Here is a 56,467-nt window from a genome sequence, read left to right as displayed (position 1 = left end):
CCATTATTTCTTTTAATCGGGTCTATGGGATGTGTTGCGGTATAAATCCCCACCTGAGGTCCTAAGAAACAATTATCACCGATTCTAACTTCTGCAACGTCTAGGATAACGCAGCCAAAGTTGGCATAAAAATTTTCGCCAACGTGTAAATTCACGCCGTAGTCGCAGTTGAAAGGTGACTCAATATGAATCGAATGACCCGTACTTCCAAATAATGATTTTATTATTTCATCTCTCTCATCCGCGTCACTAACGCTGGTTTGATTGAGTTTTTCAGTAAGCAAGCGAGCCTCAAGACGTAACTTCAAAAGCTCATCGTCATTCGGGTAATATAATTCACCTGAAATCATTTTTTCTTTTTCTGTCATATATTTAATGGTGTCTGACCCTTTTGATTACTTTGGTTGAAAAAGAAACGAACTGCCTAAGAAGAAGCAGTAAACCTTCTATTTAATCGAGGGGCCAGACATTTTTGAATCTAAATAGGCAGTTTTTGTATTTCAAATGCGTCTGCCTCTTTGATTCCATACCATCCGCAAATCATAAACGCCTGAAAAAACCTTATCGGCACGTCAATTCCAGTTTGTTTTAGTAGGTGTTCAGTTTCTGTTGGTGAGATAACAGAAAGCATTTCGCGAAGTTGCATGGGCAGGTTCGCCAGTGATTCCGGAGTGGCTCCCATCATCGATTGCACTGCTTCCCAGTTTTTTAACATGAATGGAAATTCGGCTGAGTCCAAATCAAAGCTGATTTCAGTATTAACCAAAATGCCATTAGTTCGTAAGCGACTATACATTGCCTGATAAAAATTCAATCTGTCTTCACGCTTCACGAAGTGGGCAACCAGAACACTTAACACCGCATCAAAGCTTTCACCTTCAGGAGCGTCATCAACGTATCCATGAATCAGTTCACAGCGATCCTGCACGCCAGCTTCGGCGAGCCTTTCACGGCAAACATCCAGCATACCGATAGACGGGTCGACGCCAACAAATGTCCATTGAGGAAATGATTTGGAAAGTGAAATTATCTCGGCGCCTGTGCCAACACCTACACAAAGAATGCGTGCCTGAAGTGGAGCATTTTTTAAAATAAGCCTAATCAGAAAATGCATATTATCGGCAATGGGGGCCAACGGCAGGTTTCGCTCGTCATAAACCATTGCACCATTTGTAAAATGGTCGATCACAGGGGAGTTGGAGTTCATTCTAAAAGCTCCTGCTAAATTTTGATGATTTATTCGTTTGATGAGGTTTAAATATGTGCTGTGTAAATAGGGTAGAGGTTGAGACTTTTCAAGGGTGAATGACCCCTTTGGTTTTTAACTTAATGTGTTGTCAGAAAAATACTCTTCAAACACTCTGCCCCCTCTGATCCTCTTATGTTTTACCGGGGGGAGTGGAAATATACTGTCATTTCCTCATCTTCAATGATTGCGTAGCTTCGGACCACTCCTAATTTTTTATTAATTTGATTATGTTTTATGAATTCTGTTGAAAAATCTTCTTTATTCAAATTGATGCTATATGAGGTTTGGGGATAACAAGCTCCAATGGGGTTGTTGGCTAACATTATCAGATCGTTTTGCTCCATGGTTTTTGACTCCATAATCACAAAACTCTTAATGCCAGAATGCGATATGAGGGGGACGGAGAAATGGGCAATTTTATACTCAAATTTGGATACCCCTTTACGACGAAAGGTTTCTAATACATCTATTACCTTACTTTGACATTCTTCTACAAGAGGAAAAGTGACTACTACCTTTTCACTATCAGAACATCCCATGATCTGAACTATTAAAAAGCTAAAAATTAGCCATTTATTTAATTTAAGTGTTTTTTTCATGGTCATAATCTAAGCCTTTCAAATATTGTTGTTACATGGACTTCTCAGCGAACAAATTTGTAACCTTCATGTGACAAACTAGGGGTATGGGGCAGGGTGCCCCTTTGATTTTTTCAATTAGGTGGAATTTATTTCTTTTAGTTTTTCCACATACGATTTGACTGACCACCACTTGAGCAATAGAAGTATCAGGAAAAAGTTAAAAAATATATTAAGTGGCATTTTGAAATAATAGAAAGCTTTGGAACTGTTAATTTTGAAGTTCCATAGTAACTTTGAAAGTAGGGAGATTAGAAAAAGTATCAGTACATGGAAAATTCCATTAATTCCTGTCACTGCATATACAAAGAGAAATATTGCAATTGATAGAACCATCCCAATTAACACTTCCTTGTCCAAGATATATCCTTTAATCTATTTAAAAAATAAACTCAGTTGAAGGATTTAAATTTCTAAAACTTTTCAAGTTGGCTGAGCCCTTGATATGTCATTTCCCTAAAGTTACTGCTCCCTAAAGCTTAAATAGGCTCTCAAATAGTGCCTGCAGTTTATTGTGTCCCAGACTATTCATTAGCGCCACGTTTCGTATTGGAACTTGATCGACATCAGGATATTCCACAATAGCTCGCTCAAGACTCGCCTCCCGAATAAGATGCAACAAGGGGTAGGGAGAGCGGTTTGTATAATTCTCTGCATCGTCCGGATTTGTTCCACCAAATTGGTAATCTGGATGAAAACTGGCGACTTGATAGGTACCTTCCAGTCCCATATCCAAAAGGAGGTTATCGGCATTACTCAAAAACTGATTGTAGTCATAAAAGTCCTGCAAGACATCGGAGTGAATCAGCAGCGTAGTTTCAACTGACGGATCACTATTGAGCAGTTCCAGCTCGTCTTGCAGTGACATCAACAATTGCTCTTCCGTTATCGCTCTTGTGGTAGCAAAGCGCACCCGATTATTCAGCATCTCATACTTAGCAAATGGGCAAAGATTCATTTCCATCACAAAAGTGTTAACCCACTGCCGAACCGATAGAACAATTTCCTCGTCATTTCGGATTTCACTTGGTCGTGATAATTTCTTCATTGGTCTTTCATATATCGTCACCCAAAATCAAACATTCTGACTATATTGATTTTTTCTTGAATCCCAAAAGGGAGCGCCCCTTTTAACTGATTTTGTTAAAACCGGATTCTGGGATACAAGCTGCTACAAAAAGCTTACCAAAATCAGATAGTAGAATGCGGCTATTTCGTTTGGTACCTGTTTGGCGTCCGCCGCCATGCACTGGAGTCTCATTAATAACTGGCCATGTGATCAGCGACAACGATTCTAGGTGCGCATAGTAAATTTCAAACGCATCTGGATTTGCAAGTTTATCTTTAGGAATTGTACTACTCAAAACACGACGATTTTCAAATCGATTTCCCTGATAATTTAAATCCATTTGATCCGTAACTTCAAAATCACCTTTACTTAATTCATACATTAATAAAGCCTCATCAGGTGACAACTGCCCTATGATTTGAGCAAAAGAGGGATGTACTTGAGAAATACTATTCTTATCCATTGCTTTAATTAATAACTCTTCAAACATATCCCACAGCGGATTGTTTAAGTCGATATACTTCATTCGCTCAATGCAAACTGATGTCAGTTCTGCTGGAGGTTGAACTTGGTCTTCTTTAACTACTCTTTTATTTAAGTTCTTTAAAAAAAATTCGAATCGGTCTTGAAAAGATGCTGCGAGTTGTAATGGTGCCAAAATCAACCGAGCACTCTTAACTAAATCAGTTCCAATTTTACTGACTTCAACAAGGGGAGAAGACAGCCCATCATCATAGATTTTTTCAACAACTTTAGAGTTTGATAATTTCTCTACTATTTCCAATTCTTCTTTCATTATTTGCCTCGAACTTCAGTGATAACCTAATAGAACATTAATGAAGCCGTTGGCCTCATAATTGTTATTAGAGGGCTGTCATATAATTCTGACTTCGTCTAACCCAGAATATCTAAATAATTAAATTATATATACTAAAATAAATGGGGTCCGATACCATTGATTGTTGTGAAGTGAATTTCAATAAATAGGAATTTCAATCGACTCTGATCCCTATGATCCCGCAATCGTGTCTAGCCCCTCTGAATACCGTGAACTTGCCGCATGTTAGATCTCATTTTTATAAACAAGGTAACTAGCCTCACTGAGGCCTTTCAAGATAGTTGAGGTTAACTCTCCCGCTTCCCATTCTACTTGTACCTCGTAGGGAAGAAGATCGTTTAGTTCAGCAGACCAAACATCGCTGAATCTAAACCAAGTAGACATCCCATCAGATTCATCAAGATTGGGTAGCAGAGTAATTGCCACATCTAAATCACTATCGTCGCGGTTTGTGCCTCTGACGCGGCTACCAAAGAACTGCACCTTTTCGATTTGAGGTTTCTTTGCAGCCCAACCATTGACTACTTTTGCAGTTTCTTCTAGTGTCAACTCAGTTCCTTTGAAGTCTAACGACCTAAGCGGCGAGCGCCGTTTTTTGGCGTCCGCTACCTTTGATTGTCACGGCTAAATACTTGACGTATATCGTAAAGTTCAAATGATTCACTCACCTGACGAATATGATCAAACGCTTCATTGATACTTGAAAACCTTAGAAGAGGAAACGTTTCATCCTTGCTAATTTTGGGGTTACACCAAGTATTTGTCTTTGTAAACACTACGTGCCTTCGACATACGAATGGCCTAGCCTCGTAAATTGAACAGTTTCCTTCTTTGAGAAATGGGCATGGAGAACCATGAAAATCCTCTTTAGGTAAGAACTCCTTCCTTCTCTTTTTCTTGGCATATTTTTCAATGTGAGCGATTTCGACCTCACTTACCGTTACTGAATAGTGGCAACAGTCCGAGCAGCCTTTTTTGCAAGGAGTGTATTTCGACGCATACCCATAAAGCTCATTCATGAACAAGTACAGAGATTCGAGCTTTTTGCTGGGGTTTGTTTTGGATTGTTCGATTTTGTCCGCAAATCGATCCTCTCGTTCGGAAAGTCGAGAGGGAATATTCTCTGTCAAGCGATCAAGATTATCTTGGGCTGACCGCCTTTCCTCATCTAGATGCATTTCTCAATCCTTTGCTTGTCTAACGTGTGGTTTGGTGGCGGAGGCTTTATTACGTCTCAATAAACGAAGCGAAAATTTCTCGTTAAACTCACGGAGCACTGGTGAAAACCAAAGCTTTATTTGGGTATGCTTTGCGAGGTTTTCTTTCCTAGCTTAAACGTTAATCCCGGGTAGTTTTCTCCTTCAAATGCTTGTAAGTCACCAATGGGGTTGAGTTCCATCGACTGTGTATGAATTCAATTCGTTTCTGACCTTTGTCCCCCTATGAAGCAGCTTGCTATTTTTTTATGGGGTTGAAACTTTCATAATACCGCTGAATCTCTTTTCGTATTTCTTGAACGGCTCCCTGAAGCTCAGTAATCCCCAAGCCATTCTTACTCATAATTGAAACTATGTCGTTATGTATAAAACTTTTATTTTCGTCAAAGTTGCTCCAGCGTTTTCCTTTAGTAAGATCTTCTTGATATTGTTCTATGACTGTAATGTATGCTTCTAAAGTTGAGTTCAAGCGATCATCTAAAAGAGTTACTATCTTCCTTCTGATTATTTCTGGGATAAATGGATCTGACTTTAGCCTTTCAACCATTGCAATCATCTCAATATGTTTCTTTGGAAGTGGAACACCATGAAACCCTTTTTCCTTGCTTAAAATTGCATGCTTATTTTCAAGCGCATATTTATGAATTTTCTCAAGGACTTCATTCAAAGTGTCATCTTTTGACCAATGATTCTCGGATGAGAAGTCAAACTCCTCCCAAAGTTCATCAGATAATAATGCTAATCGTTCCATTACCTTTTTTTGGTATTCGGTATTAACTGAGTTTAACAACCCATTTTTAGCTTTAACAAAAGTAAGAACTGCAACAACCGAGGCAGTGATATAAAAAATTATTTGAAAAATTTGTACTGCGATATCCATGCAGAACTCTCTCTAAAATTTAATAGTATGTTAATGATGTCTAAGGACTAACATACTATTAATAGGCCAATATCCTGAAATAAATGAATTAAAAAACCAGTAATAAACTTACTTTTCAAACTGCCTCTTCAACAAAACATACAAAGCCCCAGTCCCACCATCTTCAATCGTTGCACTACAAAATGCCAGTACGAAATTACTTTGTCTGAGCCAGTGATTGAGTTTGCTTTTTAAAACTGGTTTGTTATCACGTGAACCCCAGCCTTTGCCGTGAATAATTCGCACGCAGCGAATCTTTTCTTGCTGACATTGTTCAAGAAAGTGGGAGAGGGTGGGTTCGGCTTTGGCGAGGGTGAGGCCATGTAAATCGAGTTCGGCTTCGAGATGTACTCTGCCATTTTTGAGTTTGGCGAATTGGCGGTTTTGAATTCCGTCACCCCTGTATTCCAGATATTCTTCATTACCCACTGTTTCGGGGGCGAATAGGCTGGAAAACTCGCTGGTGTCATGGGTGAGTTCAGCTGCGGAGGGTTTTCTGACCTTTGGCGGCGGTGGTGGTTTTCGATGCACCAGGCGGTCGTGTTTGATCGGCTCGGCGTCGCTCATTTCATTGCGAAACAAGGAAAACTCGTCGTCATCATTTTTATTTTTGTTATCTGCCATGGCCGATGTTGCCTGATTTGATGCCGTTTGATGTGACCCATTGTGCCAGATGATGCTTGTGTAAAAAATCATTTTTAGTTTAGGATGATTTCCACTTGTCGGGGTGCCACTCTGATTTTTCAGAAATGGCTGAGATGAAACCCGTTGAACCTGAAGAGGCTAGAACCTCCGTAGGAAACAAGCCGGAATGCCGGTACGTCTGATTGTCTGACTGTAGCCGCCGTGTATCTCCATCACCTTGTTCGCGTAAGCGCAACGTCTTCATTTCCCCGACTTTTTTATTCAAAAAGGGGAAATCAGATGTCAGCAGCCAATCCAAAAGTTATTGATATTAAAGACCGTAGTGGCATTACTACTCAGCCATTACCGGGTTCTGAAAAAATCTATATTACCGGCAGTCGTGATGATATCCGGGTGCCATTTCGTCAAATTTCTCTCACTGATACACCGAACCGTGATCCCAATTTGCCGGGTGAGCCGAATGCGCCGGTGATGGTATACGACACTTCTGGTATTTATACCGATCCCACTGAAACAATCGATCTGGAAAAAGGCTTAACGCCGATTCGTCAGCAATGGATTGAGGAACGCGACGATACCGAAGTATTACCGGCGTTCAGTTCCAACTTTACCCGTGATCAGGATGGTCTGGAATTTGATATTCCGCTGTTCACCAATCGTCGTCTGCCACGCAAAGCCAAACCGGGTAAAAACGTCAGCCAGATGCACTATGCGCGTCAAGGATTGATTACCCCAGAAATGGAATATATCGCTATTCGTGAAAGCATGGGCCGTGCAGCGTTGCAGGCAAAAGGCGAGTTGCCAGCCGATAAACCCAATCACATCACCCCGGAATTTGTCCGTAAAGAAGTCGCTGAAGGTCGGGCGATTATTCCAGCCAATATCAATCACCCTGAAGCTGAGCCGATGATTATCGGTCGTAATTTTCTGGTGAAAATCAATGCCAATATCGGTAACTCTGCCACCACATCATCGATTGAAGAAGAAGTCGAAAAAATGGTCTGGAGCACTCGTTGGGGTGGCGACACGGTAATGGATTTGTCGACTGGTAAACATATTCACCAGACACGTGAATGGATTATCCGTAACTCACCCGTGCCAATCGGTACCGTGCCGTTGTATCAGGCATTGGAAAAAGTAAATGGCATTGCCGAAGATCTGACCTGGGAAGTCTTTCGCGACACGTTAATTGAACAGGCTGAGCAGGGCGTCAGTTACTTTACGATTCATGCCGGTATTCGTCTGGCGCATATTCCACTGACGGTAAACCGCACCACCGGTATTGTCTCGCGTGGCGGTTCGATTATGGCGGCCTGGTGTCTGGCACATCATGAAGAAAGCTTTTTGTACACGCACTTTGAAGATATCTGCGAAATCATGAAAGCCTACGATGTGTCGTTCTCGCTGGGTGATGGTTTACGTCCGGGTTCACAGGCGGATGCCAATGATGAAGCGCAGTTTGCTGAACTGCGTACTTTGGGTGAATTAACCCATATTGCCTGGAAACATGATGTGCAGGTAATGATTGAAGGGCCGGGTCATGTGCCAATGCACAAGATCAAGGAAAACATGGATCTACAATTGGAAGTCTGCCACGAAGCACCTTTCTACACCTTAGGGCCTTTGGTCACTGATATTGCACCGGGTTATGACCACATTACCTCAGGCATCGGTGCGGCGATGATTGGCTGGTTTGGTACGGCGATGCTGTGTTATGTCACACCGAAAGAGCATTTGGGCTTACCAAATAAAGATGACGTTAAAGTCGGCATTATTACCTACAAAATTGCAGCCCATGCAGCGGATTTAGCCAAAGGGCATCCGGGTGCAAATGAGCGTGATGATGCGATTTCCAAGGCACGTTTTGAATTCCGTTGGGAAGATCAATTTAACCTCGGGTTAGACCCGGATACAGCACGGGCTTTCCATGATGAAACCTTGCCAAAACCGAGTGCCAAAGTGGCACATTTCTGTTCCATGTGCGGACCGAAATTCTGCTCGATGAAGATTTCACATGATGTGAAAGAAGCCTTTGCCGAGAAGTCGGAAGAGTTTAAGGCGGCTGGTAGCAAAATCTATCATCAGGTTTGATTGGACCGGATTTAGAGCAAGATGAAGCATTATCTGATTATCGGCAGTGGTCTGATTGGACGCCTGACAAGCTGGCGTCTGATTCAGGCCGGTCATGCCGTGACGATTCTGTCATCAGACGATAAAGCCGGTACCGACAGTGCCGGTTTTATTGCAGCTTCAATGATCGCGCCATTTACCGAAGCGGTAACAGCAGATCGGTCCATTCGTGATCTGGGTATTCAAAGTCAGCTGCTGTGGGATAAATGGCTGGCTGATTTGGATAAGCCGGTGTTTTATCCAAAAACCGGAACACTGGTGGTGGCACATGAAGGTGATAAAGCCGAATTAGCACGTTATCAGCGTCGTGCGGGGCATATTCTGGATGCTTCTGATTATCAGCAGATTGATGCTCAGCAGTTACAGAATTTATCACCCGAACTGGCCGAAAACTTTCAGTCAGCATTGTATTTTCCAGAAGAGAGTTGTCTGGATAATCGTCAGTTTTATCAGCAGGTCGGTGAATTTCTGACCAAGCACGCAAACTGGCAAACCATTGAACCGATTGAAACGTTAACTAACGCCACATTGGAACAGCTGTGCCAGCAAATGCTTGGGCATTCGCTGGATAAATTTACCTCGGTGATTGATTGCCGGGGTAATGGCAGCAAAGTTGATTTGAAAGACTTGCGTGGGGTTCGCGGTGAAGTGCTGCGTGTTTATGCACCGGAAGTGAATCTGCAACAGTGCGTACGGTTAATGCATCCACGTTATCCGCTCTATCTGGCACCACGCCCTGACCAGCAATATGTGATTGGCGCAACGGTGATTGAATCGGAAGATCGGTCGCCGGTCAGTGTGCGAAGTGCCATGGAATTGTTATCCGCGCTTTACAGCATTCATAAAGGTTTTGCCGAAGCTCGGGTGTTGGAAATGCGCGCCCATTGTCGACCGGCATTGCCCGATCATTTGCCAACCATTCGCCAGCAGGAGTGGGGTTATCAAATCAACGGGCTTTACCGGCATGGTTATTTGCTGGGGCCGGTCATGGTCGACCAATTACTGACAAAACTATCAGAACAAACAGATTCGGGAGTGCGTTATGCAAGCTGAGTCAATTCAACCCATTTCACTTATTTTGAATGAACAGCCAGTGGAAACCACAAACTTTAATTTGCAGGTTTTTCTGGCTGAACATAGCTGGACAGAAGGCCGATTTGTGGTGGTGATTAACGACAATATTATCGCCAAATCGGCACATCCAACCTATCAATTATCAGCAGGCGATCGCATTGATGTGCTGTCGCCCATCAGTGGAGGCTGACATGCAGGCATCTGACTGGACCGTATACGGGCAAACGCTCAGCAGTCGTTTATTTATCGGCACGGCGCTTTATCCTTCACCACAAGTGATGTGTGATGCCATCAAGGCTTCAGGAGCACAGGTAATTACCGTGTCACTGCGTCGGCAAAGTGCCGGGCAAGCCAATAGCGGCCAGCAATTCTGGAATATGATTGAAGCGCTGGGCTGTCACTTATTACCCAATACCGCGGGTTGTTACAGTGCGGCCGAGGCGATTAAAACAGCCCATATGGCTCGCGAGTTATTTGAAACTGACTGGATCAAACTGGAAGTATTGGGTGACAGCTTTAATCTACAACCGGATCCGTTTGCCTTGCTGGAAGCCACCAAAACCTTGATTGCCGATGGTTTTAAGGTGTTTCCATATTGCACCGATGATTTGGTGCTGTGTCAAAAACTGGCTGATGCCGGTTGTGAGGTATTAATGCCGTGGGGTGCACCAATAGGCACCGGTCAGGGATTATTGAATCCTTATGCTTTGAGAACATTAAGAGAACGCCTGCCGCAAATGACTTTACTGGTCGATGCGGGCATTGGTAAACCCTCTGATGCAGTGCAAGCAATGGAACTGGGTTATGACGGAATTCTGTTAAATACCGCGGTGGCCGAAGCACTGGAACCAGCGTTAATGGCCGAAGCGTTTAAACAATCCATCAATGCCGGACGCCTGGCGTTTGAAGCGGGCATTATGCCAAAACGTGAGTCCGCTAAACCCAGTACACCCACTTTAGATCAACCTATCTGGCAGCAACATGGCTGAGCAAAAACCTCAAACCGCAATCTTATTAATAGGTGGATTGGATCCACAAGGCTGTGCCGGACTGACGGCGGATATTCAAACGGTCAGTCATCATGGTTGTCATCCGGTGCCGTTAGTGACCTGTGTGACCGAACAGACCCAAAATGGTATGCGGGCGCTGAATCCGTTAACTGCTGAGAAATTTCTCAAGCAATACGAAAGCTGTATTGCTGACTTTGAAATCGCAGCCATCAAAATTGGTTTGATTCCAAACCTGGAGATTGCCCAGGCGATTGAACGAATTGTGACAATTCATGATGTGCCGGTGGTGATGGATCCGGTGATGGCAGCGACCAGTGGTGGAAAACAGGTTGCTTCAGACGTACTGGATTTTGTGCGTAAGTCAGTATTACCAAAGATTACTTTACTGACGCCTAATCTACCTGAGTTGAGCTTCATAACCGATAACCCGGATGGATCTCTTGAAAAACAGGTTCGCCAATTGATTAAAGAGGGATTATCAGTTGTCTGGTGAAAGGCGGACATGGCGATCAAAGTTTTGTTTCAGATTATTTTGCCAATGCTTTTGGGCAATTTTATTGTTACCAGCCAAGGTTGAAAAAAAATGTTCGTGGTACCGGTTGTGTGCTGGCGAGTAGTTTGGCGTGTTATCTGGCCCAAGGCGAAGATATCCGTGATGCGGTGATTTTATCGCGTAGTTATATCAATCGCGGTATTCGAGAATCACAGTCACTGGGCCCTTATCAGTTATTTTCTCATCAAAAGCAGCCATTTGAACTTCGTGATATTCCAAGACTGAGTTACACCCCGGATCTGATTGGCAAAAGCTTTAGTTTTCCGGAATGTCCGGATCGGCTGGGAATTTATCCGGTGGTCGATAGTGCGGATTGGGTTAATCGTTTATTAACTATTGGCATCAAAACAATTCAATTGCGTTTGAAACAAACCGATAACGCTTTTCTCAATGCAGAAATTGCCAGCGCGGTAGATATCTCGAATCAACATAGTGATATTCAGTTTTTTGTAAACGATCACTGGCGTATGGCGATTGATAATGGCGCTTACGGTGTGCATCTGGGACAGGAAGACTTGCATGATGCCGATTTGCTGGAAATTGAACAGGCCGGATTGCGGTTGGGTATTTCCACTCATTCGTATTGGGAACTGGCCAGAGCGTTAGCAGTAAACCCCAGTTATATTGCATTAGGGCCGATTTTCGAAACCGACAGCAAACAGATGCCGTGGCAACCACAGGGATTCGATCGCCTAGCTGAGTGGATAAGATTATTGGATGGTCATACGCCGCTGGTCGCTATTGGCGGGATTGATCTGCCACGAGCCAGTGCATTGCATAAAATCGGTGTTGGTTCAGTGGCAATGATTTCGGCGATTACCAAAGCAGCTGATTATCAGCAGGTCACGCATGATTTACTGTCTTTGTGGCAATAACGTTTCAGCGAATTAAACGTAATTCCGTACGACGGTTTTGAGCGCGACCCTCAGGAGTTTTATTACTCGCAATAGGCTTGTTATCTCGATAGGAATGCGTTTCGATAATGCCTTCGTCGATTTCAGCCTGTTCTATCAGAAAGGTTTTCACCACTTGCGCCCGTTTATCTGACAGTTCGGTATTGAGTTCTTTGCGACCAAAACTATCAGTGTGCGATTCGATAATGATGCGCGAAATACTTTCATCAACCTTGAGATACTCGGCCAAACGTTTCATGCGTTGTGAAGCACTGTTATCGAGAATGGCTTTTTCCGACTCAAAATACACGCTGAATTGCTGTAAATCGTTAAAACTATCTGGGTGCATTTTGTCAGAGCATTCCTGAAACTCGCGCATCGCTGGCAGAAATTGCACATTGGATAAAATTACGCTCACCGGTTGTGTGCTGCTTTGTGAAGCATATTGCAATTGAACGAATTGGCCTTGTTGCAATGCTGACAAGGCTTTTCTCGCCGCATTACCTTCCACCATAAATTCGCGTTGTCCATAAGTGACTGGCAAGGTCATTAATTTCTGACTGACTATATCGTTTTGCCAAGGTGTATTAATGATCACCAGTTCGGCACTGGATTGGGATGCGGGATGATCTTGAGTAGAAATCGACAGCTGCAGTGCCTCACCATTTTCACGATGAAAAACAGCCTGACCAAAATCTATCACCTCGTGTTTTAAGCTGCAGGACAGCGGAGATTGATCTATCTGCCAGTTTGCTTCATGTACGGCTGATTGATAGACCATGGCAGCCGCAGGGGACGAGGTAAAGGCTAAAAACAGTAAAAATTTCATTAATATTGGATTACGCTATGCACGTTAAAATTAGTCAGTAGAGAACGGCCATTTAGCGCAGTGAGTTCCATCAGAAATACACAGGCAACCACATTACCACCCAATAGTTGAATTAATTCGCAGCTGGCCTTGGCGGTGCCACCAGTTGCCAGCACATCATCAACAATTAAAATATTGTCATTTTCAACCACAGCATCGGTGTGAATTTCCAGACTGGTTTCACCGTATTCCAGTTGATATTCGACTTTATGAGTTGTATGCGGAAGCTTGCCCGGTTTGCGCAAGGGGATGAAACCGACACCCAACATTGATGCCGCAAGTGAACCAAAAATAAAACCTCGTGCTTCCATTCCTGCAACGGCGGTGATATTGGCATTTCGGTAGGGCGCAATCAGTAATTCAACGGCCTGACGCAGTAAGACGGGTGATTGCATCAATGGTGTGATGTCTTTGAACAAAATGCCGGGTTCGGGAAAATCTGCGATATCACGGATCTTGTTTTTTATTTCGTCCATCAAACACCTTATTTATTTGAGAAGGGATGGTCACCACCAGTATTATAACGACACCAATTACAACAACTGTAATGCAATTTCCCGGAAATATTTAGGAGTACAACATTTCGTGATTCACAGATGGCAGAGAGTACTGGTTATTGTTCTGTTTAGTTTTTTGACCGGTTGTTTCGGTTTTGGAGGCGGGAGTAAAGAGGCTGACGATATTCAGCCACGCTTTTATATTGTTGATGTTGATCGCGGTAATGTTGCCGCACAGTTTGCACAGAATCGTGTTTTACGTATCAAACCAATTCGTATTGCTCCGCATTATCGAACCGAAAATATCGTGTTTCGTGTGGGCGAGAGCGAATATCAACCGCAAGCAGGTCACGTGCTGCTAACCGATCCACAGGTGATGTTTACCTCGCAGTTACAACGCTGGTTAGCCAAAAGCGGTTTGTTCAGTGATGTGATAACCGATGATTCACAACCAGCGGATTTGGTGCTGGAAGCCGCCGTGACCAAACTTTACGGTGATGATCGCAGCGGATATTCACCGCAAGCTGTGTTGGAAATGCAGTTTTTCATGAGCCCTGGTGATGCTGACCGCAGCAAGATGTTATTTCAAACTGGCTTTAGAGTGGATGCTTCAATCGACCAAACCACCTCGCAAAACGTTGTAACCGGCTGGCAAAATGCGCTTGAAGAAATTCTCGCGACTTTGGAGCAGGATTTAAGCGATTATTTCAATAAAGCGGGCACACCCTAGCAGTATCTTATAAACGTGCAGGAAATCGCTCAGAGTGGTAGGATTATCGCTTTGTTATGGTTAGCTTCTGTTCGAGTTTTCTCAGCAAAATTTTTTGCCTGAAACTTCAACAAGCTAGGCTTGCTTTTGTTCATTTTGGAAGAATATTAAATGTCTGAGATTGCTCTGGAACTGGACTCGATCAGTATCGAAGATGAAATGAAACAGTCCTACCTCGATTACGCAATGAGCGTTATCGTAGGACGCGCCTTACCGGATGTCCGGGACGGCCTGAAACCTGTTCACCGCCGCGTTTTATATGCCATGCGTGAATTAGGCAATAGCTGGAACAGCCCATACAAAAAATCTGCTCGTATCGTCGGTGACGTTATCGGTAAATATCATCCACATGGTGATACTGCGGTATATGACACGATGGTACGTATGGCTCAGCCATTCTCGATGCGTTACATGTTGGTTGATGGTCAGGGTAACTTTGGTTCAGTTGATGGTGATCCGCCTGCCGCGATGCGTTATACCGAAGTTCGTATGGCGAAAATCGCCCACGAAATGCTCGCCGACTTGGACAAAGAAACAGTCGATTTCACTCCTAACTATGATGAATCCGAATCCGAGCCATCAGTTCTGCCAACGCGATTCCCTGCATTATTAGTTAATGGTTCATCGGGTATTGCCGTTGGTATGGCGACCAATATCCCGCCGCATAATCTCACTGAAATTCTTAATGCCTGTATCGCAATTATTGATGAGCCGAGTATTACCACTCGTGAGTTGATGGAATTTGTGCCGGGTCCGGACTTTCCAACTGCCGGTATTATCAATGGTGCCAACGGTATTGCTGAAGCCTATGAAACCGGCCGTGGCCGTGTTTACATGCGTGCTCGCGCCGAAATTGAAACTAATGAAGCAACTGGTCAGCAAAGTATTATCGTTCATGAATTGCCATATCAAGTAAACAAAGCGCGTTTGCTGGAAAAAATTGCCGAACTGGTTAAAGAGAAAAAAATCGAAGGTATTTCTGCACTGCGTGATGAGTCTGATAAAGATGGCATGCGCATGGTGGTGGTCATCAAACGTGGTGACGTACCGGAAGTTATTCTGAATAACCTTTACCAGCAAACCCAGCTACAAACGGTGTTTGGTATCAATATGGTGGCGATCGTTGATGGTCAGCCACGTACATTGGGCCTGAAACCGATCCTTGAAGCCTTTATCCGTCACCGCCGTGAAGTGGTGACACGCCGTTCAATTTATGAACTGCGTAAAGCACGTGAACGTGCACATATATTGGAAGGTTTGGCGACAGCCTTAGCCAATATCGATGAAGTCATTGAACTGATTAAAGCGTCACCAAGTCCATCTGAAGCCAGAGAAGCATTACTTGCTCAAGGCTGGCGCAGTGAAATGATTCTGGAAATGCTTGGCGCTGCCGGTGCACAAGCTTCACGTCCAGAAGATTTAGCCGCTCAGTTCGGTCTGGTTGATGGTCAATATTATTTATCACCAGTTCAAGCCCAAGCCATTCTGGATATGCGTCTGCATAGATTGACTGGCTTGGAACAAGACAAAATCCTGCAGGAATACCGTGAAGTTCTCGATGCAATCCGCGACTTGCTGGCTATCCTGAGCGACCCTGACAATCTGATGGCAGTTATCCGTGCTGAGCTGGTTGCGATTAATGATGAATACGGCGATAACCGTCGTACTGAAATCCTGGATACGCATCTTGATTTAACCTTAGAAGATCTGATTACCGAAGAAGAAATGGTGGTCACTTTATCGCATGCCGGTTATGCCAAAACACAGCAGTTGGATACTTACCAAGCACAACGTCGTGGTGGTAAGGGCAAAGCAGCAACCTCAATGAAAGATGAAGATTTCATTGAACATCTGTTTATTGCCAATACCCATGACACCTTATTGTGCTTCTCCAGTGCCGGTAAGGTTTACTGGAAGAAAGTCTATGAATTACCACAAGGCGGTCGTACTGCACGTGGTAAGCCTATTGTGAATTTGTTGCCACTCGAAGAAGGCGAACGCATCAATGCGGTATTGCCAATCCGTGAGTTTGAAGCTGATAAATTTATCTTTATGGCAACTGCCAGCGGTACCGTTAAGAAAACGCCATTAGTCGATTATTCACGTCCACGGGCCAACGGTATTATTGCCGTGGATCTGAAAGACGATGACAAACTGGTCGGTGTTGCATTAACCGATGGCGAATCTGATGTGATGCTATTCAGCAGTAACGGTAAAGTTATTCGTTTCCCTGAAACTGATGTGCGTTCTATGGGCCGTGTTTCACGCGGTGTTCGTGGTATGCGTCTGGCCGATGGTGAACAGATTATTTCGCTGATTATTGCTCAACAGGAAGGCGCTATTCTGACCGCAACTGAATTCGGTTACGGCAAACGTACTAACCTTGAAGAATACCGTGTACAAGGTCGTGGCGGTCAAGGCATTATCTCGATTCAGACTTCAGCGCGTAACGGCCAGGTGGTCGGTGCGGTGCAGGTTTGTGAAGAAGATCAAATCATGTTGATTACCAACGGCGGTACGCTGGTTCGCACACCGGTGAAACATGTCTCACTGGTAGGACGTAATACGCAAGGTGTGCGTCTGATTAATCTGAGCAACGATGAGAAACTGGTTGGTTTAGAGCGCGTCATTGAAGACGAAAATGAAGAAGTTGATATTGACGACTTGCCACATACCGATGATTTAACAGAAGAATAAGCAATTTGAGAGCCTATAATTTTAGTGCCGGCCCAGCGATGCTGCCGGACGATGTGATGCTGATTGCACAACAGGAAATGTTGGATTGGCGTGGTACCGGTATGTCGGTGATGGAAATGAGTCACCGTGGTCCGGAATATACTTCAATTGCAGAACAGGCTGAAGCCGATTTGCGTGAGTTGATGGGTATTTCGGATGACTATGCCGTGCTGTTTTTGCAGGGCGGTGCATCCAGCCAGTTTTCGATGATTCCGATGAATTTGCTGCATGGTCATACGCATGCAGATTATTTGAATACCGGTGCCTGGTCGGAAAAAGCCATTACTGAAGCCAGCCGTTATACCAAAGTAAATGTCGTCGCCGATTCCAAGCCATCCCATTACCGTACGATTCCAGACAAGGCCGAGTGGCAGTTGTCGGATAATCCTGCTTATGTGCATTACACGCCGAACGAAACGATTCATGGTTTGGAGTTTGCAGAAATCCCTGAAGTAGGGGATGCAACATTAGTTGCCGATATGTCTTCCACCATTTTGTCTCGCCCATGTGATGTAAATCGCTTTGGCTTGATCTATGCTGGCGCACAGAAAAATATTGGCCCTGCTGGTTTATGTATTGTCATCGTGCGTAAAGATTTAATGGGTAAAACCTTACCAGGCACACCGGTGATGTTTGATTACAAAATCCATGCAGATAATGGTTCTATGTATAACACGCCAGCCACTTATAGTTGGTACCTGGCTGGGCTAGTGTTTCAGTGGTTGAAACAACAGGGCGGTTTGCAGGGCATGGCGGAAATCAATCAGCGAAAAGCGGCCAAATTATATGCCGCAATTGATGGCAGCGATTTTTATGCTAACCCAGTGGATGTGCGTTACCGTTCATGGATGAATATTCCATTTACCTTAGCGAACAGCGATCTGGATAAACAGTTTCTGGCAGATGCCGCTAAAGAAGGCTTGTTAACACTTAAAGGCCATCGGGATTTGGGTGGTATGCGCGCCAGCATATACAATGCAATGCCGGAAGCCGGTGTCGATAAACTCATCTGGTTTATGTCTGAATTTGAGCGCAGGTTTGGTTAACCATGTCCGAGAAACAAGCACTTCAAGCCGTTCGTGAACAGATTGATAAAGTCGACAAGCAATTACAGAGTTTATTAAACGAACGCACAGCGCTTGCGCATCAGGTTGCTGAAATTAAACAGCAATCCGGCGAACAAGCCGATTTTTATCGGCCTGAACGTGAAGCAATGATTTTACGTCAGGTGATGGAACGTAATACCGGCCCGTTATCTGATAAAGAAATGGCCAGATTATTCCGTGAAATCATGTCGGCTTGTCTGGCGGCTGAAAAGCCTTTGCGTATTGCGTATCTTGGACCTGAAGGCTCGTTTACCCAGGCTGCTGCTTTAAAACATTTCGGTGGTTCCGCCGAGCTTCATCCAGTAAGCACAATTGCTAACGTTTTTAGCGCCGTTGAAACCGAATATGCTTGTTATGGTGTGGTGCCGGTGGAAAACTCAACCGAAGGTATGGTCAATCATACTTTGGATAGATTTGTCAGTTCGCCGCTTAAAATTAATGGTGAAGTGACCTTACCAATACATCATTATTTGTTGAGTAATGCTTCGCAATTATCTGATGTTAAAAAGGTTTACGCTCATCCTCAAGCACTTGCCCAATGCCGTCAATGGCTAGGCGATCAGTTAGCTCAGGCAGAGTTGTTTCCGTTAGACAGTAACTCTGAAGCAGCCAAAAGAGTAGCCGAAATGGGCGAAGACAGCGCTGCCATTGCAGCCAGCACAGCTGCTGAAATTTATGGTTTGAAAGTACTGGCCAGTAATATTGAAGATGAAGCGGGCAACACCACGCGGTTTCTGGTAATCGGCAATCAAAATGTTGGCCCATCTGGTGTTGATAAAACAGCATTATTAGTTTCTACAAAAAATAAACCGGGTGCGTTACAAAACTTACTTAAACCTTTGGCTGACAAAGGTATTAGTATGAGCCGAATCGAATCCCGACCTTCTCGTAAAGGTATTTGGGAATACGTGTTTTTTATCGATATCGACGGCCATTGTCAGGATCCGACGGTAGCCAGTGCATTAAAAGAGCTGGAGTCGGAATCGTCGGTTTTCCGTGTTTTAGGTTCTTATCCAAAGGCAGTGTTGTAAATGACCAAATTGGTATTAGCCAATCCAAGAGGTTTTTGTGCTGGGGTGGATCGCGCGATTGAAATAGTCGAGCGTGCCTTGGAGCTGTTTGGCGCGCCTATCTATGTTCGTCATGAAGTGGTTCACAATCGCACAGTAGTCGAAGATCTGCGTAGTAAAGGCGCGATTTTCATCGAAGAATTATCCGATGTACCAGATAACAGCACATTGATTTTCAGTGCACACGGTGTTTCTAAAGCGGTGCAGGAAGAAGGTAAACAACGCGGACTGAAAGTGTTTGATGCGACTTGTCCTTTAGTGACCAAAGTGCATCTGGAAGTAGCCAAACATGAAAAAGTGGCACGAGAATGTATCCTTATCGGGCACGCAGGCCACCCAGAAGTAGAAGGCACTATGGGCCAATACACATCCGACCAAGGTGCAATGTATCTGGTTGAATCTCCTGCAGATGTCGCCAAGCTGACAGTGAATGATCCCGATAACTTATCATTTGTGACCCAGACAACTTTATCGGTTGACGATACCAAACTGGTGATTGATGCGTTGCGTGAACGTTTTCCAAATATTATTGGCCCGAGTAAAGATGATATTTGTTATGCCACACAGAATCGTCAGGATGCGGTAAAACGGCTGGCACAGAACTGTGATCTGGTGTTGGTTGTGGGGTCGGTAAACAGCTCTAACTCTAATCGACTCAAAGAGTTAGCGAATAAACTTGGTACAGAAGCTTATCTTATCGATAATGCGGATGAAATAAATGTAGACTGGCTCAAAGATAAACAGCAAATAGGCTTGACCGCTGGTGCTTCAGCACCTGAATCGCTAGTGCAGGCGGTGGTTGATAAACTCAAAATGCTGGGCGTCGAATACGTCACCGAAGACAAAGGTCAGATTGAAAATATTGCTTTCTCATTGCCGAAAGCACTTAAAGTGGATATATCCAGCCTCAGAAAATCAATATAAGGACAGCCATGCCCTTTCTGCCGGTATTCTTGTGGACCGACATACTGATTTTTATTTTGCTCGCTGTCATCACAGCAGGTATCTTTTATCTTCGAAGTAAACCGCATTTACGTGCTCCCTGGGTAATGGTGATGCAGCGTAAACGCGGGGGTTATTTCAGTCATTATCCTGCTCAGCTACGTCACTATCGGTTTTCTTGATTCGCTACATTTTCGTGTTGCCTTAGCCTCTGCTGATAATAATCAGCAACACTATTCAACTGAAGTACTGAGTGTGCTCGACTGGATGGTTTCACCGATTCGCACTCAGGTTGAAAAAACCTATTCCGCACCTCTTGCAACACGTTTATTTGTTAAAGAAATGCAGGTTGTAAAAGGTGGCCAGCTGGAATATAGCCATCCGCGATTAGAATACGCAGCCCAGCATTTAATGTCTGAAACAGAAAAATGGGCGGACGTGCGAAACATTGTGCTGAAAAGCACCTTTGCATCCATAACTTTTATTGTTTTGTTGATTGCCCTTTATATCGTGTATCGGAAACTGCGCTATCAGCATGCACTTCTGACCGAGTTGAAACGGTTAATGCATGGTCAATCTGATTATCCTGTCCGTACTTTTTATCTAATGATTTTTTTGCTTGTCTGGATAAGCGTAACGCTGGTTATGCTCAGCCAGTATTACCATGTGTTTGGTACTGATAAAGTCGGGCAAAGTGTGCTTTATCAGGCTTTGAAAAGTGTTAGAACAGGACTGGCAATTGGCACGTTGACTACCTTGATAATGTTGCCACTGGCTATTTTTCTGGGGATCAGCGCTGGCTATTTCCGTGGCTGGATTGATGATGTCATTCAATATATTTACACCACCTTAAACTCTATTCCCGGCGTGTTATTAATTGCGGCTGCGGTGTTGATGCTACAGGTTTATATGAACACAAATCCTGATCACTTCGCTACGATTGCCGAACGTGCAGATATGCGTTTGTTATTTCTCTGTTTGATACTTGGTGTCACCAGTTGGACGGGCCTATGCCGGATATTGCGTGGAGAAACACTTAAATTACGTGAAGCGGAATATGTGCTGGCTGCCCGATCATTAGGGGCAAGTAATTTTAGTATCTTGCATCGGCATATCCTGCCCAATCTGATGCATATTGTGTTGATTACTGTGGTATTGGATTTCAGTGGTCTGGTACTCGCGGAAGCGGTTTTATCCTATGTCGGAGTCGGTGTAGATCCTTCAATGATCAGTTGGGGCAATATGATTAACAGTGCCCGGCTTGAAATGGCGCGTGAACCCGTCGTCTGGTGGTCATTAACCGCTGCGTTTATATCGATGTTTATTCTGGTATTGGCAGCTAATTTATTTGCCGATGTAGTACGTGATGCATTTGATCCAAGAATGCAGGGGGCGAGATGACTTCCCCGGTATTACTGGAAGTTAAAGGGCTGAAAACCTGGTTTCTCAGTAAAGAACAGCCATTTAAAGCGGTTGATGGCATAGACTTTTCCATCCAGCAAGGTGAGACCTTTGCGTTATTAGGTGAATCTGGTTGTGGTAAATCCATCAGTGCTTTGTCACTACTCAGATTAAATCCTTATCCAGCCAGTAAAATTGTGGCCGGCGAAATTAATCTGAATGGACTGGATCTGCTTAAACTCTCCGAAGCTGAGATGGAATCGGTGCGGGGACGTCGGGTGGCAATGATCTTCCAGGAACCTCAAAGTTCGTTGAATCCTGTGTTAACCATTGGTCAACAAATTGGCGAGACACTGCGCTGGCATTTCAAGTTATCGCCACAGGAAATACAGCAACGAAGTTTAAAGTTACTGGATTCAGTTGGTATCCCTGATCCCATAAGACGCTTGAAAGAATATCCGCATCAAATGTCCGGTGGCATGAAACAGCGGGTAATGATTGCTATGGCTCTAGCCGGTGAACCCGAGTTACTGATTGCAGATGAACCGACAACGGCATTGGATGTAACCATTCAGGCACAAATCCTCGATTTATTGAAACAGATCCAACGTGATACCGGCATGGCGATTTTGCTTATAACGCATGATTTGGGCGTGGCTGCACAAATGGCGGATCACATTGCCGTTATGTATGCCGGGCAAATTGTTGAACAAGCAGATCGGCAGTCGTTTTTTGCCAATCCACAGCATCCCTATGCTCAAAAGCTGTTTGAAGCTCTACCTAGCGAACAAAAGCGCGATCAACGTTTAACGGTGATTAAAGGCAATGTGCCGCCATTAAATCAAACATTTATTGGCTGCCGATTTGCCGATCGTTGTGATCTGGCCTGGGATCATTGTCATCAGCATGAACCAAGCTGGATAGCGACTAATGAACGTGGCGTGCGTTGTCATCTATATGATCCTACGGTGACGGCTTCAGCAGAAAATCTGCTTAAACCATCTCATGCATCCCATCTTTCAGATGTGATTCCATCTCAGATTCATGCATTAGATATCCGGGGTTTAAAAGTTCATTTCCCCATCCGTAAAGGTATTTTGCAACGCCAAGTGGGTCAGGTTAAGGCGGTGGATGGCGTCAATCTGACATTACATAATGCGGAAACGCTGGCATTAGTGGGTGAGTCGGGTTGTGGCAAAACGACCGTTGGTAAAGGCATTTTACAGTTAGTTGAGGTGACAGCCGGTGAAGTGCGTTTTCAGGGGAAGGTGCTGAACCGGCTTTCTCAACGTCAGTTAAAACCTTATCGTGGTCAACTGCAGATCATTTTCCAGGATCCATTTTCCTCGATGAATCCACGGATGACTATTGAGCAGGTTATCGACGAAGCGATAAGTGCGAGCAAGTTTCGTAAAGAGCCCGCTGCCAAGACTAAATACATTGATTCATTACTTGAACGAGTCGGTTTACGAGCCGATATCCGCCATCGTTATCCGCATGAGTTTTCCGGCGGTCAACGGCAGCGGATTTGTATTGCTCGAGCCTTAGCTACAGAACCTGAAGTTATTGTGTGTGACGAACCGACTAGTGCGTTGGATGTATCGGTACAGGCACAAATTCTGAATTTGCTGCGGGATATACAGCATGAGTTCGGGCTGTCATTTTTATTTATTACCCACAATATTGGCGTAGTAGATTATCTGGCACATCGTGTTGCGGTGATGTACCTGGGCAGAATTGTGGAGCAGGGCACACGTCAGCAGGTATTGGATGCACCGAAACATCCTTATACGCAGGCCTTATTAGCTGCAGTACCGGATTTGAACAAACAGGAGTTGCAAGTGGCTGTCAGAGGGGAGCTGCCTTCACCTGCCAACCCACCGGCTGGTTGTCACTTTCATCAGCGCTGTCAGCATGTTATGCCTATATGCCATGAAAATTATCCACCACTCACTGTGCTGGAAAATGGGCATCAAGTTAATTGTTTTTTATATGAAGAGAATGAATATGGATCAACAAACACAAACTGAACTAGAAGCTGCGGCGTTTCGCAGATTAGTCGCTCACCTGCAAGAACGTAAAGATGTGCAGAATATTGATTTGATGAATTTGGCTGGGTTTTGTCGTAACTGTTTATCTAAATGGTATCTCGCCGCTGCAGAACAGCAGGGTGTAGCAATGGATTACGATGCTGCACGTGAGCATGTTTATGGTATGCCTTATGACGAGTGGAAAGAGAAGTATCAGAAATAATTAGTTAAGCGGCTGATAAATTGCCAGCAGACAAGACTATTGTTTGCTGGCATGTTCTCTAAGTTGTTTAGCCAAATCTTTCACTTTGTCATCTATTACTACCGATTGTTTAGCCGGCATTAACTGAACGCTGGAAATAGTGGTTTTAAGCTGACGTATATAGTTACGACAGTTATGACAAAGAAATAAATGCATTTTGAACGCCATGCGTTGCTGAAATGACAGATCTTTATTTAGATAGTCACTGGCCATTTGTTCAATTTCGCGGCATTTAAGCATGTTAAAAATGGTCCTGATATTGAGCGATTTTCTGTTGGATAGTTGAGCGAGCACGATGCAACAACACTCTAGCATTAGACGCAGAGATATCGAGAATGTTACAGATGTCTGACATTGATTCACCTTCCAAATCATATAAAGTTAATACCGCCTGTTGTTGCGGCGGCAGTTGTTCGAAGGTCTGACTGATAATATCGCTGAGTTCACTATTGGCAAGAATGGCTTCCGGTGTTTCAAGATCCCATTGTGAAACCGGTTCTCCCCAGTGCCCTGAATGATCAAAACGATCTTCCATCTCGTTGGTTTGCCAGTTTTCATCTAGCGAAACCTGACGTTTTTCTCTACGTAATCTGGTCTTAGCGGCATTGGCTGTAATTTGAATCAACCAGGTACGTAAGCTGCTGCGACCTGCAAATTCTGTCAGGGAGCGGATAGCCGAAATCCAGGCATCTTGAGCAATTTCTTCAGCAAAAGCTTCCCCAATAATAGCCTTGGCGATATTAACCATTGTTGGATGATATAAGGCTACGGCCATTTCAAATGACGCCGAATCGCCATCCAGCATTCCTTCAACTAATGCAGCATCATTTATAAAGTCCTGCCGCTGTAACTGATCAGTCATGGTGTCAAGTGCATCAATATAAGGTTGGATGAGTTTACAAAGATTTTTTTATCTAAACACAAATTTCATCTGGGTTCGGATATTTTCATCTGTAGTTAAAGCAAAATTGGCCTGGTAAAAAATTTCAGATTAATTTGTAACAAACGAATTGCTCGTCAGTCTATGCTAACAAGCCTGATCTTTGAGACGGGCTGATAATGAGATTTACAACATAAGGAATTTAAGACATGGCTATGAACAAAAAAACTTCTATCGCGTTGGCTGCCAGTGCAGCAATGACTGCTGGTCTGGCCCTTTCACCTATGGCTGCGGCGGATAGCAATCCATTCCAATCGACTGATTTGAACAACGGCTATATGCAGCTGGCTAAAGATCATGGCGAAGGTAAATGTGGAGAAGCCAAATGTGGCGAAGATGCTAAAAAAGATAAAGAAGGCAAATGTGGCGAAGCCAAGTGTGGTGAAGACAGCAAAAAAGATAAAGAAGGTAAATGCGGCGAAGGTAAATGTGGTGGTAACTGATTTATTCAGTAAACATCATTAGTGATATACAGGGGCGTAAAGCCCCTGTTTTCCTCTAAGGGGAATGAATATGATTACCTTGTTACAACGATTACAGCAGCTATTGAACGCTACCCGACAAGTTGACTTCGTTGCACCACTGTTATTGAGAGCTTACCTGATACCGGTTTTCTGGATAGCTGCCAATAACAAGTGGAATCCATTTAATCCTGACAGTTCATTGCAAAACACTATTGACTGGTTTGCCAATCCTGATTGGGGATTGGGTTTGCCATTTCCAGAGCTGATGGCTTACCTCGCATGGTCCGCTGAATATTTCGGTGCCATTTTATTGTTACTCGGTTTCGCCGTGCGCTGGGTCAGTATTCCCTTAATGATCACTATGTTGGTCGCGGCTTTCAGTGTGCACTGGAAAAACGGTTGGCAGGCCATTCATGATCCGATGAGTGCGTTTGCCGCCGATACTGCTCCGGCCGCAATAGAGCGACTGGATCGAGCCAAATCCATATTGCAGGAACATGGAAATTATAGCTGGCTGACGGAACATGGCAGCTTTGTTGTACTGAATAATGGTATTGAGTTTGCCGCAACCTATTTTGTGATGTTGCTGGCACTGTTTTTTATCGGCGCTGGCCGTTATATCAGTGTTGATTACTGGTTAGCTAAACATTACATGTCAAATGAGGTGAAACATGTGGATTCGTAAAAAACGTTCGTGGGATATTCCAGAATCCGAAGTTACCGATTATCAGGTCTATCTGAACCGGAGACAGTTTATCAATGGTGCTGCAGGTTTAGCTGCAGCGGGCGCTATGCCATTCAGTTTTGCTGCCAAAGCACCCACTGGTGAGACTTTTGCCGATCTACAGCAAAGTACTTTTTCTACCGAAGAAAAACTCACCACGTACGAATCCATCACTACTTATAATAATTTTTATGAGTTTGGTACTGATAAAGAATCCCCATCCACATTAGCTGCCGATTTTCCTGATCGCAGTAAACCCTGGATGATCACCATTGATGGTGAGTGCGATAAACCGGGTCAATATGATTACAACGAACTAATCAAAACCCAGACATTGGAAGAACGGATTTACAGGCTCCGTTGTGTTGAGGGTTGGTCTATGGTGATACCTTGGGTAGGGTTTCCATTAGCGGAAATTCTTAAACAGGCCCAGCCCAACTCTAAAGCTAAATTTGTCGAATTCACTACTTTGTATGATCCGGAGCAAATGCCCGGACAACGTCGCCGTGTATTGAACTGGCCCTATCTAGAAGGCCTGCGAATGGATGAAGCAATGCATCCATTGACTTTACTTGCAGTGGTTTATATGGACGTGAGATGCCGGGGCAAAATGGCGCACCGATTCGATTGGTGGTGCCGTGGAAATATGGTTTTAAAAGTATCAAATCCATTGTGCGGATCCGCTTTGTTGAAGAAATGCCGTTAACGCTTGGGTTCAGGCTAATGCTGGTGAGTATGGGTTTTATTCGAATGTTAATCCTGAAGTTAATCATCCACGCTGGAGTCAGCGTCGTGAAAGACGTATAGGTGAATTCCTCAAACGTGAAACACTTATGTTTAATGGCTATGGCGAAGAAGTTGCAGAGTTATATACCGGTATGGATCTAAAACGTTATTTCTAATGGGTAAACATATCTCCAGAGCTAAATGGCTGGTTTTCTGCATTTCCTTATTGCCACTATTTTGGCTTGTTTATGCTTTATTAAACGATCAATTGGGTGCCAACCCGATTGAAGCTGTGACCCGTGACACCGGCTTGTGGGCTTTGCGATTTATTATGCTGACATTATTGATTTCGCCGTTACGCAAACTGACCGGCATCAATGAATTTATTCGTTTTCGCCGCATGCTGGGCTTATTTGCCTTCTTTTATGCCAGCGTACATATGCTGCTTTACTTAGGGCTGGATCAGTTTTTTGATGTACAGGAAATTTGGCTGGACATTATCAAACGACCATTTATCACGGTGGGATTCATCAGCTTTCTGTTACTGATTCCATTAACGATTACTTCTACCGATAAGATGATAAAAAAGCTCGGCGGGCGACGCTGGAAAAAATTACATTATTTAATTTATCTGATTGTCGTGCTTTCTTGTTTGCATTTTTATATGCTGGTCAAGCAAGATAAAACTGAGCCGGTAATTTATCTGCTCATTGTTATTCTGTTACTGGGATTCAGAGTGCTTAGCCAGCGTCGGCGTCATCAAGTAGCGAGTTCCTAAAGCCAATTCACTTGGCGTTTACGGCTTTTTATCCGTAATAAATATTTCCACAAGGTTTTGATTTTCTTGCCAGAATGGCGCTGCATCAGGCTTTTGTCGACGTGTCAGAGTGTCAATTAAACAAAAACTGTTACAATGTGCGGCTGTAATTTATCGCGTTGAGATTTAAGAAGGTATATATGACTGATTTTGTCGATCACGATCCACAAGAAACGCAAGAATGGTTGGACGCTCTCGAGTCTGTGCTTGAAGCGGCCGGTGACGAAAAAGCCCATTACATTATTGAAAAACTCATTGATAAGGCCCGCCGTAGCGGTGTAAATCTGCCTTACAGTGCCAATACCGCATACGTAAATACCATTCCGGTGGATCAGCAGGAGCGTATTCCTGGTGACCAGGCAATGGAACACAAGCTCAGATCGTATATCCGTTGGAACGCGATGGCGATGGTGGTTAAAGCCAATATGAAACCCGGCGCTGTCGGTGGACATATTGCGAGTTTCTCCTCCGCTGCAACACTCTATGATGTTGGTTTTAACCACTTCTACCGAGGCGATAACCATGAAGAAGGCGCCGATATGGTGTTTGTTCAAGGTCATTCTGCACCTGGTATCTATGCCCGTTCTTTCCTCGAAGGTCGCCTGACCGAAGAACAGTTAGATAATTTCCGTTTTGAAGTGGATGGCAAAGGTCTGTCTTCCTATCCTCATCCATGGTTGATGCCGGATTACTGGCAGTTCCCGACAGTATCAATGGGCCTTGGTCCAATTCTGTCTATTTATCAAGCACGTTTCATGAAGTACATGCATCATCGTGAAATCGCCAAAACAGCAGGCCGCCATGTTTGGGCTTACTTAGGTGATGGTGAGATGGATGAACCGGAATCATTGGGTGCCATCACTCTGGCCGGTCGTGAAAAACTCGATAATCTAATTTTTGTCGTCAACTGTAACCTGCAACGTCTTGATGGTCCTGTTCGTGGTAATGGCAAAATTATTCAAGAACTTGAAGCCTTATTCCGTGGCGCTGGCTGGAATGTATTAAAAGTTATCTGGGGCAGCGGTTGGGATCAATTGCTGGCACGTGATACTGATGGCTGGTTGCTGAAACGCATGGAAGAAGTGGTCGACGGCGAATACCAGAATTACAAAGCTAAAGATGGTGCTTATGTTCGTAAGCATTTCTTTGGTAAATATCCAGAGTTGCTGGATATGGTTTCAGATATGACTGATGAAGATATCTGGCACTTGAGTCGTGGTGGTCATGATCCACGCAAGATTTACGCAGCTTATAAACAAGCAGTAGATCATGTTGGTCAACCAACCGTTATTCTGGCTAAAACCGTTAAAGGTTATGGTTTGGGTCAAGCGGGCGAAGGCCAGAACACCACGCATCAGCAGAAGAAAATGGAACTGGAACATATGAAACGCTTCCGCGATCGTTTCAATATTCCTATTCCTGATGATGAAATTGAACAAATCCCTTACATCAAACTTGATGATGACAGCGCAGAGAAAAAATACCTGCTGGAACGTCGTGAAGAGTTAGGCGGATTTATTCCAAAACGTAATCACAGTGCACCTGCGCTGGAGATTCCACCATTAAGTATTTTTGATGCTGTACTGAAAGATAGTGGCGATCGTGAATTATCAACCACAATGGCATTTGTACGGATATTGACCGCATTAATTCGTGATAAGAATATTGGCAAGAATATCGTGCCAATCGTACCGGATGAAGCACGTACTTTTGGTATGGAAGGCTTGTTCCGTTCAATCGGCATCTATTCTTCATCTGGTCAGAAGTATGAACCGGAAGATTCGGGCAAAGTTATGTGGTATCGCGAAGATACCAAAGGCCAGATCTTGGAAGAGGGTATCAATGAAGCCGGCGCCATGTCGGAGTGGATTTCGGCTGCAACTGCTTATTCCAACTACAACGTTAATATGGTGCCGTTCTACATCTATTACTCGATGTTCGGTTTCCAACGTGTTGGTGATTTGTGCTGGTTGGCCGGTGATATTCAGGCCAAAGGCTTCTTGTTAGGTGGTACAGCGGGACGCACCACACTAAATGGTGAAGGTCTGCAGCATCAGGATGGACACAGTCTGATTCTGGCCAACACTATTCCAAACTGCCTAAGCTACGATCCAACCTATGCCTATGAAATGGCGGTTATCGTCCATGAAGGCATGCGCCGGATGTATGAGAAACAGGAAGGCGTGTTCTATTACATCACTGCGATGAATGAAAACTATACCCATCCGGCAATGCCTGAAGGTGTGGAAGAGGGCATCATCAAAGGTCTGTATCAGTTGAAATCGGGTGGCAAACACAAAGTTAAAGCCCAATTAGTTGGTAGTGGCACCATCCTGCGTGAAGTTGAAGCTGCTGCTGAAATGCTGGAAAAAGACTGGAATGTTTCTGCCAATGTGTGGAGCGCAACCAGTGTGAACGAACTGGTACGTGATGGTATGGATGTGGAACGTTACAACCGTTTGCACCCGACTGCTGAGAAAAAACGCAGCTATATTTCACAATGCCTGGATGATCAAGAAGGTGTAGTTATCGCGTCTACAGATTATATGCGTCTGTATGCCGAGCAATTACGTCCGTGGATCAAACAACGTTATGTTGTACTGGGTACCGATGGTTTTGGTCGCAGTGACACTCGTGAAAGATTACGCAGCTTCTTTGAAGTGGATCGTTATCACGTGGTAGTTGCTACCCTCAGTGCATTAGCTGACGAGGGTACTATTAAATACGATGTGGTTGCTAAAGCTATCAAGCAATACAACATTGATGCTGACGCAACAAATCCAGTTAAGGTTTAAAACATGGCAGATTTAATCGAATTAAAAGTCCCTGATATTGGTGATTTTGATAGCGTTGAAATCATTGAAGTATTAGTCGCTGAAGGTGATTCAATTAATGCTGATCAGGAAGTGATCACCATTGAGTCCGATAAAGCGATGATGGAGATCCCATCATCGCTCAGCGGCACCATCAAAGAAATGAAAGTCAAAGTCGGTGATAAAGTCAGCGAAGGTTCTGTTATCGCTTTAATTGAATCCAGTGATTCAGCTGCAACGAGCGAAAAAGCAGAAAAGCCAGCTGAGAAAGCTGCTGAAAGCAAACCGGCAGAGAAAGAAAAACCAGCTGTGGCTGAAAGTAAACCAGCACCAACTCCTACGGTTGCTAACCCAGAGCCAGAAAGAACTGAAACATTGCCTTATGCACCGGATACCGGTTCAGCTAAAAAACCTTCACATGCATCACCTTCAGTAAGGCAGTTTGCTCGTGAATTAGGTGTGCCATTGGCCGCTATCGTTGGCAGCGGTCAAAAAGGCCGTATTACTAAAGAAGACGTACAAAACTTTGTTAAACAGGTGATGAATGCACCTGCACCAAAAGCGGCTGAAGGCGCTGGTATTCCATCTGTTCCGGTAATAAATTTTGAACAGTTTGGCGAAATCGAAAGCAAAGAATTATCCAGAATAAAGAAAATCTCCGGCAAACATTTGCACGCTTGTTGGTTGAATATTCCTCATGTGACGCAGTTTGATGAAGCCGATATCACTGAGCTGGAAGAATTCCGTCAGGAAAACAAAGACATGGCTGCCAAGAAAGGTGTCGGTCTGACGCCATTGGTATTCATTATGAAAGCCGTTGTTGCCTGTCTGAAACAATACCCTGAGTTTAATGCTTCCCTAAGTGAAGACAAACAAAGCCTGATTTACAAAAAGTACTACAACATCGGTGTGGCCGTTGATACGCCAAATGGTTTGATGGTTCCGGTGATTCGTGACGTTGATAAAAAAGGCTTTCTGGAACTTGCCGGTGAATTGGGTGAAATCAGCGCCGGGCGCGTGAAGGCACTTTAACAGCCAAGGATTTACAGGGTGGAACCTTCTCTATCTCTAGCCTTGGTGGTATTGGTGGTCAATTCTTTACCCCGATTGTTAACGCTCCTGAAGTCGCTATTCTCGGTGTTAGCCGTCATCAGATGAAACCTGTCTGGAATGGTAAGGAATTTGAACCGCGGCTAATGTTGCCATTGTCGATTTCATATGATCATCGTGTAATTGATGGCGCTGCCGGCGCTCGCTTTACTGTGATGCTTAATCAAATGTTGTCGGATATCAGAAAGGTATTGTTATGAGTTTGATTGAAGTCAAGGTGCCGGATATCGGTGATTTTGATGCAGTTGAAATTATTGAAATCCTGGTTGCTGAAGGCGATTCAATTAGTGAAAATCAAGACATTATCACGCTTGAATCAGATAAAGCCGCGATGGAAATCCCTAGCTCTGCTGCCGGTATTATCAAGTCTTTGAAAGTTAAAGTTGGTGATAAGGTAGCTCAAGGTGATCTGATTCTGACGTTGGAAAGCGAAGCTGATTCTGCAACTGAAGAAAAACCGGCTGAAACGGAAAAAGAATCTGCCAAGCCTGCCGAAACAAAAGCAGAAAAACCTGCTGAAAAACCCCAGGCTGCCCCAACTGCCAAGGCTGAACTAGCAACCGATGCCGATATGCAAGCCGAAGTAGTGGTTTTAGGATCCGGCCCTGGTGGTTATACGGCAGCATTTCGTGCAGCGGATTTAGGCAAGCAGGTGATTTTGATCGAGCGTCATCAACGCATCGGCGGTGTTTGTTTGAATGTCGGTTGTATCCCGTCAAAAGCATTATTGCATACCGCTCACGTGATTAATGAAGCTAAACATATTGCTGAAAATGGTGTGACGTTTGGTGCGCCAAAAATTGATATTCGCAAAGTCGCAGATTGGAAAGACAGCATTGTTTCCAAGTTGACTGGCGGATTATCGGCTTTGGCCAAGCAGCGTAAAGTTACGGTGGTACATGGTGAAGCCCAATTTGCCGGTGCAAATCTGATGCAAGTCAAAACTGACGATGGTGTTAAAACTATCAGTTTTGAAAACTGCATTATTGCCGCTGGTTCACGTGTAACTAAAATTCCAGTTTTCCCTAATGATGATCCACGGATGATGGACTCTACTGATGCGTTGGAATTGGAAGATATTCCAAAAAAACTGCTGGTTATTGGCGGTGGCATTATTGGTCTGGAAATGGCCACTGTATATAACGCGCTGGGTTCTGAAATCAGTGTTGTTGAATTGCAGGACAGTTTGATTCCAGGCGCCGATAAGGATCTGGTCAAACCGTTGCACAACCATATTCAAAAACAATACAAAGCGATTTATCTGAAAACCAAAGTCAGCAAAATCGATGCAATGAAGTCAGGTCTCAAAGTCACTTTTGAGGGTGATAATGCGCCGGAACCACAAACCTACGACAAGATCCTGGTTGCGGTTGGCCGTTCACCAAACGGTAAATTGATTAATGCAGAAGCGGCGGGCGTAACCGTCAATGATTATGGTTTTATTGAAGTCAATCAACAGATGCAAACCAATGTGCCGCATATTTATGCGATTGGTGACATTGTCGGCCAACCAATGTTGGCACATAAAGCAACACATGAAGGCAAAGTTGCTGCAGAACATATTGCTGGTAAAAAGGTAGCCTTTGATCCGATGACAATTCCTTCGGTGGCTTATACCGATCCTGAAGTTGCCTGGATGGGACTCAGTGAAGATGAAGCCAAGAAGCAGGGTATTGAATACGTTAAAGGTGCTTTCCCTTGGGCGGCAAGTGGTCGCAGCTTGAGTGTTGATCGTGATGAAGGTTTAACCAAAGCACTGTTTGATAAAGAAACCGGTCGTTTACTCGGTGCCGGTATTGTCGGACCAAATGCCGGTGAGTTAATTGCTGAAGCCGTATTGGCACTGGAAATGGGGGCTGATGCAGAAGATATTGGCTTAAGCATTCATCCACATCCGACCTTGTCAGAAACCTTTGCCTTTGCTGCCGAAATGGCTGAAGGTAATATCACGGATTTAATGCCGCCACGTAAAACATTACATAGTAAATAAGTTAATGTCAGCTGTTCAGAACAACCCCGTTGTTCTGAACAGCTTTATCCATAATTCAGTGATGAACTGCCTTGCATGCCGCGGATCCAGCCAGTGATAACTCAGCTATGACCAGAGATGATTCTGTGCTTAAACCGCCTTTAAAATGGGCGGGGGGCAAACGCTGGCTAATTCCGAAACTGTTAAAGTTGTGGAAGAAGTTTCCCGAACATCGACTGGTCGAACCCTTTTGTGGTGGTTTGTCCGTTGCTTTGGGATTAAATCCGCAGCAAGCTTTATTAAACGATGTAAACCCGGCACTGATTAATTTTTACCGCCAATTACAGCAAGGCTTAACCATCGATTTGCCACTGGCAAATGATGAACAGCTTTATTACCAATATCGTAAACAATTCAATGATATCGCTGCAGATAATGAAGTTGAACGTGCTCAATTATTTTATTATCTGAATCGAACTGGTTATAACGGCTTATGTCGGTTCAATAAAAGCGGCGGCTATAACGTGCCATTCGGGCGTTATAAAACCATCAATTACGTCAGTGACTTTGCGCCCTATCAATCTGTTTTAAGCAGGTGGGAATTCAGCAACACCGATTTCGCCAACCTTACTCTTCAGCAGAATGATTTTATCTATGCTGATCCACCTTATGATGTGCCTTTTCGACAATATTCCCAGCAAGGTTTTGACTGGGAAGATCAGGTGAGATTGGCTGAGTGGCTGGCAAAACATGATGGACCGGTGGTGTTGTCTAATCAGGCTACAGACAAAATTAAAAAGCTCTATCGTGATCTAGGATTTAGCTTGAGATACCTTGATGCACCTCGCACCATTAGCTGCAAAGGTGATAAACGCCAGTCAGCAAGAGAAGTGCTTGCTTTACGCGGATTTTGATACAATAACGCACCAATTTTTAATTTCTTCGATACAGGATTTCTTCCCCCATGTCTGACATCAAAAAAGTCGTATTAGCCTATTCAGGTGGCTTGGATACTTCGGTTATTCTCAAATGGCTGCAGGATAAATATCAATGTGAAGTCGTGACCTTTACAGCTGATCTGGGCCAGGGTGAAGAAGTTGAACCAGCTCGTGCTAAAGCCCAGTCTTTAGGTATTAAAGAAATTTATATCGAAGATTTACGTGAAGAATTCGCGCGTGATTATGTTTTCCCGATGTTTCGTGCCAATGCTATTTATGAAGGTGAGTACCTGTTAGGTACCTCTATTGCACGTCCGTTAATTGCTAAACGTCTGGTTGAAATTGCAGCTCAAACTGGTGCCGAGGCGGTTTCACATGGCGCTACTGGTAAAGGTAATGATCAGGTCCGTTTTGAGCTGGGTGCATATGGTCTGAATCCGAACATTAAAGTTATCGCTCCTTGGCGTGAATGGGATTTGTTATCACGTCAAAAACTACTGGATTATGCAGAACAACACGGTATTCCAGTTGAAATGAAACAGGGCAAAAAATCACCTTATTCAATGGATGCCAACTTGCTGCATATTTCTTATGAAGGTGGGATTCTTGAAGACCCATGGGCTGAAGCAGAAGAAACCATGTGGCGTTGGTCAGTTTCTCCTGAAAATGCTCCCGATAAAGCAACTTATCTGGAACTGAGCTATGAGAAAGGCGACATTGTCGCTATCAATGGCGAACGTATGACACCTGCACAAGTCATGACGTACTTGAACAAAGTTGCTGGTGAGAACGGTGTAGGACGACTGGATATTGTTGAAAACCGTTATGTGGGTATGAAGTCACGCGGTTGTTATGAAACTCCGGCTGGTACAGTGATGTTACGTGCGCATCGCGCCATCGAATCACTGACTCTGGATCGTGAAGTCGCCCACCTGAAAGATGAGTTGATGCCACGTTATGCCAGCATGATTTATAACGGCTACTGGTGGGCCCCAGAACGCTTGATGATGCAGACAATGATAGATGCATCACAGCATAGCGTGAACGGTGATGTCAGAATCAAATTGTATAAAGGAAACGTCACTGTGGTAGGCAGACGGTCAGCGACAGACAGTCTGTTCGATGAATCAATTGCAACATTTGAAGACGATGCTGGAGCGTATAATCAGAAAGATGCAGAAGGCTTTATTAAACTCAATGCACTACGATTAAAAATAGCAGGGAAGAAGAAAAAATAGGCATCAGGAACTTGCCGGAGAGATTATGAAATACAGCGAGCAAGATGAGCGCACATCAGAGTGGATGCGATTAGCGCTTTCAAAAATGAAACAATTCGATATTGCTCCAACGCCGGCGAATTATGCGCTATGGTTTGAGTATGTATCCGGTACCAATCTCTCTTTGACTGAAGCAGTAGATAACGAAATTGAGATGTCTGGAAAACTGACAGCACAGCAATGTCATTTGTTGTACGAGCAGTTTTTTGATGATGATAAAGATCGGGCTGCCATGTTTGAGATGCGCCAGGAATTGGCGCGATTACTTAAACAAGTATTGAATTACGTCTATACCGGTGTCACCACAACTGGTCGTAGTAACAGCCATTTACAAAGCATGTTAAGTCGTTTGCAACCTGATTTAAATCGTCAGCAATTGCATACGCTTATTGAAGAAGTGTTGATTGAAACTCGGTTGGCTGTTTCATCAGGCGAATTACTTAATGAACAATTGAATGGTGCAATGACCGAAGTTGCTGCATTGAAAAAAGAGTTGAGTGATTCGCGACGTGAAGCGATAACGGACAGTTTGACGGGTTTGGCCAATCGTAAACATTTTGATGATTTGATCCATCAAATGACACGCGATGCCGATCAGAATGGTATGGACGTCTCAGTTATCTTTTCCGATGTGGACATGTTCAGCACCATCAACGAAAAACATGGCCAGTTAGTCGGCGATCAAGTGTTAAGAGTGATTGCCGAATTAATGAAAACGTCGCTGAAAGGCCGGGACCTGGTTGCCCGCTATGGTGGTGAAGAATTTGCTGTCATTCTGCCAAATACCAGCATGCAGAATGCTCGCATTCTTGCTGATACTATTCGTCAGGATCTTGCCAGTAAGCGTATTCAACGTAAGGATACCCGTGAACCATTAGGTACTATAACCATGTCATTTGGCGTCGCACGTTATGTGCCGGGTGAGGGCGTGGATAGTTTCCTGCAACGTGTGGATCGCGCTGTGTATTTAGCGAAACGACGAGGGCGCAACAATGTCTGTGATGCGCCGCCGCCGATTATCTGATTAAAAACTATCGGTAAAAAACACTTCCTCGAGCGGTAATTGACCGGCTCGGGGACGTGCATCCTCCAGCTTTTTACCTACGGTAATCATCATCACAATAATATGATCGTGTGGCAGGTTGATGATGCGAGCGACTTTATCAAAATCAAAGCCATCCATCGGGCAGGTGTCATAACCCATGCCTTTTGCCATCAACATAATATTCATCGCTGCAATGCTGGCTGATCGAACACATTCATCACGTTGACCTTGATGATGATTCGCATAGTAATTTTCAATAGCCGGTAGGATAGCTTTTTGAGCTGCTACGGGTGCATGTTGCCAATAACGTTCAGGCTGTTTTTCCCAGGCATTTAAATCAGCACAAAGCACCAGTAACAACGATGAATCTACTACTTGCGCCTGACCCCAGGCCGCTTCCAGAATTTGCTGACGTTTCTGAGTATCTTGTACCCGCACAAACCTCCAGTGCTGAATATTGAAAGCCGTAGGCGATAGGATGGCATGTTCCATCAGTTCGTTGACTTCGGCTTCGGTCATTTGATGTGCTGGGTCATAATGTTTGACCGAGCGACGAGTTTGAATCGCTTCTTTTATATCCATTGTTTTGCAGGGTTACTCAGTTAAGTTCGATTTTAAGATACAGCCACTGTTGTTGATCCTGATGACTGCGATAGGTTTTAGCATTTTGTTGCTGACGCTGTTGTTCGCCAATTTGGCCAATCAGGATCCACTGATCAACAGGTCCTGTGACTGTAGTGAGCAGACTGGTAGTGGTGATATCGCCATTACGATGCATTTTGGAAAATAAAGGCAGGATATCGACGCGGGCTTGTTGATTGCCGAGAATATTCACTCTTGCCTGAAAGCCATTATCCAGTTGAATGTACTGTGTCGTTTCTTGAACAGCAATACCACCATGAGGGTAAAAAATAAGCTGTTGCTGATTATCGGCGACTGCACGGCCCATTTGTATATCAATCGGCTGACCAGCAATACCCCGTGCCTGATATTGTTGATCACGTTCACGACTATCTTGAGTTGACCAGCGTTTTATTTGTACAGATGAATTTTGCGGATCCTGTAAATCAATATTCAGTTGATCATCAGCAAACCGTTCATCAATCAGTTGTTGTTTGGTACGCAGCACTGTAACAGTCAGGCTTTGCTGCCGGCTATCCAGTTGTTTGACCAGTTGTTCAATTTCTTGAAAGCTTTGCGACGAACTTTTGATAATCAGCAGATTATCGTGACCATTGATAGTAGTGTAGTTATCGACCATCGGTTCAATCATCGGCAATATTTCTGCTGCCAGTCTATGTTGCAAGGTAATGGTTCTGATTTGATCAGCATAAGCAGGTAACGCCAGCAATAAAAATGCTACCGAATAGATTAGTTTCATAATAAGAACCGCCTTGTCGCCACATCTGCAGAGCTGTGATTCCAGCATTCTTCAAACTGTTGTTTGAGTTCACGTACCGTCAAGGGATCATGCAGATTTACTTGTCCCAGGTAACGTTGATTATTAAGACAACGTAAATAGCCAGAATCATCCACCAACAGCACAATATTTTTAGGCCGTTGGTGTTTATCTGACAAAATATGCACGCTGATCGAGCTGGTGAGCTTGGAAACTAACGGTAACAGTCGGTGTGAATTAATGATGCTGCTTTGGGTTTCATCTACCAAAAATCTAATCTTTGACCGGCGACTACTTATACAAAGCTGTTTGATGCATTCAATAATCGCTAAGTTGTCGAGCAAGGTTGAATCCAGTTGACTACCGAGAAAACAAATTTCGCGCTGAGCTGATTCCACCAATGCCAAGGCAGCCGCAGCCGCCTCATGTTTACCATCAAACGCGATGATTTGATTGTTGTTGGCATTAATGGGTTGTTCAGTCATCTAGCAGTTTTTTGCCTGTTCAATGGCATTGCCGATGTAGCTGGCAGGCGTCATATCTTTTAAAGAAAATTTGGCGGCATCAGGCAGATCCAGCGAATCAATAAACTCATGCATGATTTGTTTATTAACGCGTTGTCCACGGGTTAACTCTTTAAGTTTTTCATACGGGTTTTCAATGCCATATCGACGCATGACAGTTTGAATTGGTTCGGCCAATAACTCCCAGTTGGCATCCAAATCTGCCGCCATCGCTTCTGGAGCCGCTTCGAGTTTGCTGATACCTTTCAGTGCAGAGCTGTAAGCCAATAAAGAATGAGCAAAGCCAACACCAATATTACGTAATACGGTTGAATCCGTCAGGTCACGCTGCCAACGTGAAATAGGCAGTTTCATCGCCATATGATCGAAAGTTGCATTGGCAATACCCAGGTTACCTTCCGCATTCTCAAAATCAATCGGATTCACTTTGTGTGGCATGGTGGAAGAGCCGATTTCGCCCTTTACGGTTCTTTGCTTGAAGTAACCAATCGAAATGTAGCTCCAGACATCACGACAAAAATCGATCAGCACAGTGTTAAAACGAATCATTGCCTGGAATAATTCGGCCACATAATCATGTGGTTCAATCTGAGTGGTGTATTTGTTCCAACGCAGGCCCAGTCCGGTGACAAAAGCATTGGCCATCATTGGCCAGTCGATATTCGGGTAGGCAGCATAATGGGCATTATAGTTACCAACAGCGCCGTTCATTTTTCCGTAAAGCAATACGGCAGCAACATGAGTGCGTTGCAGTTCCAGGCGTTTGACAACATTGGCTAACTCCTTACCCAGCGTAGTGGGCGAAGCCGGTTGGCCATGAGTACGTGACATCATCGGTGTTTCAGCCTGTTCCAAAGCCAATTTCTTTAATGCACCAATCAGCGTATCCATTTCCGGTAGGATAACCTGCTCACGGGCATTTTTAAGCATGATGCCGTAGGCGGTGTTATTGATGTCTTCCGAGGTGCAGGCAAAATGCACAAACTCATTTACTGCATCAAGTTCTGCATTGTTTTTGAATTTACGTTTGATGAAGTATTCAACCGCTTTAACATCGTGGTTGGTCTCACGTTCGATAGCTTTGATTTCCGCCGCATCTTCAACTGAAAAGTTATTCATTAAATCATTAAGAAACTGTTCAGCGGTTTCGCTTAATTTTGGGACTTCCTGGATATCGGCATTCGCACCAAGTAAATGCAACCAACGGCACTCAACTTCGACACGAGCTCGCAGCAAACCATACTCACTGAAATAGGGGCGTAAAGCCTTGGTTTTATCGGCATAACGACCATCAACTGGTGAGATGGCAGTAAGAGCTGTTAATTCCATGAAAACTCCATTAAAAATAAGCTGAAAATTGGCCGAAATTATAGCAGAATTTGGCTGTATTTCTGGATTTGATTCAGTTTGCTTTGTGATTTTGCGTTAAAATACCGTCCATCTTGGTTTTAACTTCGGAGCGTTTTCGTGCTGCTAGAATATCAAAAACATGTTGATGAGCGGGCTGCAGAGGGTTTGCCGGCTTTACCTTTGGATGCACAACAAGTATCGGACATTATTGAAGGGCTCAAACAGCCACAAAATGGGGACAGCGAAGCATTACTCGAATTGCTGGTTCACCGTGTTCCACCTGGTGTAGATAAAGCAGCCTATGTCAAAGCGGGCTTTCTCGCTGCAATTGCAAAACAGGAAACGCAATGTGATTTGATAACACCTGTTCGGGCGACTGAACTACTGGGTACGATGATGGGAGGATATAACATCCATCCATTAATCGATTTACTGGATTATGACGCTACTGCCGAAGCCGCACAGACAGCATTATCCAAAATCGTGATGGTCTATGACGCTTATCACGACATTGTTGAAAAAGCCAAAACAAATCCGTACGCAAAACGTGTTTTGCAATCCTGGGCTGAAGCTGAATGGTTTTTATCCAGACCGCAATTAGCCGAATCAATCACGCTTACCGTATTCAAGGTTCCCGGTGAAACCAATACCGATGATTTGTCGCCAGCAACAGAGGCATGGAGTCGACCGGATATTCCATTGCATGCTAAGGCTATGTTGGTCAGTAAAATGCCCGGAGCACTGGATACCATCATCACGCTGAAAGAAAAAGGTTATCCATTAGCCTATGTCGGTGATGTGGTCGGTACGGGGTCTTCACGTAAATCTGCCATTAACTCTGTGCTTTGGCATATGGGCCATGATGTACCGTTTGTGCCTAATAAACGCCAGGGTGGTGTTATTTTAGGTAATAACATCGCGCCGATTTTCTTTAATACCGCAGAAGATTCTGGCGCTCTGCCAATCGAATGTAATGTCGATAAATTAGAGATGGGTGATGTTATTACCATCAAACCTTATGAAGGCAAAATCTATAACCAAGCGGGTGAGGTCGTTTCCGAGTTCACCTTGCGTCCGACAACCATTGCTGACGAAGTTCGTGCCGGTGGCCGTATTCCATTAATTATTGGTCGTGGATTAACCGATAAATCCCGCGAAACATTGGGCATGCCAGCATCTTCAGTGTTTATGCGTCCAGTAGAACCGGTGCATAGTGACAAAGGCTTTACGCTAGCACAGAAGATGGTGGGTGTAGCGTGCGGTGTTGAGGGTGTTCGCCCTGGTGCTTATTGTGAGCCAAAAGTCACTACTGTCGGTTCCCAGGATACAACGGGTGCCATGACTCGTGATGAGTTGAAAGAATTAGCCTGTCTGGGATTCTCCTCAGATTTGGTCATGCAGTCATTCTGTCATACCGCAGCTTATCCGAAACCGGTTGATATCAAGCTGCAGCATGAATTACCGGAATTTATCAGTACCCGTGGCGGTGTGTCATTACGCCCTGGTGATGGCGTTATTCATTCATGGTTGAACCGGATGATTTTGCCGGATACCGTCGGTACTGGCGGTGATTCACATACCCGGTTCCCGATTGGTATTAGTTTCCCTGCAGGCTCTGGCTTGGTGGCATTTGCTGCTGCACTGGGCGTTATGCCATTGGATATGCCGGAATCAGTATTAGTACGTTTTAAAGGTGAAATGCAGCCGGGTATTACGTTGCGTGATCTGGTTAATGCGATTCCCTATGCTGCTATTCAGGAAGGATTGCTGACGGTTGAAAAGAAAGGTAAGAAAAATATCTTTAATGGCCGTGTTTTGGAAATTGAAGGCCTGCCGGATCTGAAAGTTGAGCAGGCATTTGAATTGTCTGACGCCTCAGCAGAGCGTAGTGCCAATGGCTGTACTGTTAGATTAAATAAAGAACCGATTATCGAGTTCCTCAACTCAAATATTTCGTTAATGGAATGGATGATTGCGGAAGGCTATGCCGATGCCAGAACGCTGCAACGCCGCATTGATGCGATGCGTGCATGGCTGGCTGATCCACAATTGCTCGAACCGGATGCTGATGCAGAATATGCTGCGGTTATCGAGATTGATTTGAATGAAATCAAAGAGCCATTACTGGCCTGTCCGAACGATCCGGATGATATCAAACCATTATCCGAAGTCGCTGGTGCCAAAATCGATGAGGTGTTTATCGGATCCTGCATGACCAATATTGGTCATTATCGTGCAGCAGGTAAAGTGCTAGAGAAAATGGGTAATCTGCCTGTTAAACTTTGGGTCGCTCCGCCGACCAAGATGGATCAGCATCAATTAACGGAAGAGGGCATCTACAGTATCTTTGGTCGTGTTGGTGCTCGCACTGAAACCCCGGGTTGCTCATTATGTATGGGTAACCAGGCACGGGTGGCGGATAATGCCACGGTAGTTTCAACTTCTACTCGTAACTTCCCGAATCGTTTGGGTAACGGCGCAGATGTATATTTATCTTCTGCTGAACTCGCGGCTGTAGTTGCCAGTCTGGGACGTATCCCAACAGTTGCCGAATATCTGGAGAAAGTCGCCGGTATCCAGCCAATGGCTAATGAGATCTACCGTTATCTGAACTTTAATGAGCTGGAGCACTATCAGCGTGCTAAAGCCAGTTAATCTAGCGAATCATGGAAATAAAAAAGGGCTGTTTTACAGCCCTTTTTTTATGTGTTTTGGTGCTAAATAATCTCAGGTTTGAGCATGTAATTCTGTAGCGGCCTGCAATAATTTATTGCTTTGCAATAAAAACTGCCAGCGTCTGCCACCTTTTTGTTGCCACAACACTGCAGCGCGAATGCCAGTTAACAGTAGAGCGCGAATACGATTTACATTATCAGCTTGTTGCAGATAGGAGGAATCGCCAAATACTTGAATACGCGGGGTAAGCTCACTGACGGTGCGTTGATAAATATCGGCAAATCGGGCAATTACCTGCGTGCTGGTAATACTGCCAAAATACTCGATCTGTTGAGGGATCTGTTCCAGTTCACGAGTGATCAGATCCAACATCGCTGGGCGTTTTGCCAGTTTGCGTTGCAGATGCAAAATACCGATCGCATAACGTAAAACCACGATATCGCCTGGTTGTTTGCGTTTGGAGAGTTGCTGATTGAACTGATGCAGGCCGGTTTTTAAGTTACTAATCCCACCGTAAACGGACTCAGAATCAGGGGCATCCATCACCATCAGGCTTTGTAACATGGTCTGCATATCATCATTATCGACCTGACCAGTCTCAGCAATCTGCTGAACCAGTGTGACCGACTGCATGATGGCGGAAAGGCGATTACCCGATCATGAATAATAGTTTTCTGACTCATGGGTGCATTCCCGGCGCATTGGTGTCAACAATAATACCGCCGCCAAGGCAGACATCATCCTGATAAAACACGACAGATTGTCCCGGCGTGACGGCACGTTGAGGCTCATCAAATTCAACCTGAATATTACCGTTGTTATCCTGTGTGATAACACAAGCTTGATCTGGTTGACGGTAACGAGTTTTGGCCTTTGCGCGACATGGGAATACTGGAGCTTCACCAGCCACCCAAGAGAGTTGTTCCGCAGAGAGTTTAGTGCTGTAAAGCCATTCATGCTCGCCTTGAACAACATATAAAATACGCTTTTCCATATCCTTGCCAGCGACAAACCAAGGCTCGCCACTGCTGTCTTTGCGACCACCGATGCCAAGCCCCTGACGTTGCCCCAGTGTGTAATACATTAATCCTGCATGCTCGCCGATTTTTTCGCCTTCCGGGGTGCGCATTTCGCCTGGCTGAGCCGGAATATAACGACCTAGAAACTCGCGAAAACGTCGCTCACCGATAAAGCAGATGCCGGTGCTGTCTTTTTTATCGTGATTGATGAAGCCGGCTTTTTCGGCAATCTCACGAACTTCAGTTTTTGGCAATTCGCCTAAAGGGAACAGGGTGCGTGATAGTTGAGCCTGACCAAGGGTATAGAGGAAATAGCTCTGATCTTTAGTGTTGTCCAAACCTTTTAATAACTGAAACTTACCCTCAAATTCACGCACTCGTGCGTAATGACCGGTAGCAATCAGATAGCCACCCAATTCCATGGCGTGATCTAAAAAGGCTTTAAATTTAATTTCACGATTGCACAGAATGTCGGGATTCGGTGTACGTCCGGCTTTGTACTCATCAAGAAAATGTTTGAACACATAATCCCAATATTCCATGGCGAAATTGGCTTCATGGAAAACGATGCCGACTTTATCGGCGACTGATTGAGCGTCTTTACGATCTTCCTCAACCGTACATTCGCTTTCATCGGCATAGTCGACCCAGTTTTTCATAAACAGACCTTCAACATCAAAGCCTTGCTGTTTGAGTAACAAGGCCGAGACAGAAGAATCCACACCACCGGACAGACCGACGACTATTTTTTTGTGTTCAGACATAATTAATCAGTTAATAAATCTAGTGGGTAGCGCTTACCGGCAAGGTAATCCTGTAAACATTGTTCAACTAAAGGACTGCGAAATTGGGAGCGACGTTGCTGAATGGTGTCGGCATCTAGCCAAACGGCCTGATGAATATCGGTATCTAACGGAATGTCCAGCTGCTCACCTAAACTTCCGGCAAAGCAGAAGCGAATATAAGTATTCTGTGAAGGCTGATGCCGCCAGCGATAGATACCAATCAACGATTCAGGCGTAAATTGCCAGGCTGTCTCTTCGAGTGTTTCGCGGATAACCGCTTCAATCAGGCTTTCTCCGTCTTCGAGATGGCCGGCTGGCTGGTTGAGTTTGAGTTCGCTGCCGATCATTTCCTCGACCATCAGAAATTGCTGGTCGCGTTCTATTACGGCGGCTACGGTGGTTCTTGGAGTCCAAATCATCGGCGTATTTTATCATGGTCTGAAAATTAACTTCACACCATTGTCCCGGTAAAAGATCATTTATCTGCCATGGACCAATGGCTGCGCGGATCAATCTTAATGTCGGGTGTCCTACTGCTGCGGTCATTCGTCTTACCTGACGATTCTTGCCTTCGCTGATTTGCAACTCCAACCATTGAGTGGGGATAGATTGGCGAAAGCGTACTGGCGGGTGCCTTTCCCAAACTTCTGGTGGGTCGATCAGTCGAGCATTAGCCGGTTTAGTCAGGCCATCATTTAATAAAACGCCACGTTGCAATTGTTCGAGTGCGCCAGCATCTGGAATATTTTCGACCTGAACCCAGTAAGTTTTTGTTAATTTATGCCGTGGATCGCTGATATGATGTTGCAATCGACCATCGTCGGTCAGCAATAATAAACCTTCACTGTCACGATCCAATCGTCCTGCCGGATAAACATCCGGTATATCAATATAGTCTTTGAGTGTTTTTCGACCATCGTTATCGTTGAATTGGGTCAGTACGTCATAAGGTTTATTAAACGCAATTAGTTTGGTCATGGTTATATCAGCGCCATAGATCATGTAAAATGCCACTTTTAACTCCAGGAGCCGTGCATGGCATATCAACACATTAGTGTACCGGAACAGGGTGCAGCCATCGGCGTTAATGCCGATTATTCATTAAATGTACCTAATCAACCGATCATCCCTTTTATTGAAGGTGATGGTATCGGTGTCGATATCACACCGGCGATGATTGATGTGATTGATGCGGCAGTAAACAAAGCCTATAACGGCGAACGCAAAATTTCCTGGATGGAAGTTTATGCTGGCGAGAAAGCCACGGAACTCTATGGTGCAGATACCTATCTGCCAGAAGAAACCATTGATGCATTGAGAGAATATTCGGTATCTATCAAAGGTCCGTTGATGACACCAGTTGGTGGTGGTATCCGCTCTTTGAATGTGGCCCTTCGTCAAACTTTAGATTTATATGTTTGTCAGCGTCCGGTACGTTATTACCCTGGCACACCCAGCCCAGTTAAAGCGCCTGAAAATATTGATATGGTTATCTTCCGGGAAAACTCTGAAGATATTTATGCCGGCATAGAATGGGCTGCAGGTACACCGGAAGTTCAAAAAGTCATCGACTTTTTACGCAAAGATATGGGCGTAAGCAAAATCCGTTTCCCGGAAACTTCAGGTATCGGTATCAAACCGGTTTCTAAAGAAGGAACCGAGCGCCTGGTACGTAAAGCCATTCAGTATGTTATCGACAATGACCGTGATTCATTGACCTTGGTACACAAGGGCAACATCATGAAGTTTACCGAAGGTGCGTTTAAACAGTGGGGTTACGATCTTGCTGAAAAAGAATTTGGTGCAACACCTTTGGATGGTGGTTCCTGGAAAACCTTTACTAACCCTAATACCGGTAAACAAATCGTTATCAAAGATTCGATAGCGGATGCGTTTTTACAAGAAATCCTGTTACATCCTAAAGATTATGATGTGGTCGCAACATTGAATCTGAATGGTGATTATATTTCTGATGCACTGGCTGCACAGGTGGGCGGAATAGGTATCTCACCCGGCGCAAATCTGGCAGATGCGGTGGCTATGTTTGAAGCGACTCATGGCACAGCTCCGGCATTAGCTGGAAAAAACAGCGCAAATCCGTCATCATTGATCCTTTCAGCCGAAATGTTATTACGTCATCTAGGTTGGGTCGAAGCGGCAGATCTTGTCGTTTCCGGCGTCTCAGGCGCCATTTCTAATGCGCGTGTCACCGGTGATTTAGCTCAGGCTATTGGCGTCGATGCGTTGAGTTGTAGTGATTATGCTGCAGCTGTTATTCAAAACATGTAAGGAGTTTTCATGAAAGTTGCAGACAATAAAGTAGTTGTAATTGACTACACGCTAACCGACAACAGCGGCACAGTAATCGATAGCAGTGAAGGTGCAGGCCCGCTGGCGTATCTGCATGGTGCAGGCAATATTATCCCTGGTTTGGAAGATGCTTTGATGGGTAAAGAAGCGGGCGATAAAGTTCAAGCCAGTATCGAGCCAGCTAATGCATACGGCGAACGCCATGAAGCATTAAAACAAGATGTACCAGCTGATTTATTCAGTGGCGTAGACAACGTTGAAGTGGGCATGCAATTTCAGTCTGAAACAGAGCAAGGCCCGGTTTTAGTTACGGTTATCGCGATAAACAATGATACTGTTACCGTAGATGGCAATCATCCATTAGCCGGTGTTCATCTGAATTTTGATGTTGAAATTCGTGAAGTACGTGAACCAAGTGCTGAAGAATTGGAACACGGCCATGTTCACGGTGAAGGTGGACATCACCACTAAACCTCTTTGTTTTTTAACATTTTAAAGACGGGCATTGCGCCCGTCTTTTTGTTTCCGGCATAGAATTACATGCAAACTATCGAACAACTTGAACAACAATTTGGCATTCCTGGTTCTCTCAATTTTTCGATGGGGCCTTCAGAGTGCGTAATGATCAACATTGATACACCTTTCGCTAAGGCACGTATAACTACTCAAGGCGCGCAAATTTTATCGTACCGGGCAGCGGATGCATTACATGATTTGTTGTTTTTGAGCCATTTGACTCGCTATGGTAATCGCCGAGCAATTCGTGGCGGTGTTCCTATCTGTTGGCCATGGTTTGGGGTAGACCCCAGTGGTTCGGGCCGCCCAGCACATGGTTTTGCTCGCATTCGAGTGTGGGACGTTACCGATGTTCAGCAGACCGAAAGCGGCGGTATTGTGTTGACCTTGAACTTAACCCCCGATCCGGTTGATGAAAAGCTTTGGCGTTGTGCCTATAGTTTGGAAATGAAGATTGAGATTAGTGAACAACTCAAACTTTCATTGACGACCAAAAATCTCGATAGCGAATGTTTTGTGATATCTCAGGCGCTACATACCTATTTTGCAGTGGGTGATATTCATAAAACTCAGGTAAGAGGGCTTGATAACCATCATTATCTCGATAAAGTAGAAAATTTCCGCGAAAAATTACAGCAGGGTGAGATTCATTTTCGAGGTGAAGTCGATAGAGTTTATTTGGATAGCTCCGACAACCTGTTTATTGAAGATACTGAGTGGTCAAGACGCATCGTGGTGGAAAGTGCAGGCTCAAATACAACTATCGTTTGGAACCCTTGGGATCGGGTCACCAGCTTAAAAGACATGACAGATGATGCTTATCAGTATTTTGTTTGTGTTGAAAGCGCTAATGCAGCAAATGACAGTATCAGCCTAGCGCCAGGTGAATCTCACACGCTTTCTGCGTGTTATCGAATCATGCCACTTAGTTAGTCTGACCAGCGTTGACGTAATTCTTCACGGTGTAAGGCCAACCATTGAATCGCGATAATTGGAATGGCAGAGATGATTTTGCCAGCTTCAAGCAATTCATAAACCTGATCGAACGATAAAACACTTACGGAGATATCTTCATCTTCTTCATCAAGTCCGTGCAAGCCGCCGATATGGGTGCTATCAATACGGCCACAGAATAAATGCAGCAGTTCAGATGTACCGCCCGGTGAAGTAAAAAACTCGCTGATTTTAATCATCTCAAGTATTTCACAACCGGATTCCTCTACGGCTTCACGATAAGCAACTGATTCTGGCGTTTCACCCGGTTCAATCGCGCCCGCAACAATTTCCAGCAACCATGCACGCTCATCATTTAACTGTAAGGCACCTGGGCGGAATTGCTCGATAATCACCAGAGCATCTTTTTGCGGATCGTAGAGTAATACGGCTACACAATTTCCACGATGAAACACTTCACGAGTCAGTGGGGCACTCCAGCCACCTTTATACAAAGTATGTTTGACCGAAACAATTTTCAAACTAAAAAAACCGCTATAAGCGGTTTTTTGCTCGATGATTTCAAATTGTTTTTTGCTCATCTAAATACTGTTTTTTTTAGCTAAAAAATTATTTGTTTTGTTCAAATGCCGAGTTTTGCATACCTTCTAGACTTCGAAGTACTGCAGTAAACTTAGTGCCATCTTTCTCAATATGCTCGAGTTTAACTGGTAAGTAACCTAATTCTGGTGCGCACCACAGCGTGGTTTCCCGGTCTTTATCACTATCACGATCACGTTGTCGGGTAAATTTAACCGTATCAATTTTGCCAAGCGGAGTAGAGATCGTTTCTTGCTCAAGCCGCTCTATCTGGTAATGCTTTATCCGTCCGCCATCAGCAATCAGATAGTTAAAAACCTTCTGGTCAGGATCTTGTTGTAAATCTAGGCGTAGCTGTACTTGGTAAATATGTTTTTCCAATGTACCTGATTCGATGTCGAGTTCCCATGGATGTACTTTATCGTCAATCTGCACTTTATTTGCAGGCCAATCAAAATCCATGCGCAGGTATTTATCTTTTTTGCCGCCGTTACGCTGATAAAGATATTGATGAGGTTGGATTTGTTGATCGGCGAGAGTCCATAAACTGGTTTCTTTTACCGTATCACGTCTGAACATGGCGACCACGCCCTTAGCTTTAGTGACCGAGCGGAAACGATGTAAACCATCAGATAATGTCTCAAGTTGTTGAGTTAGCTCACCTGCCTGCAGGCCATTCATTTCAATCTGATATTTTGCTGAATAATCCTCCATGTCTTGGGCAAAAGCCAAGGAGGACATCATGGAAAATACTAAAAAATAAAAATAGCGCATGGATAATCAGCTCTGATGTTGTTCGATTAACAACCTTAAGGCATCTGGATACAGCTTATGTTCCTCAACTAACACTCTCGCGGCCAGTGTTTCTTCAGTATCAGCTTCCAGAACTGGCACTTTGGCTTGCAATATAACCGGTCCTGCATCTAATTCTTCGGTGACAAAATGCACTGAAGCGCCGTGTTCAGATTCACCGGCTTCGATAGCTCTTTTATGGGTATGCATACCTTTGAACTTCGGTAATAGCGACGGATGAATATTGATTAAACGATTGGCATAATGCTGAACAAATGCCGCGCTGAGAATTCTCATAAAACCCGCCAGCACGACATAATTAGGCTCAAATTTATCAATTAAATCCATCAATTGCTGATCAAATGCTTCACGGCTGGCGAAGTTTTTGTGATCCAGTGTTTCGGAAGTTATGCCGGCGTCTCTGGCAAAATCCAAACCAGCCGCATCAGGACGATTACTGATAACGGCTGCAACTTCAGCATTTAATTTATCAGCCTGAATAGCATTAACGATAGATTGCATATTGCTGCCACGACCTGAAATCAGGATGACAAGTTTAGCTGGGGTGGGGTTACTCATTTAATAATGACTTGTTCGTCAGAATCAGTGGCTTCAATATGACCAATACGCATGGCGGTTTCGCCCAATGCGGTCAAGATTTGCACTGTTGCATCTGCATCTTGTTCAGCCACACATACCACCATACCGATACCATTATTAAAGGTGCGGTACATTTCACGGTCAACCACATTTCCCTGTTGTTGCAACCAATCAAATACTGCAGGTCTTTGCCAGCTTTTGCTATCAATAACCGCAGTCACATGTTTTGGTAATACCCGGGGGATATTTTCTAATAAACCACCGCCGGTAATATGAGATAAAGCATGAATACTAATTTTTTCATGAAGTTGCAATAGTGATTTAACGTAAATTCTGGTTGGTGCTAATAGTTTCTCAGCTAAGGTTGCACCATCAAATGGCATGTTTAGATCGGCTTTGCTCACTTCGATGATCTTACGAATCAGCGAATAACCATTGGAGTGCGGTCCAGAAGATGCAATACCGATAATGGCATCGCCGGCTTTTACTTTCGAGCCATCAATAATGTTATCTTTTTCGACGATCCCGACACAGAAACCCGCCAGATCAAAATCACCTTCCTGGTACATGCTAGGCATTTCAGCTGTTTCACCACCAACTAAAGCTGCACCAGATTGCAGGCAACCTTCAGCAATACCTCTGACCACATCGGTTGCTACATCGATATCCAGCTTTCCGGTTGCATAATAATCCAGAAAAAACAAAGGCTCTGCGCCTAAAACAGCGATATCATTGACACACATGGCAACTAAATCAATACCGATGGTGTCATGTATTCCAGCTTCGATTGCCAGTCTTAATTTGGTACCGACGCCATCTGTGCCAGAGACCAGAACCGGGTTTTTATATTTATCGAGTGGTAGTTCAAACAGGCTGCCAAAACCACCCAGGCCAGCCATCACACCAGGACGACGGGTTTTAGCGGCTAAGGGTTTGATACGCTCGACAAGCGCATTTCCGGCTTCGATATCAACACCGGCATCGCGGTAACTGAGAGCTTGGTTTGATTGGGTAGGTGGAACGACGGGATCGGTCATGCTGGCTTCCTGATTATTTGGACATCACACACAAAAAACAGCGTGTTAGAATACCACAATGCCTAGATTATTTTTCTCACTGATTTTCGTTTTCGCTGCGTCGATTGCCTCCGCAGCGGAAGTTACTGATTTGTATCAAGCTCAAGCGCCTGTCGAGTCGCAGAGTGAGGAGGATCGTAAACGCCTCGCGCCGGATTTGCTCAAACAGGTTGTTATAAAAGTAGTCGGTGACCGCCGAGCGGTGGAGCAAGCGGATATTTCAGCCTTGGTGACTGATGCTGAACGTTATATCGATCAGCATTACTATCAGCAGATCCCAACCATCGACAATGACACTCCAGCACAACAACTGGCATTAACGATAGATTTTAATGCCAACGGCATCAATACCGCATTACAGCGAATTGGTTTACCTGTTTGGGACAAAATACGTCCCGAGTCGCTGTTGTGGGTAGCTATTGATTATCAGGGTAAACAGCAATTAATCACTGAAGGCGATGAAGATTCATTGGTTTTGCAAATTCAACAGGTGGCTAAAAAACGCGGTATTCCGCTGCTGATGCCACTAATGGATTTGGAAGATCAAAGTCAGCTGACTTTCAATGATGTTTCCACCGGTAATTCCACAGCGGTAAATCAAGCTTCAGAACGCTATGGTGCCTCCATTGTGGTAACTGCGCGTTTGAGTGGAAATGCTGAGTCGGCGGAGATTAGCTGGCAGGCAATCCTCGGTGAAGATACTGAACGTTGGTCCAGTCAAGGTAACGTAAAAACTGCTATTCAGCAGGGGGTAGATGAACTTGCTGATCGACTTGGTCGACGCCTTAACATGCCAATCAGTTCATCAGGTGACACTGAGTTAGCTATTCAAGTGTCAGGGGTCAATGACTTTGAAGGCTACAGTCGTTTAATGGATTATCTGGGAAGTTTGCAGGTTGTATCTGATATCAAAGTCGGCAGTTTAGGTAGCGAGAAGCTGGACTTGGTGTTGGTCATTCAGGCTGAACCTGAAAGATTCCGTCAATTACTGTCAATGGGCCGGGTGGTGCAACCTGACTCTACTGACAACACTGGTTTGCAGTATCGGTTATTACCTTGAGTCCACGGGATATTCCCAACCTTATATGTCTATTTAGAATTTTATTGGTTGGACCAATCGTCTGGCTGATGCTACATGAAAACTTTTCAGCAGCATTATTACTGGTGGCAATAGCAGGTATTTCAGATGGCTTAGATGGCTTTCTGGCCCGTCATTTTCATTGGCAAAGTCGCTTGGGTTCAATTATTGATCCTCTTGCAGACAAACTTTTGCTGGTCGCTACATTTGCTACGTTAACCTATATGCAATTATTGCCTTTGTGGCTATTATTGCTGGTGCTCGGCAGAGATATACTGATTGTCTGCGGTGCTTTGGCTTATCATCTTAAGTATGGTGAATACGAACTGACTCCGCTCTGGAGCAGCAAAATCAATACGGTATTTCAAATTGCATTAGTCTTGCTAGTCATTGTGCAACAACAGTGGCTGCCGCAAGCTGCAACATGGAGCACAACCTTGATCTGGTTGGTGGTGGCGAGTGTCATCATTAGTGGCAGTGAATATATTGTGGTTTGGGGGACAAACGCGTGGCGTCAGAAGAACAAAAACTGATTAGCGATACCAATAAAGTTTTGCTGTTAGGTCTGTTAATTTTGGGGGGCTGGCTGGTGATGCGGCTTTCCTCTGTATTAACGCCTTTTTTTGTTGCCGCTCTGCTGGCCTATCTTGGCGATCCGCTGGTCGATAGACTGGAAAAGTCCCGTTTATCTCGAACTGGTGCGGTTTGTGTGGTGTTTGGAGTGTTTGTGCTCAGTGGGCTGATTCTGTTATTAATCTTTATCCCCATGTTGAGCGGACAGTTAGTCTCTCTGTTTGAAAAAATGCCCAACTACCTGGATCAATTGCAAAGTTCGATCGAACCTTTATTACAAACAATTGGTTTATCCACCGAAATGATTGATCTGAATACGCTTAAAACAGCGTTTAAGGATTATTGGTCTGAAGCGGGAAAATTTGCCGGTGATCTGTTTGGATATATGACGCATTCGGGAATGGTTATTTTGCAATTGCTGACCAATCTGGTGTTGATTCCTGTTTTGACATTCTATCTTTTACGCGATTGGGATGATCTGGTCGCCAGAATCCGTGAGATTTTACCCCGCAAGCATGCGGGCAAGATCACCCAAATCTCCATTGAATGTGACGATATGCTGGCAGGCTTTTTACGTGGTCAGCTAATGGTTATGTTAGCGTTATCAATTATTTACAGTATTGGTCTTATGTTCATCGGTCTGGATTTGGCATTGTTATTAGGTGTTATCGCCGGAGTCGTGAGTTTTGTGCCTTATCTTGGATTATTTGTGGGTATTACCCTGGCTGGGCTGGCCGCTTATTTACAATTTCAGGAATGGTTGCCGGTATTAATGGTTGTGCTGGTGTTTGGCTTTGCACAGTCAATTGAAAGTATGTTTCTGACACCAAGATTTGTCGGTGAACGAATCGGCCTGCACCCAGTGGCGGTAATATTTGCTGTGATGGCCGGTGGTACGTTATTTGGATTTGTCGGTGTATTGCTGGCACTGCCGGTTGCCGCTGTGGTGATGGTTTTATTACGCCATGCACACCATCGTTATCTGAACAGTCATTTGTATTCTTAACCGCGCTGCAACGATGAACAAGCAAGAAATACAGCTGACACTGCGCCTTACGCCGCAGGAAATCTTTCGAATAGATAATTTTATATTTGAAAATGATGAGTTAGCCTCAGTAGTTGACGTTTTTTGCCGTGAGAGTAAACCTGACTTTCTCTATCTTTGGGGAGAATTAGGTGTCGGGAAAACGCATTTAACTCTGGCGGTTGCCGAACAACTACAACAGCGTGGTCATCAGGTAAGTTATATCAATCTTCAGGAGTTACTCGATACCGCAACCCCTGAAATATTGTCTTCGTTATTTCAGACTGATGTTGTTTGTCTGGATGATTTGCAGGCAATTTCTGGTGAAGCAGCCTGGGAAGAAGCATTGTTTCATTGCTTTAATCGCTTACGTGAACATGAGCATAAATTACTGATTTGTGCTGACCAAAATCCTGCGCAATTAGCCATTCAACTCCCTGATCTGCGTTCCAGATTGGCTACCGGTTTAATTTACCAATTACCCTCAATGACCGATGTGTTGAAACAACAAGCATTGATAAGTCATGCGCAAAGTCGGGGATTAATTCTGCCGGAAGAAGTAGCCCAATATTTGTTACGCCATTACAGCCGTGATATGCCGTCACTGATGCTGGTATTACAACGACTTGATAAGGCGTCTTTACAGGCACAACGTCGGCTGACGATCCCATTTGTTCGGGAAGTTATACAGCATGGCTGAAAAGCCATCAGTGACGATTATCTGGCCCGGCTTAGCGACTGCGATGCAGGAAATCAATCAGTCTTTAGTGCCCGAAGATCTGCAGAAATTATTAAAAAAAGCTCACTTTATTGCCACTGAACATACGTTTGAACACGAACTCATTCAGTTATTTAGCGCTAATAATCTTTCCGGTCCTGATTTACCTACCGCAAAATTACGCAATCCAGGTCAATTAAGTTTGTGTGCCGACCCATGTTATCTGCATGCCGATCGCGATCGACTTTTTATTATTTCCCATCAATGATTTAACAATGGAAGAGGGCACGCAGCTTAGAGAAAGTATTCAACCTCTGTTGAATGATTTTGATGCTCAACTGGTGCCTAATGATTTGAACCATTGGTCAATATGGTTGGAAACTATGCCAGATATCGCGTTAACGGCAATGCCATCATTAATTGGTCAATCGATAGCCTCAGCATTACCGAGTGGGACTGAACAAAACGATTGGTTGCGGTTAGGCAATGAAATTCAGATGGCTTTATTTGAGCATCCGGTAAATCAACAAAGGCAGTCTGCAGGCAAATTACCGGTCAACAGTCTCTGGTTCTGGGGGAAAGCTGATTGGCAGCCACAAGCAAATACCTGGCAGCAGCTTTATGGTGACGCGGCGTTATTAAAATCGCTTGCATCAGCGACTTCAACGAGCTTGCAACCAATGTCTGAATGGAAATCTGAAAATACGATGACGGGTCAGCAGTTACTGGTATTTCCTGAGCTGGATTTACAAAATAACTGGCCACAGCGACTGGAACAAAATACAACGCAGCACATTTTGCCTTTGCTAAATAGATTACGTCGTTATCAAATTCGTCAATTACGCTTAATTATTCCGCAACATGGCCAGTATTACTGGCGTTGCTGGGATACCTGGAAACCCTGGTAAAACGATGAATATTCAACAGCGAACAACAGAAGATTTAAGCGCTTTACCCAATGACTGGCCAGAGTGCATTCGCAGAATCATGGCCGCACGCGGTATCAAAAAGGCTGATGAATTGACCTTTGATTTAGCTGAGTTGCCAAAACCCTCGGAAATGCTGGGCATGGAAGCCGCCGTAACATTATTGATTCAGGCATTACAGCAACAATGGCGAGTAATGATTGTGGCGGATTTTGATAGCGATGGCGCTACTAGCTGCGCTGTGATGATGCGAGGTTTACGCATGATGGGCTTGCAACAGATTGATTTTATTGTGCCGAATCGATTTGTTCATGGCTATGGTTTAACCACTGAATTATTAAATGAAATTGCTGCTGAAAACCAACCGGATTTATTGATTACCGTGGATAACGGGATTGCCAGTCTGGATGGTGTTGCTCTGGCCAAACAACGTGGGATGCAAGTGTTGATCACTGATCATCATCTTGCGGCAGAACAATTGCCACAAGCCGATGCCATCGTTAATCCTAATCAACCAAATGATAACTTTCCCAGCAAAATGCTGGCCGGTGTTGGGGTGGCGTTTTATGTACTGCTCGGTTTGCGGCAGGGATTACGCGATATTAACTGGTTTGAATTACAAAAACTGGCAGAACCACGTCTGGTGGAATTGCTGGATTTGGTGGCATTGGGCACCGTCGCCGATGTCGTGCCTTTGGATAGGCTCAATCGCACATTGGTAGATCTGGGTCTGAAACGCATGCGGCAGGGACGTGCCTGTGCAGGTATTCGTGCTTTATTACAGATTGCCGGTAAGGACATCAGTCGATTATCTGCTCAGGATTTGGGC

The 56,467-nt window shown here is 44.4% G+C and carries 59 protein-coding genes, 2 pseudogenes and 1 riboswitch (1 of these 62 cut by a window edge); of the genes and pseudogenes, 36 read left to right on the top strand and 25 right to left on the bottom strand.

Going from position 1 to position 56,467, the window contains the following annotated elements:
- From E8Q33_RS09590 to E8Q33_RS09550, 9 genes are all read right to left on the bottom strand, one after another.
- Window positions 1–368 carry the 5' portion of a sugar O-acetyltransferase gene (locus tag E8Q33_RS09590; protein WP_136554390.1) on the bottom strand. It extends 184 nt beyond the left edge of the window, so only the first 368 of its 552 coding nucleotides appear in the window; its start codon is at window positions 366–368; its stop codon lies beyond the left edge, outside the window.
- A 110-nt stretch (window positions 369–478) separates the two neighbouring features.
- Window positions 479–1,207: a cyclopropane-fatty-acyl-phospholipid synthase family protein gene (locus tag E8Q33_RS09585; RefSeq protein WP_136554388.1), complete on the bottom strand. Its 729-nt coding sequence runs from the start codon at window positions 1,205–1,207 to the stop codon at window positions 479–481.
- 179 nt (window positions 1,208–1,386) lie between these two features.
- Window positions 1,387–1,854 carry a hypothetical protein gene (locus E8Q33_RS09580; RefSeq protein WP_136554386.1) on the bottom strand — a complete coding sequence of 156 codons (468 nt, stop codon included), beginning with the start codon at window positions 1,852–1,854 and terminating at the stop codon, window positions 1,387–1,389.
- Between the two features lie 505 nt (window positions 1,855–2,359).
- Window positions 2,360–2,935 carry a DUF1415 domain-containing protein gene (locus E8Q33_RS09575; protein ID WP_136554384.1) on the bottom strand — a complete coding sequence of 192 codons (576 nt, stop codon included), beginning with the start codon at window positions 2,933–2,935 and terminating at the stop codon, window positions 2,360–2,362.
- 82 nt (window positions 2,936–3,017) lie between these two features.
- Entirely contained in the window at window positions 3,018–3,752 is a 735-nt protein-coding gene (locus E8Q33_RS09570) for an Abi-alpha family protein (RefSeq protein ID WP_136554382.1), read from the bottom strand.
- A gap of 267 nt (window positions 3,753–4,019) precedes the next feature.
- The gene (locus E8Q33_RS09565; protein WP_136554380.1) at window positions 4,020–4,343 is read right to left on the bottom strand and encodes a nucleotidyltransferase family protein; all 324 of its coding nucleotides are present in this window, start codon (window positions 4,341–4,343) and stop codon (window positions 4,020–4,022) included.
- A 56-nt stretch (window positions 4,344–4,399) separates the two neighbouring features.
- A complete protein-coding gene (locus E8Q33_RS16760; protein WP_371413287.1) occupies window positions 4,400–4,813 on the bottom strand; it encodes a YkgJ family cysteine cluster protein in 414 nt (137 codons plus the stop codon).
- Between the two features lie 436 nt (window positions 4,814–5,249).
- Entirely contained in the window at window positions 5,250–5,891 is a 642-nt protein-coding gene (locus tag E8Q33_RS09555; RefSeq protein ID WP_136554376.1) for a hypothetical protein, read from the bottom strand.
- Window positions 5,892–5,999: 108 nt separating this feature from the next.
- Window positions 6,000–6,554 (bottom strand): Smr/MutS family protein, encoded by a 555-nt coding sequence (locus tag E8Q33_RS09550; protein ID WP_136554374.1) that lies wholly within the window; start codon window positions 6,552–6,554, stop codon window positions 6,000–6,002.
- A gap of 89 nt (window positions 6,555–6,643) precedes the next feature.
- Window positions 6,644–6,748: riboswitch (TPP riboswitch) on the top strand.
- A 106-nt stretch (window positions 6,749–6,854) separates the two neighbouring features.
- On the opposite strand from E8Q33_RS09550, the gene thiC reads away from it, so the two are divergent.
- From thiC to thiE, 6 genes are read left to right on the top strand one after another with little or no spacing between them, the layout of a single operon-like run.
- Window positions 6,855–8,666 carry a phosphomethylpyrimidine synthase ThiC gene (gene thiC / locus E8Q33_RS09545; protein WP_247870013.1) on the top strand — a complete coding sequence of 604 codons (1,812 nt, stop codon included), beginning with the start codon at window positions 6,855–6,857 and terminating at the stop codon, window positions 8,664–8,666.
- 21 nt (window positions 8,667–8,687) lie between these two features.
- Window positions 8,688–9,758 (top strand): FAD-binding oxidoreductase, encoded by a 1,071-nt coding sequence (locus tag E8Q33_RS09540; protein WP_136554372.1) that lies wholly within the window; start codon window positions 8,688–8,690, stop codon window positions 9,756–9,758.
- Window positions 9,748–9,969: a sulfur carrier protein ThiS gene (thiS, locus tag E8Q33_RS09535; protein ID WP_136554370.1), complete on the top strand. Its 222-nt coding sequence runs from the start codon at window positions 9,748–9,750 to the stop codon at window positions 9,967–9,969. Before E8Q33_RS09540 ends, thiS begins: the two co-directional genes overlap by 11 nt.
- Window position 9,970: 1 nt before the next feature.
- Window positions 9,971–10,768, top strand: coding sequence for a thiazole synthase (locus E8Q33_RS09530; protein ID WP_136554368.1), 798 nt, complete (start codon window positions 9,971–9,973; stop codon window positions 10,766–10,768).
- Complete coding sequence (locus E8Q33_RS16045) at window positions 10,761–11,282, top strand: bifunctional hydroxymethylpyrimidine kinase/phosphomethylpyrimidine kinase (protein WP_256369449.1); 522 nt, start codon at window positions 10,761–10,763, stop codon at window positions 11,280–11,282. The genes E8Q33_RS09530 and E8Q33_RS16045 overlap by 8 nt, the downstream gene beginning before the upstream one ends.
- Window positions 11,279–12,217 carry a thiamine phosphate synthase gene (gene thiE, locus E8Q33_RS16440; protein WP_256369448.1) on the top strand — a complete coding sequence of 313 codons (939 nt, stop codon included), beginning with the start codon at window positions 11,279–11,281 and terminating at the stop codon, window positions 12,215–12,217. The genes E8Q33_RS16045 and thiE overlap by 4 nt, the downstream gene beginning before the upstream one ends.
- A gap of 4 nt (window positions 12,218–12,221) precedes the next feature.
- Here the strand turns inward: thiE and E8Q33_RS09520 are convergent, their stop codons facing one another.
- Window positions 12,222–13,064 (bottom strand): OmpA family protein, encoded by an 843-nt coding sequence (locus tag E8Q33_RS09520; RefSeq protein ID WP_136554366.1) that lies wholly within the window; start codon window positions 13,062–13,064, stop codon window positions 12,222–12,224.
- Window positions 13,064–13,579, bottom strand: coding sequence for an adenine phosphoribosyltransferase (locus E8Q33_RS09515; protein WP_136554364.1), 516 nt, complete (start codon window positions 13,577–13,579; stop codon window positions 13,064–13,066). Before E8Q33_RS09515 ends, E8Q33_RS09520 begins: the two co-directional genes overlap by 1 nt.
- 109 nt (window positions 13,580–13,688) lie before the next feature.
- On the opposite strand from E8Q33_RS09515, the gene E8Q33_RS09510 reads away from it, so the two are divergent.
- From E8Q33_RS09510 to E8Q33_RS09475, 9 genes are all read left to right on the top strand, one after another.
- Window positions 13,689–14,330: an ABC-type transport auxiliary lipoprotein family protein gene (locus E8Q33_RS09510; RefSeq protein WP_136554362.1), complete on the top strand. Its 642-nt coding sequence runs from the start codon at window positions 13,689–13,691 to the stop codon at window positions 14,328–14,330.
- A gap of 150 nt (window positions 14,331–14,480) precedes the next feature.
- Entirely contained in the window at window positions 14,481–17,066 is a 2,586-nt protein-coding gene (gene gyrA / locus E8Q33_RS09505; RefSeq protein WP_136554360.1) for a DNA gyrase subunit A, read from the top strand.
- 5 nt (window positions 17,067–17,071) lie between these two features.
- A complete protein-coding gene (gene serC, locus E8Q33_RS09500; RefSeq protein ID WP_136554358.1) occupies window positions 17,072–18,151 on the top strand; it encodes a 3-phosphoserine/phosphohydroxythreonine transaminase in 1,080 nt (359 codons plus the stop codon).
- A gap of 2 nt (window positions 18,152–18,153) precedes the next feature.
- The gene (gene pheA / locus E8Q33_RS09495) at window positions 18,154–19,242 is read left to right on the top strand and encodes a prephenate dehydratase (RefSeq protein WP_136554356.1); all 1,089 of its coding nucleotides are present in this window, start codon (window positions 18,154–18,156) and stop codon (window positions 19,240–19,242) included.
- Window positions 19,243–20,205: a 4-hydroxy-3-methylbut-2-enyl diphosphate reductase gene (gene ispH / locus E8Q33_RS09490; RefSeq protein WP_136554354.1), complete on the top strand. Its 963-nt coding sequence runs from the start codon at window positions 19,243–19,245 to the stop codon at window positions 20,203–20,205.
- Between the two features lie 8 nt (window positions 20,206–20,213).
- Window positions 20,214–20,405, top strand: a complete 192-nt coding sequence (locus tag E8Q33_RS16035; protein WP_247870012.1) for a hypothetical protein — start codon at window positions 20,214–20,216, stop codon at window positions 20,403–20,405.
- 73 nt (window positions 20,406–20,478) lie between these two features.
- Complete coding sequence (locus tag E8Q33_RS09485; protein WP_247870011.1) at window positions 20,479–21,624, top strand: ABC transporter permease; 1,146 nt, start codon at window positions 20,479–20,481, stop codon at window positions 21,622–21,624.
- Window positions 21,621–23,654: an ABC transporter ATP-binding protein gene (locus tag E8Q33_RS09480; protein ID WP_136554352.1), complete on the top strand. Its 2,034-nt coding sequence runs from the start codon at window positions 21,621–21,623 to the stop codon at window positions 23,652–23,654. The genes E8Q33_RS09485 and E8Q33_RS09480 overlap by 4 nt, the downstream gene beginning before the upstream one ends.
- Window positions 23,632–23,877, top strand: a complete 246-nt coding sequence (locus E8Q33_RS09475; protein WP_069296752.1) for a DUF1244 domain-containing protein — start codon at window positions 23,632–23,634, stop codon at window positions 23,875–23,877. The genes E8Q33_RS09480 and E8Q33_RS09475 overlap by 23 nt, the downstream gene beginning before the upstream one ends.
- A gap of 36 nt (window positions 23,878–23,913) precedes the next feature.
- Here the strand turns inward: E8Q33_RS09475 and E8Q33_RS09470 are convergent, their stop codons facing one another.
- Complete coding sequence (locus tag E8Q33_RS09470) at window positions 23,914–24,156, bottom strand: zf-HC2 domain-containing protein (protein ID WP_069296751.1); 243 nt, start codon at window positions 24,154–24,156, stop codon at window positions 23,914–23,916.
- 1 nt (window position 24,157) lies between these two features.
- Window positions 24,158–24,778 (bottom strand): RNA polymerase sigma factor, encoded by a 621-nt coding sequence (locus E8Q33_RS09465; protein ID WP_069296750.1) that lies wholly within the window; start codon window positions 24,776–24,778, stop codon window positions 24,158–24,160.
- A 227-nt stretch (window positions 24,779–25,005) separates the two neighbouring features.
- Between E8Q33_RS09465 and E8Q33_RS09460 the strand changes: the two genes are divergently transcribed.
- The 10 genes and pseudogenes from E8Q33_RS09460 to E8Q33_RS09415 all read left to right on the top strand — a co-directional run bounded on the left by E8Q33_RS09460 (window position 25,006) and on the right by E8Q33_RS09415 (window position 36,718).
- The gene (locus E8Q33_RS09460; RefSeq protein WP_069296749.1) at window positions 25,006–25,299 is read left to right on the top strand and encodes a low-complexity protein; all 294 of its coding nucleotides are present in this window, start codon (window positions 25,006–25,008) and stop codon (window positions 25,297–25,299) included.
- A gap of 70 nt (window positions 25,300–25,369) precedes the next feature.
- Entirely contained in the window at window positions 25,370–26,005 is a 636-nt protein-coding gene (locus E8Q33_RS09455) for a DoxX family protein (protein WP_136554350.1), read from the top strand.
- Window positions 25,992–26,946, top strand: a pseudogene (gene msrP / locus E8Q33_RS09450) (protein-methionine-sulfoxide reductase catalytic subunit MsrP). The gene E8Q33_RS09455 and the pseudogene msrP overlap by 14 nt, the downstream one beginning before the upstream one ends.
- Entirely contained in the window at window positions 26,946–27,548 is a 603-nt protein-coding gene (gene msrQ, locus E8Q33_RS09445; protein WP_136554348.1) for a protein-methionine-sulfoxide reductase heme-binding subunit MsrQ, read from the top strand. Before msrP ends, msrQ begins: the two are co-directional and overlap by 1 nt.
- Window positions 27,549–27,727: 179 nt before the next feature.
- Entirely contained in the window at window positions 27,728–30,382 is a 2,655-nt protein-coding gene (gene aceE, locus E8Q33_RS09440; RefSeq protein ID WP_069295408.1) for a pyruvate dehydrogenase (acetyl-transferring), homodimeric type, read from the top strand.
- A gap of 3 nt (window positions 30,383–30,385) precedes the next feature.
- Window positions 30,386–31,710 (top strand): annotated as a pseudogene (aceF, locus tag E8Q33_RS09435) (dihydrolipoyllysine-residue acetyltransferase).
- Complete coding sequence (lpdA, locus tag E8Q33_RS09430; protein ID WP_136554346.1) at window positions 31,707–33,500, top strand: dihydrolipoyl dehydrogenase; 1,794 nt, start codon at window positions 31,707–31,709, stop codon at window positions 33,498–33,500. The pseudogene aceF and the gene lpdA overlap by 4 nt, the downstream one beginning before the upstream one ends.
- Window positions 33,501–33,571: 71 nt before the next feature.
- Window positions 33,572–34,393, top strand: a complete 822-nt coding sequence (locus E8Q33_RS09425; protein ID WP_247870010.1) for a Dam family site-specific DNA-(adenine-N6)-methyltransferase — start codon at window positions 33,572–33,574, stop codon at window positions 34,391–34,393.
- 50 nt (window positions 34,394–34,443) lie between these two features.
- Window positions 34,444–35,655 carry an argininosuccinate synthase gene (locus E8Q33_RS09420; RefSeq protein ID WP_136554344.1) on the top strand — a complete coding sequence of 404 codons (1,212 nt, stop codon included), beginning with the start codon at window positions 34,444–34,446 and terminating at the stop codon, window positions 35,653–35,655.
- A 25-nt stretch (window positions 35,656–35,680) separates the two neighbouring features.
- A complete protein-coding gene (locus E8Q33_RS09415; RefSeq protein ID WP_069295404.1) occupies window positions 35,681–36,718 on the top strand; it encodes a GGDEF domain-containing protein in 1,038 nt (345 codons plus the stop codon).
- Here E8Q33_RS09415 and E8Q33_RS09410 read toward each other — a convergent pair whose 3' ends face one another.
- From E8Q33_RS09410 to purB, 4 genes are read right to left on the bottom strand one after another with little or no spacing between them, the layout of a single operon-like run.
- On the bottom strand, window positions 36,719–37,321 hold the full coding sequence (locus E8Q33_RS09410; RefSeq protein ID WP_136554342.1) for a nitroreductase family protein: 603 nt from the start codon (window positions 37,319–37,321) through the stop codon (window positions 36,719–36,721). It abuts the gene before it with no gap.
- Between the two features lie 16 nt (window positions 37,322–37,337).
- On the bottom strand, window positions 37,338–38,120 hold the full coding sequence (locus E8Q33_RS09405) for a secretin N-terminal domain-containing protein (RefSeq protein WP_136554340.1): 783 nt from the start codon (window positions 38,118–38,120) through the stop codon (window positions 37,338–37,340).
- Window positions 38,117–38,623: a hypothetical protein gene (locus E8Q33_RS09400; protein WP_136554338.1), complete on the bottom strand. Its 507-nt coding sequence runs from the start codon at window positions 38,621–38,623 to the stop codon at window positions 38,117–38,119. The genes E8Q33_RS09405 and E8Q33_RS09400 overlap by 4 nt, the downstream gene beginning before the upstream one ends.
- Window positions 38,624–39,991: an adenylosuccinate lyase gene (gene purB, locus E8Q33_RS09395; protein ID WP_136554336.1), complete on the bottom strand. Its 1,368-nt coding sequence runs from the start codon at window positions 39,989–39,991 to the stop codon at window positions 38,624–38,626.
- Between the two features lie 138 nt (window positions 39,992–40,129).
- Here purB and acnB point away from each other — a divergent pair, with 138 nt between their 5' ends.
- Window positions 40,130–42,667, top strand: a complete 2,538-nt coding sequence (gene acnB / locus E8Q33_RS09390; protein WP_136554335.1) for a bifunctional aconitate hydratase 2/2-methylisocitrate dehydratase — start codon at window positions 40,130–40,132, stop codon at window positions 42,665–42,667.
- Window positions 42,668–42,739: 72 nt separating this feature from the next.
- Here the strand turns inward: acnB and hflD are convergent, their stop codons facing one another.
- Genes hflD through E8Q33_RS09370 form a run of 4 tightly spaced genes read right to left on the bottom strand, consistent with a single transcriptional unit; the run spans window position 42,740 to window position 45,506 of the window.
- A complete protein-coding gene (gene hflD, locus E8Q33_RS09385; RefSeq protein ID WP_247870009.1) occupies window positions 42,740–43,321 on the bottom strand; it encodes a high frequency lysogenization protein HflD in 582 nt (193 codons plus the stop codon).
- Window positions 43,322–43,367: 46 nt separating this feature from the next.
- Window positions 43,368–44,471, bottom strand: coding sequence for a tRNA 2-thiouridine(34) synthase MnmA (mnmA, locus tag E8Q33_RS09380; protein WP_069295398.1), 1,104 nt, complete (start codon window positions 44,469–44,471; stop codon window positions 43,368–43,370).
- 2 nt (window positions 44,472–44,473) lie between these two features.
- A complete protein-coding gene (locus E8Q33_RS09375; RefSeq protein ID WP_136554333.1) occupies window positions 44,474–44,839 on the bottom strand; it encodes an NUDIX domain-containing protein in 366 nt (121 codons plus the stop codon).
- On the bottom strand, window positions 44,772–45,506 hold the full coding sequence (locus E8Q33_RS09370) for a pseudouridine synthase (protein WP_247870008.1): 735 nt from the start codon (window positions 45,504–45,506) through the stop codon (window positions 44,772–44,774). The genes E8Q33_RS09375 and E8Q33_RS09370 overlap by 68 nt, the downstream gene beginning before the upstream one ends.
- Before the next feature lie 21 nt (window positions 45,507–45,527).
- Between E8Q33_RS09370 and icd the strand changes: the two genes are divergently transcribed.
- The 3 genes from icd (at window position 45,528) to E8Q33_RS09355 (ending at window position 48,251) form a co-directional block, all read left to right on the top strand.
- Entirely contained in the window at window positions 45,528–46,781 is a 1,254-nt protein-coding gene (gene icd, locus E8Q33_RS09365) for an NADP-dependent isocitrate dehydrogenase (RefSeq protein ID WP_069295396.1), read from the top strand.
- A gap of 9 nt (window positions 46,782–46,790) precedes the next feature.
- On the top strand, window positions 46,791–47,273 hold the full coding sequence (locus E8Q33_RS09360) for a peptidylprolyl isomerase (protein ID WP_069295395.1): 483 nt from the start codon (window positions 46,791–46,793) through the stop codon (window positions 47,271–47,273).
- A 69-nt stretch (window positions 47,274–47,342) separates the two neighbouring features.
- Window positions 47,343–48,251: a D-hexose-6-phosphate mutarotase gene (locus tag E8Q33_RS09355; RefSeq protein WP_069295394.1), complete on the top strand. Its 909-nt coding sequence runs from the start codon at window positions 47,343–47,345 to the stop codon at window positions 48,249–48,251.
- Here E8Q33_RS09355 and E8Q33_RS09350 read toward each other — a convergent pair.
- Genes E8Q33_RS09350 through purM form a run of 4 tightly spaced genes read right to left on the bottom strand, consistent with a single transcriptional unit; the run spans window position 48,248 to window position 51,280 of the window.
- Complete coding sequence (locus E8Q33_RS09350; RefSeq protein ID WP_069295393.1) at window positions 48,248–48,853, bottom strand: NUDIX domain-containing protein; 606 nt, start codon at window positions 48,851–48,853, stop codon at window positions 48,248–48,250. The genes E8Q33_RS09355 and E8Q33_RS09350 overlap by 4 nt on opposite strands.
- A gap of 28 nt (window positions 48,854–48,881) precedes the next feature.
- Complete coding sequence (locus E8Q33_RS09345) at window positions 48,882–49,625, bottom strand: DUF3108 domain-containing protein (protein ID WP_247870007.1); 744 nt, start codon at window positions 49,623–49,625, stop codon at window positions 48,882–48,884.
- A gap of 6 nt (window positions 49,626–49,631) precedes the next feature.
- On the bottom strand, window positions 49,632–50,222 hold the full coding sequence (gene purN / locus E8Q33_RS09340) for a phosphoribosylglycinamide formyltransferase (RefSeq protein WP_069295392.1): 591 nt from the start codon (window positions 50,220–50,222) through the stop codon (window positions 49,632–49,634).
- Window positions 50,219–51,280, bottom strand: a complete 1,062-nt coding sequence (gene purM, locus E8Q33_RS09335; protein WP_136554331.1) for a phosphoribosylformylglycinamidine cyclo-ligase — start codon at window positions 51,278–51,280, stop codon at window positions 50,219–50,221. The genes purN and purM overlap by 4 nt, the downstream gene beginning before the upstream one ends.
- A 58-nt stretch (window positions 51,281–51,338) precedes the next feature.
- On the opposite strand from purM, the gene E8Q33_RS09330 reads away from it, so the two are divergent.
- The 7 genes from E8Q33_RS09330 to E8Q33_RS09300 form a co-directional block, all read left to right on the top strand.
- Window positions 51,339–52,379, top strand: a complete 1,041-nt coding sequence (locus E8Q33_RS09330) for a DUF2066 domain-containing protein (protein ID WP_136554329.1) — start codon at window positions 51,339–51,341, stop codon at window positions 52,377–52,379.
- Entirely contained in the window at window positions 52,376–52,930 is a 555-nt protein-coding gene (locus E8Q33_RS09325) for a CDP-alcohol phosphatidyltransferase family protein (protein WP_136554327.1), read from the top strand. Before E8Q33_RS09330 ends, E8Q33_RS09325 begins: the two co-directional genes overlap by 4 nt.
- A complete protein-coding gene (locus tag E8Q33_RS09320; RefSeq protein ID WP_247870005.1) occupies window positions 52,906–53,976 on the top strand; it encodes an AI-2E family transporter in 1,071 nt (356 codons plus the stop codon). The genes E8Q33_RS09325 and E8Q33_RS09320 overlap by 25 nt, the downstream gene beginning before the upstream one ends.
- A gap of 13 nt (window positions 53,977–53,989) precedes the next feature.
- Window positions 53,990–54,694 (top strand): DnaA regulatory inactivator Hda, encoded by a 705-nt coding sequence (gene hda, locus E8Q33_RS09315; protein WP_136554325.1) that lies wholly within the window; start codon window positions 53,990–53,992, stop codon window positions 54,692–54,694.
- Entirely contained in the window at window positions 54,687–54,980 is a 294-nt protein-coding gene (locus tag E8Q33_RS09310) for a hypothetical protein (protein ID WP_136554323.1), read from the top strand. The genes hda and E8Q33_RS09310 overlap by 8 nt, the downstream gene beginning before the upstream one ends.
- Window positions 54,940–55,620 carry a hypothetical protein gene (locus E8Q33_RS09305; protein WP_168800183.1) on the top strand — a complete coding sequence of 227 codons (681 nt, stop codon included), beginning with the start codon at window positions 54,940–54,942 and terminating at the stop codon, window positions 55,618–55,620. Before E8Q33_RS09310 ends, E8Q33_RS09305 begins: the two co-directional genes overlap by 41 nt.
- A 4-nt stretch (window positions 55,621–55,624) precedes the next feature.
- The coding region (locus tag E8Q33_RS09300) for a DHH family phosphoesterase (protein ID WP_371413285.1) at window positions 55,625–56,467 on the top strand (843 nt) is incomplete at its 3' end.

It is taken from the genome of Methylophaga sp. SB9B (genome assembly GCF_004832235.1).
Classification (GTDB): Bacteria; Pseudomonadota; Gammaproteobacteria; order Nitrosococcales; family Methylophagaceae; genus Methylophaga; species Methylophaga muralis.
This window is presented reverse-complemented; position numbering and strand designations above follow the sequence as displayed.

What these genes read in the sequence shown, in the direction of transcription:
- E8Q33_RS09585 (WP_136554388.1), bottom strand. Translation starts at nt 1,207, where the DNA reads ATGAACTCCAACTCCCCTGTGATCGACCATTTTACAAATGGTGCAATG.
- E8Q33_RS09580 (WP_136554386.1), bottom strand. Translation starts at nt 1,854, where the DNA reads ATGACCATGAAAAAAACACTTAAATTAAATAAATGGCTAATTTTTAGC.
- E8Q33_RS09575 (WP_136554384.1), bottom strand. Translation starts at nt 2,935, where the DNA reads ATGAAGAAATTATCACGACCAAGTGAAATCCGAAATGACGAGGAAATT.
- E8Q33_RS09570 (WP_136554382.1), bottom strand. Translation starts at nt 3,752, where the DNA reads ATGAAAGAAGAATTGGAAATAGTAGAGAAATTATCAAACTCTAAAGTT.
- E8Q33_RS16760 (WP_371413287.1), bottom strand. Translation starts at nt 4,813, where the DNA reads ATGAATGAGCTTTATGGGTATGCGTCGAAATACACTCCTTGCAAAAAA.
- E8Q33_RS09555 (WP_136554376.1), bottom strand. Translation starts at nt 5,891, where the DNA reads ATGGATATCGCAGTACAAATTTTTCAAATAATTTTTTATATCACTGCC.
- E8Q33_RS09550 (WP_136554374.1), bottom strand. Translation starts at nt 6,554, where the DNA reads ATGGCAGATAACAAAAATAAAAATGATGACGACGAGTTTTCCTTGTTT.
- thiC (WP_247870013.1), top strand. Translation starts at nt 6,855, where the DNA reads ATGTCAGCAGCCAATCCAAAAGTTATTGATATTAAAGACCGTAGTGGC.
- E8Q33_RS09540 (WP_136554372.1), top strand. Translation starts at nt 8,688, where the DNA reads ATGAAGCATTATCTGATTATCGGCAGTGGTCTGATTGGACGCCTGACA.
- thiS (WP_136554370.1), top strand. Translation starts at nt 9,748, where the DNA reads ATGCAAGCTGAGTCAATTCAACCCATTTCACTTATTTTGAATGAACAG.
- E8Q33_RS09530 (WP_136554368.1), top strand. Translation starts at nt 9,971, where the DNA reads ATGCAGGCATCTGACTGGACCGTATACGGGCAAACGCTCAGCAGTCGT.
- E8Q33_RS16045 (WP_256369449.1), top strand. Translation starts at nt 10,761, where the DNA reads ATGGCTGAGCAAAAACCTCAAACCGCAATCTTATTAATAGGTGGATTG.
- E8Q33_RS09520 (WP_136554366.1), bottom strand. Translation starts at nt 13,064, where the DNA reads ATGAAATTTTTACTGTTTTTAGCCTTTACCTCGTCCCCTGCGGCTGCC.
- E8Q33_RS09515 (WP_136554364.1), bottom strand. Translation starts at nt 13,579, where the DNA reads ATGGACGAAATAAAAAACAAGATCCGTGATATCGCAGATTTTCCCGAA.
- gyrA (WP_136554360.1), top strand. Translation starts at nt 14,481, where the DNA reads ATGTCTGAGATTGCTCTGGAACTGGACTCGATCAGTATCGAAGATGAA.
- pheA (WP_136554356.1), top strand. Translation starts at nt 18,154, where the DNA reads ATGTCCGAGAAACAAGCACTTCAAGCCGTTCGTGAACAGATTGATAAA.
- ispH (WP_136554354.1), top strand. Translation starts at nt 19,243, where the DNA reads ATGACCAAATTGGTATTAGCCAATCCAAGAGGTTTTTGTGCTGGGGTG.
- E8Q33_RS16035 (WP_247870012.1), top strand. Translation starts at nt 20,214, where the DNA reads ATGCCCTTTCTGCCGGTATTCTTGTGGACCGACATACTGATTTTTATT.
- E8Q33_RS09480 (WP_136554352.1), top strand. Translation starts at nt 21,621, where the DNA reads ATGACTTCCCCGGTATTACTGGAAGTTAAAGGGCTGAAAACCTGGTTT.
- E8Q33_RS09475 (WP_069296752.1), top strand. Translation starts at nt 23,632, where the DNA reads ATGGATCAACAAACACAAACTGAACTAGAAGCTGCGGCGTTTCGCAGA.
- E8Q33_RS09470 (WP_069296751.1), bottom strand. Translation starts at nt 24,156, where the DNA reads ATGCTTAAATGCCGCGAAATTGAACAAATGGCCAGTGACTATCTAAAT.
- E8Q33_RS09465 (WP_069296750.1), bottom strand. Translation starts at nt 24,778, where the DNA reads ATGACTGATCAGTTACAGCGGCAGGACTTTATAAATGATGCTGCATTA.
- E8Q33_RS09460 (WP_069296749.1), top strand. Translation starts at nt 25,006, where the DNA reads ATGGCTATGAACAAAAAAACTTCTATCGCGTTGGCTGCCAGTGCAGCA.
- E8Q33_RS09455 (WP_136554350.1), top strand. Translation starts at nt 25,370, where the DNA reads ATGATTACCTTGTTACAACGATTACAGCAGCTATTGAACGCTACCCGA.
- msrQ (WP_136554348.1), top strand. Translation starts at nt 26,946, where the DNA reads ATGGGTAAACATATCTCCAGAGCTAAATGGCTGGTTTTCTGCATTTCC.
- aceE (WP_069295408.1), top strand. Translation starts at nt 27,728, where the DNA reads ATGACTGATTTTGTCGATCACGATCCACAAGAAACGCAAGAATGGTTG.
- lpdA (WP_136554346.1), top strand. Translation starts at nt 31,707, where the DNA reads ATGAGTTTGATTGAAGTCAAGGTGCCGGATATCGGTGATTTTGATGCA.
- E8Q33_RS09420 (WP_136554344.1), top strand. Translation starts at nt 34,444, where the DNA reads ATGTCTGACATCAAAAAAGTCGTATTAGCCTATTCAGGTGGCTTGGAT.
- E8Q33_RS09415 (WP_069295404.1), top strand. Translation starts at nt 35,681, where the DNA reads ATGAAATACAGCGAGCAAGATGAGCGCACATCAGAGTGGATGCGATTA.
- E8Q33_RS09410 (WP_136554342.1), bottom strand. Translation starts at nt 37,321, where the DNA reads ATGGATATAAAAGAAGCGATTCAAACTCGTCGCTCGGTCAAACATTAT.
- E8Q33_RS09405 (WP_136554340.1), bottom strand. Translation starts at nt 38,120, where the DNA reads ATGAAACTAATCTATTCGGTAGCATTTTTATTGCTGGCGTTACCTGCT.
- E8Q33_RS09400 (WP_136554338.1), bottom strand. Translation starts at nt 38,623, where the DNA reads ATGACTGAACAACCCATTAATGCCAACAACAATCAAATCATCGCGTTT.
- purB (WP_136554336.1), bottom strand. Translation starts at nt 39,991, where the DNA reads ATGGAATTAACAGCTCTTACTGCCATCTCACCAGTTGATGGTCGTTAT.
- hflD (WP_247870009.1), bottom strand. Translation starts at nt 43,321, where the DNA reads ATGCAGTCGGTCACACTGGTTCAGCAGATTGCTGAGACTGGTCAGGTC.
- mnmA (WP_069295398.1), bottom strand. Translation starts at nt 44,471, where the DNA reads ATGTCTGAACACAAAAAAATAGTCGTCGGTCTGTCCGGTGGTGTGGAT.
- E8Q33_RS09375 (WP_136554333.1), bottom strand. Translation starts at nt 44,839, where the DNA reads ATGATCGGCAGCGAACTCAAACTCAACCAGCCAGCCGGCCATCTCGAA.
- icd (WP_069295396.1), top strand. Translation starts at nt 45,528, where the DNA reads ATGGCATATCAACACATTAGTGTACCGGAACAGGGTGCAGCCATCGGC.
- E8Q33_RS09360 (WP_069295395.1), top strand. Translation starts at nt 46,791, where the DNA reads ATGAAAGTTGCAGACAATAAAGTAGTTGTAATTGACTACACGCTAACC.
- E8Q33_RS09355 (WP_069295394.1), top strand. Translation starts at nt 47,343, where the DNA reads ATGCAAACTATCGAACAACTTGAACAACAATTTGGCATTCCTGGTTCT.
- E8Q33_RS09350 (WP_069295393.1), bottom strand. Translation starts at nt 48,853, where the DNA reads ATGAGCAAAAAACAATTTGAAATCATCGAGCAAAAAACCGCTTATAGC.
- E8Q33_RS09345 (WP_247870007.1), bottom strand. Translation starts at nt 49,625, where the DNA reads ATGCGCTATTTTTATTTTTTAGTATTTTCCATGATGTCCTCCTTGGCT.
- purN (WP_069295392.1), bottom strand. Translation starts at nt 50,222, where the DNA reads ATGAGTAACCCCACCCCAGCTAAACTTGTCATCCTGATTTCAGGTCGT.
- purM (WP_136554331.1), bottom strand. Translation starts at nt 51,280, where the DNA reads ATGACCGATCCCGTCGTTCCACCTACCCAATCAAACCAAGCTCTCAGT.
- E8Q33_RS09330 (WP_136554329.1), top strand. Translation starts at nt 51,339, where the DNA reads ATGCCTAGATTATTTTTCTCACTGATTTTCGTTTTCGCTGCGTCGATT.
- hda (WP_136554325.1), top strand. Translation starts at nt 53,990, where the DNA reads ATGAACAAGCAAGAAATACAGCTGACACTGCGCCTTACGCCGCAGGAA.
- E8Q33_RS09310 (WP_136554323.1), top strand. Translation starts at nt 54,687, where the DNA reads ATGGCTGAAAAGCCATCAGTGACGATTATCTGGCCCGGCTTAGCGACT.
- E8Q33_RS09305 (WP_168800183.1), top strand. Translation starts at nt 54,940, where the DNA reads ATGCCGATCGCGATCGACTTTTTATTATTTCCCATCAATGATTTAACA.